We start from the raw sequence: 56661 nt of genomic DNA on the forward strand, positions 1-56661 counted from the left end.
CAGCGGTATTGGCGAGTTCTGCGTTGTCTAGCAGCTCGACCAGCGTGGCGATGTTGTAGCCGCCCTGCATGGTGCCGAGCAGTTCGACGGCGCGCTGCTTGGAGATCAGCGGGGAGCTGGCTTCGCCCTTGGCGACAGCGGTCAGGAAGCCGGCCTTGACGTAGGCGGCTTCGTCAACGCCAGCGGGGACGCGGTTGGTGATCAGGTCGACCAGGAAATCTTCTTCGCCGGCGGGCGGGTTCTTCAGCAGCTCGACCAGGCCAGCGGTTTGCTCGGCATTCAGCGGCTGGGGCACGACGCCCTGGGCGGCACGCTCTTCTACGTGTTTGCGATAGGCTTCAAGCACAGTTTTTACCCTCATCATTGGTCCCTTGGGTGTCTCGGGACGCGCATCCGGAAGCTGTTTTCAAAGTTTTACGTGCTTGGCGAGCCGGACGGCAGGAGGGGGGGTCTGCGCATCCGGCCCAGCGGCCGCATGAACTGTGCTCGTGACGCTTTGAAAACAGCTTCTTGTGGACTATGGCGCCTAAAACGGCGGAGGGATTCTAAAGGAACGGGCCGGCAAAGTTAAGTCGAAAGCCCGTGGCGCGGCGTTCTGCGAGAATGCCAGTGGTTTTTTTGTCGCGCTGCTCCAGCCCAGCGATGATGCGGATTGCGCTGTATTTCGGGCCTCCTGCCAAGACCTTGGCAGGTGACCTCGTTAGGACAAAAGTCTAAGATGCCGGCCGGTTTCAGCGTGCCTGTCTTCTATGTCGGATCAGCGAATCAAAACTCCTTGCGTCGGGCTTTGCTCGACCGTCTACGGCGATCTGGTCTGTCGCGGTTGCAAGCGGTTCCACCACGAAGTGGTCAACTGGAACGCGTACGGCTCCGAGGAGAAGCGTGCCGTCTGGCGTCGGCTGGAGGCACTGCTGGCCCAGGTCATGGCAGCCAAGCTCGAGGTGTTCGACGCACAGCGGCTAAGAGCGCAGCTCGAGGCGAGAGGCATCCGTTTTGTCGCCGACCAGTCGGAGTATTGCTGGGCCTATCAGCTGATAGCTCGCGGCGCCCGGCTGATCCAGCAGCTCGAGGCATACGGTGTGGCACTGCTGCCCGAATTTCGCGACTGGCCATTGCCGCACCTGCGCGATGCGATCGATCGTGAGTTTTTCCTGCTGTCGCAGGCGCATTACGATCGCTACATCGCACCGCGATTTCTCAGCGAAGGTGCCGATATCCGCGTTTGACGGTATGGCCCCGCGTCAGTGTCTGACAACTTGCTCCAGATGGTCGATGATCTCGTCCGGCTTGAGCACCAGCACGTCGCTTTCCAGGGCATCCAGCACAACCTCGGCCGTGTTACCCATCAGTGCGCCGGAAAAACCCGTCCGCGCGACCGTGCCGATGATGGTCACCACCGCGTTGAGTTGATGACACACGCGAGGGATCAGCGCATCGGCGGGCCCTTCCTCGATGTGCAGACGCTCGTCGGTGATCTCATATTCGGTCTGGAAGCGCTTGCACGCTTCGCGGTAGCGCGCTTCGATCGTTTCCTTCAACTGGAAGGTCGGATCGGCTGCCGAAAGCATGGGAGAGGGGTGTGCGCTCAGTACGTGCAGCGAGCCATCGGCCAGTTCGGCGATTTCGTAACCATGGTTGACGATGGTCGCGTGCAGCGTGCGGTGCTCTTCGTCGGAGTTGCCGACGTCCACTGCTGCGAGGATTTTGCCGCCGCGCCAGGGTTTGTCCGTCTTCACCATGAGGACGGGGCAGGGGCAGTAGCGCAGCAGTTTCCAGTCGTCCGGCGTGAGCAGGGCCCGCTTGAGAGGGTTGTCCGGGACGTGTTGCTTGATCACCAGGCCGCAGCCCTCGGCCTGCTGCACATTGATGATCGTCTGGTGTGGACTGTCATTCCATGCCTGTTGCACGGAAACGTTGTGCCCCTCGGCTTCCAGTTGCGTGCGGAGCGACTCCAGATGGGCGCTATGGTCATGCTTGCCGTCGCAGACCAGCAGGTGGAGCCGCGACTGGCTGACGCTGGCGATCAGGTGGGCGCGCTTCAGGGCAAGCGATTCCGGCAGTTTGGGGTCGACTACCACGAGGATGCAGCGAATGGCTAGCATGATCGGCTCCGTTTCCGTGTGCTGGGCGTTCACTATAGTTGATCGCCGCGCCTGGCTCCTGACGCATGTCAAGCAGCACTGGTCGCCGCGCGACGCATTCGTATAATGCCCGCCGCTGCCGGCCGTCGCGATGGTCAGCGCCTGCCTATCACGCCTATGAATACGACGAGTTCGCCATGTTTTCTGATTTGAACGAATTTCTCGGCTGCTCGACGCCGGACGCCTGGGTCGTTGCTGCGCTCGCCAACCAGGACGTGATGCTGATCGATCACGGCAACTGCGAGAAGAAGGCTGCGGGCACGGCGTTTCAGCTGATGTTTCGCTATGTCGACAAGCCGGACCTGCAAAACAAGATGTCGCGGCTGGCTCGCGAAGAGCTGCGACATTTCGAGCAGGTGCTGGCGATTCTTCGGCGGCGCGGCATCCCGCTGCGCAACGTCAGCTCTTCCCGCTATGCCGCCGGCTTGCGCGAATTGGTACGCAACCATGAGCCGTTTCGGCTGACCGATACGCTGGTAATCGGCGCTTTCATCGAGGCGCGCTCATGCGAGCGCTTTGCCCGGCTGGTTCCGCATCTGGACGAGGAGCTCGGCAAGTTCTATCACGGGCTGCTGAAGTCGGAGGCGCGACATTTCCAGGATTACCTCAAACTCGCATATCAGTACGGTGAGGCCGCGGACATCGATGCGACGATCCTCAGAGTACGAGAGCGCGAGCGTGAGTTGGTCGAAAGTGCCGACTGCGAGTTTCGCTTCCACAGCGGAGTGCCGCAGGCGGCCTGATTCAGGTCAGCGCGAAGTCGGCCAGTCGCAGGCCGTTGCGGTCGGCCTCCAGCGCCCAGCCGCGAGCATCCCAGTCACCGAGCACGATTCGCCGCGCCGGCCTGCCGTCGAGCTCCAGAAGATGCTCCGCCGGCCGATGCGTATGGCCATGGATCAAGGTGTCGACCCGATGCCTGCGCATGGCGCGCAGCACTTCCGCGGGCGTGACATCGACGATTTCCGCTGCCTTCAGGCGGGTCTGAGCGCGGCTTTCGTTGCGTAACTTGCGCGCGAGCTTCTGGCGGGTTGCCAGCGGCAGATTGCGCAGCAGCATGAGGCTCAGCGGATTGCGTAGCCAGCGCCGCATGCGCATGTAGGCGTGATCCTGGGTGCAAAACGCATCGCCGTGGCTGAGCAGTACGCGATGGCCGTTCAGCTCGATGACTGTCGGGTCCTCGAGCAACTGGCAGCGGGCCAGTCGGCAGAACGCCCGTCCGAGCAGAAAGTCACGGTTGCCGTGCATCAGATAGACCTGGGTGCCGCTCTGGGCGAGCTTTGCCAAGGCCATGGCAATCGAGCGCTGGAAGTCGCTCATGCCATCATCGCCGATCCATACCTCGAAGAAGTCGCCGAGTATGTAAAGCGCCTGCGCACCGGGCGCGCGTTCCTCGAGGAAATGAAGAAACGCCCGGGTGATATCCGGGCGCTCCTCTTGCAGATGCAGATCGGAGATGAACAGGATCACTCGATGATCTCGGCCTTCTCGATCACTACGTCGTCGACCGGTACGTCCTGGTGGCCGGACTTCATGGTGGTGGGTACGTTCTTGATCTTTTCCACCACGTCCATGCCCTCGACGACCTCGCCGAATACGGCGTAGCCCCAGCCCTGTACGGTCGGTGCGCTGTGGTCGAGGAAGTCGTTGTCCTTCACGTTGATGAAGAACTGCGCAGAAGCCGAATGCGGCTCCATGGTGCGGGCCATGGCGATGGTGCCGGTCTTGTTGGAAAGGCCGTTGTTGGCTTCGTTCTTGATCGGCTTGCGCGTCGCCTTCTGCTTCATGCCGGGCTCGAAGCCGCCGCCCTGGATCATGAAGTTGCTGATCACACGGTGGAAGACGGTGCCGTCATAGTGGCCGCTCTTGACGTATTCCTTGAAGTTGGCCGTGGTTTCCGGAGCCTTGTCCTCGAAGAGCTTGAGGACGATGTCACCGAAATTGGTCTGCAGTTTGATCATGGGAAGTTTCCGTAGTCGATGGTTGCAAGGCGGGCGAACGGCAGAGGCGTCAACCAGGCGCGGCGCATTGCTCTGTCAGGGGGTTGACGGGTCCGTTATGATAAGCCCTTTGTTTTGGCCGGCCTACCCTGAGCCGCATTGCAGACATTCAAGGACACCATGAGCAAGCCTACCGTCGAAAAAGCCGCCAACTTTCTGCGTCCCATCGTCCAGGCCGATCTGGACAGCGGCAAGCACACCAAGATCATCACGCGCTTTCCGCCAGAGCCCAACGGCTACCTGCACATCGGCCATGCAAAGAGCATCTGCCTGAACTTCGGCCTGGCCCAGGAATTCGGCGGCGAGTGCAACTTGCGCTTCGACGACACCAACCCGGCCAAGGAAGACCAGGAATATATCGACGCGATCAAGGCCGACGTCGAATGGCTGGGCTTCAAGTGGGCCGGCCAGGAGCGCTACGCCTCCGATTATTTCGACCAGTTGCATGAATGGGCGATTCATCTGATCCAGGCCGGCAAGGCCTTTGTCTGCGATCTCAATGCCGAGCAAATGCGCGCCTACCGCGGCAGTCTCACCGAGCCTGGCAAGAACAGCCCCTACCGCGACCGTTCCGTCGAAGAGAACCTCGACCTGTTCGCCCGCATGAAGGCTGGTGAGTTCCCGGACGGCGCCAAGTCGCTACGCGCGAAGATCGACATGGCATCGCCGAACATCAACCTGCGCGATCCTATCCTCTACCGCATCCGCCACGCCCATCACCACCAGACCGGCGACAAGTGGTGCATCTACCCCAGCTACGACTTCACCCACGGGCAGTCGGACGCCATCGAGGGCATCACCCACTCGATCTGCACCCTGGAGTTCGAGGATCACCGTCCGCTGTACGAGTGGTTCCTCGCCAACCTGCCGGTGCCGGCTCAGCCGCGCCAGTACGAATTCGCCCGGCTGAACCTGAACTACACCATCACCAGCAAGCGCAAGCTCAAGCAACTGGTCGATGAGAAGCACGTATCCGGCTGGGACGACCCGCGCATGTCGACGCTGTCCGGCTACCGTCGCCGCGGTTATACCCCCGCGTCGATCCGCACCTTCTGCGACATGATCGGTGTCAACCGTGCCGGCGGCGTGGTCGACATCGGCATGCTCGAGTTCGCCATCCGCGAGGATCTCGATGCCAATGCCGCACGCGCCATGTGCGTGCTCAAGCCGCTCAAGGTGGTGATCACCAACTATCCGGAGGGCCAGGTCGAGAAGCTCGAGCTGCCGCGCCATCCCAAGCAGGACATGGGCGTGCGAGTGCTGCCGTTTTCCCGCGAGCTCTACATCGACGCCAGCGATTTCGAAGAAACCCCACCGGCCGGCTACAAGCGCCTGATCCCCGGTGGCGAGGTGCGCCTGCGCGGCAGCTACGTGATCCGCGCCGACGAGGCGGTGAAGGACGAGCAGGGCAATATCGTCGAGCTGCGCTGCTCCTACGACGAGAACACCCTGGGCAAGAACCCCGAAGGGCGCAAGGTCAAGGGCGTGATCCACTGGGTACCGGCTGCCGAGAGCGTCGAGTGCGAGGTGCGCCTGTACGACCGCCTGTTCAAGGCCGCCAACCCGGAGAAGACCGACGAGGAGGGCGGCAGCTTCCTCGACAACATCAACCCGGACTCCCTGGTGGTGCTCAAGGGCTGCCGCGCCGAGCCGTCGCTGGCCGATGCCGCCCCGGAAGAGCGCTTCCAGTTCGAGCGCGAGGGCTACTTCTGCGCCGACCTGAAGGATTCGAAACCGGGCGCGCCGGTGTTCAACCGCACCGTTACGCTGCGCGACTCCTGGGGAGCCTGATCCATGGCGCTGTCGATCTACAACACCCTTAGCAAGAGCAAGGATGTCTTTACGCCTCTGGTCGATAACAAGGTACGCATGTACGTGTGCGGCATGACCGTATACGACTACTGCCACATCGGCCATGCGCGGGTGATGGTGGCCTTCGACGTGGTCGCCCGCTGGCTGCGCCATCGCGGCTATGAGCTGACCTACGTGCGCAATATTACCGACATCGACGACAAGATCATCAAGCGCGCCAGCGAGAACGGCGAGTCGTTCCAGGCTCTGGTCGGCCGGATGATCGCCGCCATGCACGAGGACGAGGCGCGTCTGAACGTGCTGCGCCCGGACATCGAGCCGCGCGCCACCGACCACATCGCCGGCATGCACGCGATGATCCAGACCCTGATCGACAAGGGGTATGCCTACGCCCCGGGCAACGGTGACGTCTACTACCGGGTCGGCAAGTTCGCGGGCTACGGCAAGCTGTCGCGCCGCAAGATCGAGGACCTGAAGATCGGTGCACGCATCGAGGTCGACGAAGCCAAGGAAGACCCGCTCGACTTCGTGCTGTGGAAGGGCGCCAAGCCGGGCGAGCCGAGCTGGGAATCGCCCTGGGGGCCGGGCCGACCGGGCTGGCACATCGAGTGCTCGGTGATGTCCACCTGCTGCCTGGGCGAGACCTTCGACATCCACGGCGGCGGCCCGGACTTGGTGTTTCCGCATCACGAGAACGAGATCGCGCAGAGCGAGGCGGCCACCGGTAAGCTCTACGCCAATGCCTGGATGCATGCCGGTGCGGTGCGCGTCGACGGCGAGAAGATGTCCAAGAGCCTGGGCAACTTCTTCACCATCCGCGAGGTGCTGGAGAAGTACCATCCCGAGGTGGTGCGCTACCTCTTGGTGTCCAGTCACTACCGCAGCCCGATCAACTACTCCGAGGACAGCCTGCGCGAGGCCAAGGGCGCGCTGGAGCGCTTCTACAACGGCCTCAAGGGGCTGCCGGAAGCGACCCCTGCCGGTGGCGAAACCTTCGTCGAGCGCTTCGGCGCGGCGATGGATGACGACTTCAACTCGCCGGAAGCCTGTGCGGTACTGTTCGATATGGTTCGTGAGGTCAACCGCCTGCGCGAATCGGACCTGCAGGCTGCAGCCGCTCTGGCTGCGCGTCTCAAGGAGTTGGCCGGTGTGCTCGGCGTGCTGCAGCTGGAGCCGGAAGCCTTCCTCCAGGCGGGAGCCGAGGGCAAGGTGGATGCCGCCGAGGTCGAAGCACTGATCGCCGCCCGCCTCGCGGCACGAGCCGAGAAGAACTGGGCCGAATCCGACCGCATCCGTGACCAGCTCGGCGCCATGGGCGTGGTGCTCGAAGACGGCAAGGGCGGCACGACTTGGCGTCTGGCCGACTAGTTCGAGCTCGAATGAAAAACGGCACCACCAGGTGCCGTTTTTCGTTTCCGCTGCAACTCAGGCGTGCAGCTTCTCGGCCGCGTGCAGCGTGTTCTCCAGCAAGCAGGCGCGGGTCATCGGGCCGACTCCGCCTGGGACCGGCGTGATCCAGCTGGCGCGCTCGGCAGCAATGGCGAAGTCGACATCGCCGACCAGGCGACCATCGGCGAGGCGATTGATGCCCACGTCGATCACGATGGCGCCGGGCTTGATCCATTCACCCTTGACCAGCCCCGGCTTGCCGACCGCAACGACGACCAGGTCGGCACGGCGGACATGGCTTTCCAGGTTCTGCGTGAAGCGATGGGTCACGGTCGTGGTGCAGCCGGCGAGCAGCAGTTCCAGTGCCATCGGCCGGCCGACAATGTTCGAGGCGCCAACGACGACGGCGTCGAGGCCGTGCAGATCGACGCCGGTGCTCTCCAGCAGCGCCATGATGCCCTTGGGGGTGCAGGGGCGCAGCAGTGGCATGCGCTGGGCCAGGCGGCCGACGTTGTAGGGATGAAAGCCGTCCACGTCCTTGTCCGGGCGAATCCGCTCGAGCAGCTGCGAGGCATCCAGGTGGGCCGGTAGCGGCAGCTGAACCAGGATACCGTCGATCTCGGCGTCATCGTTGAGCTGATCGATCAAGGCGAGGAGCTCGTCCTGGCGGGTGTCGGCCGGCAGGTCATGGGCAATCGACTTGAAGCCGACTTCCTCGCAGTCCTTGCGCTTGTGCGCGACATATACCTGGGATGCCGGATCGGTGCCTACCAGAATCACCGCCAGCCCGGGGACGCGCAGCCCCTGGTTGCGGCGTTCGGCCACGCGGCTGGCGATACCTTGGCGGATAGTGGCTGCGATCGTTTTACCGTCGATCAGTTGTGCGGTCATGACGCTTGGTTAACCATCGGGAAGGGATTAAAAAGGAGCGGCATTCTCGCACGGCTTGCCGGGCCGGCAAAGGCGCCGACGCCGGATGAGCCTGTAACTCCTTTATCTTGCTGAATATTTTTCGCTGGCGCTGTTGACGGGCGTACAGGGGCTCTATAACATGCGCCCCGCTTGTCGAGCACAGCCTGCTGCTGGGTAAGATGGCTCATCGAGGAACTCCTCGGTAGCCGGAGCTTCAAGTCTGCGCTCCGCAAAGATTGCAGATAAAGCGCCCGTAGCTCAGCTGGATAGAGCATCCGCCTTCTAAGCGGATGGTCGCAGGTTCGAGTCCTGCCGGGTGCGCCATTTGGTGTCTGGCACAAGCAATGAAATATGGTGGGCGTAGCTCAGTTGGTAGAGCACAGGATTGTGGCTCCTGGTGTCGTGGGTTCGATTCCCATCGTCCACCCCATATTCCAGAAGCGCCAGGCAATAGCCTGGCGTTTTCGTTTTAGTCCCCGTTTATGCGGACGTGGTGAAATTGGTAGACACACCAGATTTAGGTTCTGGCGCCGCAAGGTGTGAGAGTTCGAGTCTCTCCGTCCGCACCATCATATGATTTCGAAGCCTTTCAGAAGGAATCGAAAATCTCCGAAAGCCCCGTCATAGGGGCTTTTTGTGCCTCTTCACCCTCAGCTTCCCTTAGAACCTACCATCCCAGCGTGGGTCAGGCTGTTCTAGGTGTGTCCGGGTCTTCCCATTCCCACGGACGGTTTGAAAACGGCTGAAAACCTCAAATCTTGCGGGCGAATCGACGACGCATTCGTGGGTTATGAAACCGCTCGATGTAGTCGAATAAATCCGCCCGTACTTCATCTCGGGCTCGATACGACTGATGGGCAACGCGCTCCCGTTTCAGCTGACCGAAGAAGCCTTCACAGGCTGCGTTGCCGCCGCAATGCCCGACTGCACTCATGCTGCAGACCAGCCTGTTGCGATTCAGAAAGCGCTAGTAGTCGGTGCTGGTGAATCGGCTGCCGCGATCCGAATGCAGGATTACTGACCAGTCACCCTGGCGTTGCCAGATCGCCATTTCCACCGCTCGGATCACCCTCTGCCGATCCTGACGGTGATGCACCGACCAACCGACCACCAGCGTGTTGTACAGATCGAGCACCACGCAAAGAAACAGCTTGCCCTCCCATGTGGCGATCTCCGTTATATCCGTGACCCCGCTTACGTTCCGGCTCTAGGGGCTGAGATCACAATCCAGCAGGCTTTTCACGCCAGCTGGACGGCCGTTGGCAACTCTTCCGGAGTCACGCCGCTTCCGACGTGGCCAGCCTTGAATTCGCTCGGTGGCCATCAGGCGAGCAACGCGGTTCAGGCCGACGGTTTCGTGCCCTCGTCGGGCAGATCCTCGTGCATCCGTGGCGCTCAGATCACCCCCACGGCTGTCCTCGTGGATCTCCCGAATAGGCACGCATTCTCTTGGGCACGTGGGCTTGGCTCGCGATGCTGCCAGGCGTAATAGCTGCTGGCAGAAACCTTCAGACACCGGCACACCAGCCGTACCGTGCCCTCTCGGGCCGTCCGCGACCGGCACGGATCGGTTGGGCGAGTAGGCGTTTTCTATCGGCGGTGCAGGTTGAGGGCACTGCTTGCCTCCGCTCTGTGCGCGCAGTGCTGGTAGCTTGTCAGCGAGCGTCTTACGGCAAGGACAACCCCGCTGCCGAACCGGCTCAGCTCGCTGTCCGAGTCGGCGCCCGGCTAGCCTGAACCGAGGGGATCGCCGACCAGCTCGATTACCAGTTCCACGAATTGGGCGATATTGAAGGGCTTCTGCAGAATGTGGTCGAAAAGCCCAGGGGCCTGGGACGCCAGACCCGCATGGCCACCGCTCATCAGCACGATGGGAAGGTGCGCCCATTCGGGGCGTTTGCGAATTTCGGTAGCCAGCTCCAGGCCGTTCATTAGCGGCATCATGTAATCGCATACCACCAGCGATGGCCCCTCACGATGCAAGGCGTCCAGTGCCTTCATGCCATTGCTTGCCTGGGTCACCATGAAACCGGCGTCTTCGAGCGCTAGGGTCAGGACCTCGACAATCAGGTATTCATCATCGACCACCAGGACCGTTGTCATGGAGTAAAGCCTTCTCGACCGCTAGCGGTCTTGCGGGGTGGGTGTGCCGGTGGGCTTCGTCGAGTAGCCGCCTCGGCCGATCTGTGCGGAATGGATATGCCGCTCGTATGCGCCATTGCGTCTTTTGATGATCCTCAATGTTGGTTCGCTGGGGCCCGCCCCCTCGGTGAAATCGAGCAGGACGATATTGTCGAACAGGCTGCAAAGTTCGGCGGGTGGAGCCGTCGGATCGGCCCCCGGAAAGTGGCTGAGCTCCCACGTCGCCACCATTGTTGCCCCCACCGCGCGGACCTCGTTCACCAGCGCGCTGGTGAACTCCAATTGCCGGCGTTGCCGCGCGCAGGGGCGCGTGAGCGCGGCCAGGGTGTCGATCACGATGCGAGACAGGTGCTTCTCGCGCACCTGGTCGATCACGGCCAGCGCGACCTGGTCGGGTAAGAACTGTGTGGTCGGCTGCCAATGAAAATCCAGCCACCCGTGCTCGGCCGCGGCTCGAAGGCCGAGGTCCAGCTGATCGGACTTTCTCAGCAGTTGCTCGGGCGATTCGACCAGGCCGAAGAAGGCGCTGCGCTCCTGCGGCGACGCCCCGGTCATGAAGTTGAGGCCGAGGGTCGTCTTGCCGGCGCCAGACGGGCCGATGACGAGGGTCGCGCTGCGTTCGAGCACTCCGCCGCCCAGCGCAGCGTCCAGCCCGGCGACTCCGGTAGAGACCAGCCGCTCGCCCAGCGCCATCGGCGCCGTGGGCTGACTCAATAGCGCTTCGATGCGCGGATAGACGGCAATCCCGTCGCCGGTGATCTCGTAATCGTGCTCACCGGCGGCAAAGCCGGACCCCCGATACTTGTGCACTCCGAGCCGCCGATAGGAGCGCATGCCGCCCCGTTCTTCCTGGAGCGAGAATACGCCATCGACCATGGTCAACTCAGGGCTGCCATGGTCGATCTCGGCGCTGGTGAGCATCAGTGTCGTGCAACCGGCAAAACTGGCATGGACCTGCAATTCGGCGATGAACTTCTTGGTGTTCAGCGGCGTGTCCGAACGGCTTCGAACGTTCATCAGGCCGTCGAGTACCAGCAACGTTGCCTTGTGCCGCAAGATCTCGCGGCGCAACAGCTTCAACACCTCGTCCAGCCCGTCGCTCTCGAGGGTATCGAAGGCACTGACGTACAGCATGCCGGCGCCTATCTGCGCGGCGTCGAAGAAGCTGAGCGTCGACAGATACTGGAACAGTCGGTCGTGGGGCTCCGAAAGCAGCGAGGCAAAAATGACCTTGCCGCCCTGGGCGGTATGGTGGAAGGCAACCTGGTTGGCAAGAATGGTTTTGCCCGAACCGGGGCGGCCCTGGATCAGATAGGCGGCCCCGGCAACGAATCCGCCATGGGTGATGGCGTCGAGACCATCGATACCGCTTTCCAAGCGCTCGAGTGCTATCACGTGAATCTGCCTAGTGAATGAGGGCGTGGTGAATCGCTTCGCGCAGTGCTTCGGCACTGCGGTGGCATCGCAGGTTCGACAGCGCCGGAATGCTATCGAAAGCTTCCGGTGGTCGTGTCGTCACGAACGAACGCCGACGTAAACGATGCAGGGTGCAACAAAATGCTGCTATCGGCAAACGGCGGTCCGAACGAAACGCTGAGCTGTCATTCAGGTTGCCTTGCTTGTGCGTTGTCTACGAGCCGAAAAGGCCTAGCGCCTAACGGCGAATCGTCAGCCCGATCACTCGTGATACCACCAGGGCGATGTACATCAGCCCGGCAATTTCCTCGAGCATCACCAACGCGCGGGCGAAGGGACGCAGGGGCAGGATGTCGCCGAGCCCGACGCCGGAGAGCACGGTAACGCTGAGAAACAGCAGCTCGAGCCAGGTTCTCGGCTCATCGGGTCGCAGCTGGGCAACGAAGCTGCCCGGGGCAGCCAGTTGGCATGCTGCATAGGCATAGGCGAACGCCCAGGCCAGCAATGTAAAGGTCGCGCCGACGGCAAACAGCTCGTCTGTCGTGGTGCGCTGATCCTCCATCATGTAGCCAATGAGGCCCGCCGCGGCATAGAAGTAGAAGGCGGCTTCCAGCGTAACCAACAACAGGCGCAGCTCCGGCATGGCCATGAGCTCGGTCGCCACCGTGAGCACGAGGATGGCAGCCGCCAGGACGAACGCGACCGAATGAATCGTCGGGCTGCGGTTGACGATCCGCAACGCCGAAACCAGTACCACCACACCGAATGCGCCGAAAGCGGCGCGTCCGAGCGGCGTATTTTCCATGAACGGGTAGAGCAGGATGCCCAGCAGCTGAACGAACAGCAGGCCGGCCGATGGGTATCTGACGAGATAGCTCAGCAAGGGTCTGTTCATGGGCGACATGATCGGTCGAGGAGGTCAGGGCAAGCGCAATGCTCAGCAGATGTGGTCGACTGTGCGAGCCAACGAGCCGACAGTATCGCAGTTCAGGAACACTTGGCAGCAGGAGCCATTGAGCGGAGGTAAAGAAATCGATCGGCGCGGTTATCCGGCCGACTGCCCGTCAGCGCTTCGCCTGTGACGCTACCAGCGAGAGATCGACCCAAGGTCATCCGAGAGATGGCTCATGTCGACGTCTCGATAGCGAAAGGGGGGATAGGGCGCGAGCGCATCGTCCAGATGCCTCAGGCAGGTTTCGATCGCGGCGGCCCGCGCCCGATCATTGCCTTTGGCAAGCACGTTGAGTGCCTCGACCAATTCGTCAGGCGTTGGCTCGCTGAGCAACAATCCGTGCTGCACGGTCAGTGTCTGTCCCTTGTAAACCAGCCTCACCGGGTCTCTGCCGACCAGCGAGGCGCCGTCTGCCAGCAGCGCATTGATGTGGTTACGAAGTGCAGTGCACTGGCGCCGGTCCTTTCCGTGGTACTTCAATTCCGATTCCGTCCGGTAGCGTTGATAGGGTGGCCGAGCACGGCTCGACAGCATCACAGCGCAATCTTTGCACCGAGCGGCTGAGTGGTGGCATTGTGCCACGAATGACTCGCTCCGACATAACCATACTCAAGCCTGGCGACTTCGCCTGCCGGGCGTACGCCTTGCGCCCGTCTGTCAGGTTTTGTCGCGGCGAGGCTTATCCACCACCGGCAGACCGGCGTCCTTCCAGGCCTTGAAGCGCCGCCAATGTGGCAAACCGGGCTCAGCCCCATGTCCTGTAGCGTTGCCGCCGCCAGGCTGGAGCGCCAGGCAGAGCCGCGGTACAGGACGAATGTCTTGCCGGGCCGACGATCTCCTTGTCGTATGGGCTCCCGGGGGCGACTGAGCACTCCAGCATCCCCCGCGCGGTATGAAGGGCGCTCGGGAACATGCCCTCGCGTTCCAGCGCTCGCACGTCCCGGATGTCGACGAAGACGGTCTGCGGGGCGTCCAGTCTGGTCTTTGCCTAGCCCAGGCTCAGCGTGCGAATGCAGGCGTGGGCGTCGTCGACGAGCTGCCTGTAGCCTTTGGTGATGGGCATCGCGATGGTTCTGACGTTGGCCTGCCGTCGGGCGCCAGGCGCCGTACGCCGGGCCTCGATGAGAGAAGGTGGCCGACTGGCAGGCTGGGCAGGCCCGCAATGGCGTTCATCCCCATCGCCACAGGCGGCTCAGTCGATACCAGGCGGAGCGTTGTAGCTCTGGTGGTTCAGGCCAGTGGGCCTTCTTGCTTTCGCATTGCACGATGCCGTTGGTGCCAAGCCTCAGGCGCCAGCGCTGGGCCGATGGAAAGTGCTCGCCCGGATTGGTCTGCAACAGCAGCAGGTTGTAGTCGTGCTGCTTCTCGATGGGGTGGGCCTGGACTGCACCTTTGCTGTCGTCGCTGGCGGAATCCTCGCCTTCGGACTGGGCAAACAGCTTGTTGTGGCTCGCCTGGATCATTGCGCAAAGCTGTTCGCAATCCAGGGTGAGGCGCTCCCGAATTTCGTCGTGCTCCAGTGCTGCCTTGTCCAGGGTCGTCAGCACGCGATAGCAGATGATTTGCCGCTCCTCGTTGGTCGCCCACTTGCCGGAGTGTTCTCGAACCAACGGTGGCAGATCGGGCAGCTTGCGATAGTCGAGCCAGACCCGTTGCTGCGCGAGCACCTTGCGGGTGTAGGGCATCAGCAAGCGAATCTTCCAGCGCGGCTTGCCTTTGCGCAGTCTGCGGGTGATGGCCGTGATCATGTCGTCGCGCAGCAGGTCGCGAACGGCATAGACCAGCGCGATCACCAGCAGAAGGGTGAGCGAGAGTTTCTCGCTGGCGCCGCGCGCGTTGAACAGGAAGTACGTGAAGAACGACATGATCAGCATCGTCGACATCGCCTTGACCAGCTTGTGGGTGCCGGCCCCCAGCGTTGTGACCTTCGAGCGCAACATCACCGGATACTCCAGCAGCCGGTGATACAGCGCCATGCGGTTCCATATCCGTGTCGGGGTTCCGTGGAAGTCGCTCAGGTACTCGCGCTCCTTGCGGTATCGACGTTCCTGGCGCAGGAATTCCGCCACCGATTGCTTGAGTTCTTCATCGACGGTTGCGTAGCCCTCGAGGGTCATGCTTTCCAGCAGGAACTGCTCGGCATGCCATGAGAAATAGACGTCCATCTGACGAAAGTAGCGCTGCTGATTGCTCTGCTTCGGGCTGGACCTGCGCAAACGTTGCGCGAAGTTCTGGCTGAGCCGCAGGCCGCGTGCGACGGGCTCTGCCACAGCCCCGAACGTGAGCATCTGCTGGCGCAGCCGCTCCATCGAAGCCTGGTACTGGAAGAACCAGGAGCCATACATGATTTCGTAGTGCGGAGAGAGCAGGACGAAGGAATGGTCGGCCTTGATGAGGCGGTCCTTCGATGGCATGCCCATCAGCCCGAAATTGTGCGTCAGCGCCTTAAAGAAAAACTGCTCTTCCGACAGGGTCCATGCCGAAAGGTCGCTTTCGTGCGGAGTGAACAGATACAGCTCGATCTTGTGCCGTCCAGGCTGCTTCAGCGTGCGGGTCAGTTGCAGGCGGAAATCACCTTTGCGCTTGAGTGAAAACACAAAACCCCAATGACCGTGGAACGCAGCCAGCTTACCAAGCTTCCGCTGGGCGGTACGCCGAGTAGCAGGCTTATGTTCGGGCGAGGCTATATCCAGGCCGCCCGTTGCTCAAATTTCCGTCGCCGCGCCATCGGCGTCAGCTCCGAACCCCAGCCGATCTTCGGGCATGCAGCTGATATGCGCGCTTTGGCCAGACATCTGGCGAAGCATGGAAGGCGAGTGATGCGCTGGGGCTGCCGTTCAAGCCAGCAGGGGCAAAGACAGCTTGCGTTGGATTCCACCGTTTAGATTGGTGTCCCAAGATTGGTCCCAGTTGGACGGAACGTAGAACATCTACCTGCAAGCTCAGCAGCCTGGTCGGTCAGTTCGAGTCCTCCGTCGCACCATGCAGTAAGCCGAAAGCTCCGTATTCCGGGGCTTTAGCATGGCGGCGCTGGCGCGCCTGGCCCCGGCGCTGCCGCCCTGCCTAGTGCAGGGCAGATGTGACCGTTCCCAGCGTGTTCCCACTGAGCCCAGGTGTCCGCAACGAGCACCTCGTTACCGCGCCATGTAACAAAGGTCGCGCAGTGATGGGCCTTTTCGTACCTGGCTGGTCTGTACCGCAGGCTCACGGCAGAGGGCGCACCAAGGGCGCCAACAGGGCGCAAGCCGTCCTGGTGAAGTCGCCGCGCAGATCTGCCGACGGCCACGGTGGCCGAAGATCCGTTCTGCGCGGCGACTGAGCGCACCAGGCGCCGGCTAGCGCAGCTGCAAGCTGTAGCTCAGGATGAGCCGGTTCTCGTCGATATCGCTGCCGAAGTCCGAGCGTACCGTGGCGTTGCGCAGCTTGATGCCCAGCCCCTTGAAGGGGCCGTCCTGGGCAACGTAGGCGATGTCGGTGTTGCGCTCCCATTCATTGCCGTTGTCGTTCTGCAGTTGGATGTTGCTTCCTTTCGTGTAGCGCGTCATGAAAGACAGCCCAGGCAGGCCGAGGCCGGCAAAGTCGTAGTCATAGCGCAGCTGCCAGGAGCGCTCGTCCTCGTTGCCGAAGTCCTGGACCTGTGAGAGGTGCGGCAGGAAGTTGTCGGAGCCGGCGATGTAGGCGTAGCCGGTGTTGCCGTCCAGTTGCTGGTAGCTGGCGCTGAACGTGTGGTGACGCAGGCGATAGCTGAGGATCGCCGCGAAGGTATGGGCATCGACGTTGCTGTTGCCGGCGTCGGTCGAGCGCAGGTAGCGCAGGTCGGTCTTCAGGCTCTGTTGCTCGCCCAGCGGCAGCACGTGCAGCAGGCGCAGGTTGTGCTCGCGGTAGAGGTCCTGCAGTTCGGCGGCGTAGTAGCTGGTGGTCAGCGCCGGCGTCCACTGGTAGCTGCCGCCGCCGAACAGGAAGCGGTCGCTGGCGGCCTGGCCAAGCTCGATATTGCGGGCGCCGCCGTTGAAGACGGTCATGTCCTCGTAGTCCGAGGAATTGCGCTGGTTTACCGCGCCCAGCCAGCCGGCGTCGAGGGTCAGCCCGTCCCACTCGCGGCTGTTCAGCCAGGCGCCGCGGAAGGTCTGCGGCAGCAGGCGGCTGTAGTTGCGCATCAGCACCGGTAGCAGCGGTTGCAGGGTGCCGCCGTGGACGGTGGTCCGGGACACCCGCAGCTTGCCGGTCAGGCCCAGTTCGCCGTATTCGTCCTGGGCGCGGAAGGGCGCCTCGCGATCGCTCTTGAGGATGCCGGTGCCGGTGCGGTCGGGGCTGGAGTCGAGCTTGACGCCGAGCAGGCCGAGGGCGTCCAGGCCGAAGCCGACCGGCCCCTCGGTGTAGCCGGACGCGATCCTCAGCGCGAAGCCCTGGGCCCATTCGTCGGCCTTGGACTGGGCGGCGCCGGGGTCGCGGAAGTCGCGGTTGAAGTAGAAGTTGGTCAGGTCCAGCTGGGCCTTGCTGTCCTCGACGAAGGCGGCGCAGGCGGGGCCGGCGAGGCCGCTGGCGGCGAGGGCGAGCAACAGGTGACGGGGGGTGAGCGTCATGGCGGTGTCCTTTTTCTTGTTGTTGGGTGCAGCCGCCCGCATCGGCCGTGCATGCCGATGGCGGGAGGTTCGGAGAGGGGCCGCCGTTGCCGGCGGCCGGAAATCACTCGGCTTCGCTGGGGCGCTGGGCGCGCAGCCCCGGGGAGGCGAAGCGCAGCAGGTGGGTGCGCTCGATCAGCAGGTACAGCACGGCGCCAGCGGCCAGGCCCCAGCCCGCGCCGTACACCGCCAGCACCACACCCATGGTGCCGGCGATACCGCGTTCGGCGTTGTTGTTGAGCTGCTCGAAGCCGACCATCAGGCAGATGTAGCCGGTGAGGATCAGCGTCAGCGACAGGGCGATCGGCAGTACCGGCTGGAAGAAGCTCACCAGCGGCAGCACGAACAGCGCGAGAAAGCCGGTGATCCAGAAGGTGCCGGCGCCGCTGTAGATCGACTCCATCGCCTTGCGGCCGTACTTGTAGCGCTCGGCCATGGTCGCCGCCACGGCCGTCCACAGCGGGCCGGCCAGGCCCGGGTAGGGCGCGAAGAAGGCATGCAGGGCGTTGCGGATGGCGCACACCAGGTGGATGCGATCGACGTTGATCTCGATCTTCTCGTCGGTGCGCAGCTCGTCGGCGCGCTGCATCAGCGACTGGCCGACGATGATGTCGCCGAAGGCGATGATGTAGGCGATCACCGCGGTGGGCACCGCCAGCATGAACACCTGGGCGTCGGGGAAGCCGGTGGTGAAGGGCAGGTACTGCCAGAGCTGGTCGAAAGCCGGCGCGGTGATGCCGAAGCGCACGTCCGGCATCCTGTACTCGCCCACCGCGATGCCGGCGACGATGGCCACGATCATCCCCGGGACCATGCCGTAGTTGACGATCTTGCGCGCCAGCGGCACCCGCTCGGTGAGCCCGCGGAACGACACCGAGAACATCAGGTACAGGCAGATCAGGCTGCCCAGCACCAGCGAGATGGGCGTGTTGGCCAGGCGCCCGCCGGTCTCGATCTCGCCGATCAGCGCGGCGATGCCGGCGCCGATGATGATCCCGCCCTTCATCGAGTTGGGCACGATGCGCACCATCACGCTGCCCAGGCGCGTGACCCCGAGCAGGAAGAAGATGACGCAGACCAGGATCTGCAGCGCGAACAGCGCGCGGATCGCCTCCGGCCCCGGCTCGAAGTTGCCGAGAAACAGCAGCACAACCGGGATCCCGGGGGTGATCCAGCCCGGCACCAGCGGCACGCCGAGCAGCGCCGGCAGCATGAAGCCGATGCCGCACACCACCACGTAGGCCAGCGCCACGTCGTAGGGCAGGCCGAGGTATTTCTCCAGCAGCGGGATCATGCCCAGGCTGACCACGAACATGATCAGCGCCTGGAGCATCTCCGCGGTTTCCCAGCGGTAGTGCACGAAAGGCAGGCGAAGCTTGAACGGTCCGGCCTTCCAGCAGGGTTGTTCGTCGCCGTCGTTACGTTTGTACAGTTGCATGGAGCCTCCGTTGACGCCGCGTGGCGCCTTCTTGTTGTTGTGAACGGATGCCGCCGGCAGCCGCCATCCCTGCAACGGGATGGCAGTACCAGGCAGAAAAAGAGGGGTCAGGCCAGATTGCGCAGAGGTGCAGCCTGGGGTGGCGACAGGTCGCGTGCCCGTTCGCGCAGGACGTACTTCTGGATCTTGCCGGTCGAGGTCTTGGGCAGCGCCCCGAATATGACGGTGCGTGGCACCTTGAACGAGGCCAGGTGCTCGCGGCAGAAACTGATGATGGCGTCTTCGTCGACGGCCTGGTGATCGGCCTTGAGGTTGATGAAGGCGCAGGGGGTTTCGCCCCATTTCTCATCCGGTCGAGCCACCACGGCAGCTTCCAGCACGGCAGGATGGCGGTACAGCACACCTTCGAGTTCGATGGTGGAAATGTTCTCCCCGCCGGAAATGATGATGTCCTTGAGCCGATCCTTGATCTCCACGTAGCCGTCCGGGTGGCAGACGGCCAGGTCGCCGGTATGGAACCAGCCACCTTCGAACGCTTCGGCCGTTGCACTGGGGTTCTTCAGATAACCCTTCATCACCGTGTTGCCGCGCATGAAGATCTCGCCGATGGTCTGGCCGTCGCGCGGGGTCGGCTCCAGGGTTTTGGGATCGGCCACCATCAGCCCTTCCAGGGTCGGGTAGCGCACGCCCTGGCGTGCCTTGATTTCCGCGCGCTCCTCCAGAGGGCGTTCGTCCCATTCGGCATGCCAGGCGCAGATGGTGACCGGCCCATAGACTTCGGTCAGGCCGTAGACATGCGTCACCTTGATGCCCATTTCCTCGACTGCGCCGATCACCTTGGCCGGCGGCGCGGCGCCGGCGACCATGGCGTGCACGGGGTGGTCGATGGCGGCTTTGGCCGAAGCGGGCATGTTGACCAGCGCATTGAGCACGATCGGCGCGCCGCACAGGTGAGTGACCTGATGTTCGCGAATCAGCCCGAGAATCTTCTGCGGGTCGACGCGGCGCAGGAACACATGGACGCCGGCCAGCGCGGTAATCGTCCAGGGGTAGCACCAGCCGTTGCAGTGGAACATCGGCAGCGTCCAGAGATACACCGGATGGTTGCCCATCGCCCAGGTCATCTGGTTGCCCAGCGCGTTCAGATAGGCGCCGCGGTGGTGATAGACCACGCCCTTGGGGTTGCCGGTGGTGCCGGAGGTGTAGTTGAGGCTGATCGCCTGCCACTCGTCTTCCGGCCACTGCCAGGCGAACGCCGGGTCACCTTCGGCGAGCAGCGCCTCGTAGTCGAGGCTGGAAACCGGCTCGCCTTCGCCGTACTCGGGGTCGTCCACATCGATCACGAGCGGCGGGTGATCGAGCATCCCGACGGCCGCGCGCACGACCGAGGCGAACTCGCGGTCGGCGATCAATACCCGGGCCTCGCCATGCTGCAGCATGAACGCAATGGCTTCGGCATCCAGGCGTACATTGAGCGTATTGAGCACCGCGCCGATCATGGGCACGGCAAAATGGGCCTCGAGCATCGAGGGGATATTGGGCAGCATCACCGCGACGGTATCGCCCTTGCCGATACCACGCCCGGCCAACGCAGAGGCCAGGCGCCGGCAGCGCATGTAGGTTTCGGCCCAGGTGCGACGGATCGAACCGTGGATCACGGCGGGGTAGTCGGGATAAACGCTGGCGGTGCGCTCGATGAAGCTGAGCGGGCTGAGGGCAACATGGTTGACTGCGGCGGGCGCAAGGCCCTGTTCGTAGATGGTCATGCAAGACACCACTTGGCTGATTATTAGCTCTTGTTCTGCATCGCCTGGGAGCTTCGCCCGGGCGGCTTGCAAATCTTATAGATCAGTCGGAAGGCATATGGAAGTATTGCTGGACGAATATGGTAATACTCCTATATCTATTTCCGTGCGGGCCAGGGGGTTTCTCCCGACCAACCTTTCAGACGGATTGCTTATGAGCACAACTCCCGTTCGCCTTCACACCTGGCTGCGTCTGCAGCGTGAACAGGTAGCGCTCGACGCGCGCGCCGATGCCCTGTGCCGGGTGCTGCGCGGCTGCGCCGGGGTACGCCAGGCGTACTACATGACCTGGCAGGCCGGCGCCGGCATCTACACCCATGAGGGCAGTGGCGCACAGCTGCCTCCCGGGCTGGGTGATCCGCTGCAGGCCAGTGATCGCCTGCTGCATGAGCGGCTCGGCGGCGAGGGCCTGCTCGACCTCGCCGTTGTCCGTGGGCTGGACTGCTGGCTTGCCGGCCGCCTGCGCCGGGCAGGTATCGTTCAGGGCGCCGTGCTGGCGCTGGATCTGGATGAAGCCGTACCCGGGTTGTTGTTGCTTGCCACCGATGGCGATGTCGGTCCCTGCTCGCTGAGCTGGGTACGCGAGCTGTTGCTGAGCCTGCTCGCATGCGCCAGCGGCCTGGCGCGTCAGTCGCCGTTGCTCGGCCTGGATCCGCAACCGAGCCTGCTGCTGGACGAGCACGCGCATCCCGTCGAGCTGAACGCTGCCCTGCTGGCGCTGCTGGCCGATCGCCCTCTGGATGAGCTGCTGCGCTTTCTGCCCGTCAATCACGCCGCGCTGGTCGGCGCTTGTCTGGCGCAGCAACGGGCTATCGAAGGGGTGGAGGCCGAATACGACCAGCGCATCCTGATCTGGACCTTTGTTCCCGATCCCGCGCAGAACCGGGTGCTCGCGCGCTGTCGAGAGGCGACCGCACAGGTCCTGGCCGAGCGGGATGCGGCACGCGCCCGGCGCCTGTATCGGCTGATCACCGAAAACACCACCGACCTGATCTCCCGGCACGCGCCCGATGGACGCTTTCTCGACGCCTCGCCAGCGGCCTGGCGGCTGCTCGGCTATTGGCCGGAGCAACTGCGTGGACAGCTCGTGGAAACCCTGTTCCACCCCGAAGACCGGGCCCAGTTGCCGGCGCGCAGCCGCGACGCGCTGGAGGTGGACGGCTATCACACCATGACCTACCGGGTGCGCCATCGAGACGGTCACTACCTGTGGTTCGAGACCGCCAGCCATGCCATCCGCGAGACCTATACCGGCGCGGTGGTCGAGGTGGTCAGCGTGTCGCGCGACATCACCGCGCGGGTGCAGGCCGAAGAGAACCGCCGGCGGCTGGCCGAGGTGGTGGAAGTAAACACTGACCTGGTGTTGTTCATCGATGCCGAGGGGCGGGTGACCTATCTCAATCCGGCGGCAAGGCGAACGCTGCGTTTGCAGGATGGGCAGATGCCGGCACTCGATGCGCTGTTCGATACCGAGGTACTGGCGCTGCTGCACGGAACCGGCCGCACGACCGCCGAGCGCGAGGGCGTCTGGAGCTGCGATTCGCGTCTGCTCGCGCAGGACGGCGGTGCCTCGGTGCCGATTTCCCTCGTGCTGCTGGCGCATCGGACGACCGGCGGCGAGCGTTATTACTCGCTGGTGGCCCGCGACATGAGCGAGCGTGAGCTGCGCGAGGCGCAGCAGCGGCGCCACCAGGACGAGCTCGCGCATACGGGGCGCCTTATCACCCTCGGCGAGCTGGCATCCGGCATCGCGCATGAGATCAACCAGCCGCTCGCGGCGGTGGTCAACTACGCCAGCGCCAGCCAGCGCTACCTGCAGAGCCTGGGGCAAAATCCGCAAGCAGCCGAGCGGGTGGCCCAGGGCCTGGAGCGGATTACCGAGCACGCCAATCATGCCTCGGAGGTGATCAAGCGCTTGCGGGCGTTCCTGCGCAAGGGGCAGCGGCGCATGCAGCCGCTCGATGTCGCCGAGGTCGCGCGCGACGCGGTGCGCCTCTGCGCGTGGGAGACCGCTGCCGCCCAGGTGACCGTCGAGCAGGCGCTGGCCGCCGACCTGCCGCGGGTCTATGCCGACCGCGTGCTGCTCGAGCAGGTCTTGATCAACCTCCTGCGCAATGCGATAGAAGCGAACCGCGAAGCCCACCCGGGGCAGCCGTCGCGTATCGTATTGCGCGCCGAGCGACAGGCCGATGAGGTGGTCCTGGCCGTTGCGGACCAGGGCCGTGGGTTGGATGAGCAGGAACTCGAGCAGGCCTTTACGCCGTTCTTCACCCGCAAGCCGGACGGTCTCGGGCTCGGGTTGCCGATGAGCCGCAGCATCATCGAGGGGTTTGGCGGCGCGTTGCAGGGCCAGCCGGGCGAGAACGGAGGACTGTGCATGCGCTGTCGCCTGCCGATCAAGACAATAACAACAGAGGAACGCGGATGAGCGATGCTCACGAGCAGGTGGTGTATATCGTCGACGACGACCAGGGCATGCTCGACTCGACGGTCTGGCTATTGGAGTCGGTGGGGTTGTCTGCCAGACCGTTCACCGGCGGGCGGGAGTTTCTCGAAGCCTGCAATGGCGCGGATAACGCCTGCGTGCTGTTGGACGTCAGGATGCCGGGTATGGGCGGTCTGCAGGTTCAGGAGGCCATGCGCGCGCGCGGGCTGCAGTTGCCCGTGATCTTCGTCAGTGGCCATGCCGATGTGCCTATCGTGGTTCGCGCCTTCAAGGCCGGCGCGGTGGATTTCATCGAGAAGCCCTACAACGAGCAATTGCTGCTCGATAGCGTGCAGCAGGCGCTCAGTCGTCAGGAACGTGCCGGCGGCACCGGCGAGCACGTCAGCCTGCAGGCCCGCCTGGATAGCCTGACCCCGCGAGAGCGCGATGTACTGCTGCCGCTGGTGCAGGGCTACACCACCAAGGAAATCGCTCGCCAGCTCGACATCAGCATCAAGACCGTCGACCTCTATCGGTCCCGGGTGATGAAACGCATGCAGGCCGAGCGCCTGGCCGATCTGGTCGGCATGGCCGTCGCGGCACGCCTGGTGGATCCGCTGCGCTTGCGCGGCTAGGCGTTCAGGCCCGCGCCGCTTCCCGATAGGCGCGTGGGCTGTCGCCGGTCCACTGGCGAAAGGCACGGGTGAAAGCCGAAGGTTCGGAGAAGCCGAGACGCTGGGCGATTTCACTGATCGGCAGGCCTGCCTGGCTGAGGTAGTGGATGGCCAGGTCGCGGCGCAGGCCATCCTTGAGCGCCTGGAAGCGGACACCTTCGAGGGCAAGACGCCGCCGCAGCGTGCGCTCGGTGATATGCAGCGCCTCTGCCGCGGCCTCGATACCGAGATCCCTGAACGCGCCATCGTGTTGGAACAGGTCACTGACGCTGCGCGTGAAGGTGGCCTGGTAGGACGGGCGGGTGAACCATTCCAGCGGCGCCCGCCGCAGGTGTTCACGCAGCGTGGCGGGCGTCTGGACCACCGGCATGTCCAGGCATTGAGGGTCGAGTACCAGGCGGCAATCAGGCATCGAGAAGCGTGCCGGGCAGGGAAACATCAACCTGTACTCGGCATGGTTGGCCGGTTGCGGGTAGTCGAAGTGCACCTCCCGCAATCCGATGCGCTGGCCCACCAGCCAGCTGGCGAAACGATGCCAGAGCAGCATGAACACTTCCCGCAAGAGATGCTCCGAATCACGCTCCGGATCGGCCAGGCGCATCACGAAAGCCGTTTGCTCGCCATCGGCGGTCAGCTCCAGACGCAGCGAATCGTTGACCAGATTGTAAAAGCGCGCCATTCGGTAATAGACCGAGGCCAGGCGACGACAGCCGATGACCTGGCGGGCCATCAGGGCGAACACACCGTGGCGGCTACGGTAGGGCGCAAGGCCCATGAATTCGTCGTCGCCAACGCGCCATAGCGCCAGCATCAGCCGGCTGAACTGCAGTGAGGTCATGCGCATCTGCGCGTTGTCGAGCAAGCGCTGGCCGATGCCGGCTTCCTGCAGCAACGCCTGTTCGTCGAGCCCACTGCGCTGCGCCGCCTTGATGGCGCTGCAGGCGAAGTGGACCGAAATGCTGTAGCCCTCGTAAGACATGTGAGGCTCTCGGATTGTCCGTTTATGTCAAGTATTAGTCAGCTTTGGTTATGGCTGGCGCCTGCGTGAGCGGCGAAGCTAGCAGCGATTTACGAACAAGCGAGCGGCGACGTGCTCGGCTGGTGCAATGGCCGGCTCGAGGCCTTTCCTGCGCGCTATCCGGCAACTCTACCTGAGCAGGGAGCCTTCCATGCAACTACGTGAGGTGGTGATCACCGGCGCTTTGCGCACGGCGATCGGGGATTTCGGCGGCAGCCTCAAAGACGCCAGGTCGAGTGAGCTGGCAACCCAACTGGTTGCCGAATCGGTCAAGCGCTACGGCGTGGACCCGGCGAGCGTGGGGCACTGCGTGTTCGGTAACGTACTGCCGACCGAGTCGCGCGATCTGTATCTCTCGCGGGTGGCGGCGCTGGAAGGGGGCCTGACCGAGCGCTGCGTCGCCATGTCGGTGAACCGGCTCTGTGGCAGCGGCCTGCAAGCGGTCATCAGTGCGGCGCAGCAGCTGCAACTCGGCGTTTGCCAAGCGGCGATCGCGGGCGGCGCCGAGTCCATGAGCCGCGCGCCCTACCTGCTGCCCGCGGCCCGCTTTGGCCAGCGGATGGGGGACGGCCAGACACTCGACCTGATGGTTGGCGCGCTGACCTGTCCGATCAACCGTTATCACATGGGAATCACGGCGGAAAACGTTGCCGAGCGCTACGGCATCAGCCGTGCGCAGCAGGACGCTCTCGCCCTGGAAAGTCACCGCCGGGCGGCCCGCGCCATCGCCGAGGGGCGCTTCGCCGGGCAGATCGTCCCCGTGGAGCTGAAAACCCGCAAAGGCACGCGGTCGTTCGACACCGATGAGCACGTGCGCCACGACTGCACGCCGGAAGAGCTGGCGGCTCTGCGCCCGGCGTTCAAGCGCGAGGGCGGCACCGTTACCGCGGGCAACGCGTCTGGCCTGAACGACGCCGCCGCGGCGCTGTTGCTGATGGACCGCGAGTACGCCGAGGCCAACGGCCACCAGGCCATGGCGCGGCTGGTGGACTACCAGGTGTCCGGCGTGGCACCCGAGATCATGGGCATCGGCCCGGTGCCGGCGGTGCGCGAGCTGCTGGCGCGCAACGGGCTGGAGATCGGCGATATCGATTTCTTCGAGCTCAACGAGGCGTTCGCGGCACAGGCGCTGGCGGTGGTGCAGCAGCTCGACCTGCCGCTGGAAAAGGTCAACCCCAACGGCAGCGGCATCTCCCTCGGCCACCCCATCGGCGCCACCGGGGCGATCCTGATGGTCAAGGCCGTGCACGAGCTGCAACGCAGCGGCGGCCGCTTCGCCGTGGTCAGCCTGTGCATCGGCGGCGGCCAGGGCATCGCCGCATTGCTGGAGCGCCTCTGATGACTCTTTACCAAGGGCAGGCGCTGCGCCTGGAATTGCTTGGCGACGGCTTCGCCGAGCTGGTGCTGGATCTCGACGGCTCGTCGGTCAACAAACTGGACCGCGCCACCCTGGCGGATCTGCGCGCGGCGCTGGAGGTGCTCGAGCACACCGCGCTGCGCGGGCTGCTGGTGCGCAGCGCCAAGCCGGCGTTCGTGGTCGGTGCGGACGTCAGCGAATTCCCCGCGCTGTTCGAGGCCGGGGAGGGCGCGCTGCATGCCTGGCTCGAGCAGGCGCTGGACAGCCTCGGGCGCCTGGAGTCGCTGCCCTACCCAAGCGTTGCCGCGATCAACGGATTCGCCCTTGGTGGCGGCCTGGAGCTGGCGCTGGCTACCGATTACCGGGTGCTGGCCGAGGATGCGCGAGTCGGCCTGCCGGAAGTCACCCTGGGCATTTGCCCCGGCTTCGGCGGCACGGTGCGGCTGTCGCGCCTTGTCGGTGTGGCCGATGCGCTGGACTGGCTGCTCGAGGGCAAGCCGCGGAAGGCCGGGGCGGCGTTGACGGCCGGTGTCGCCGACCGTGTGGTGGCCCCGGAAGCCTTGCGCCAAGAGGCGCTGGCGTTGCTCGGTGAGGTTGCCGAGGGCGGCGACTGGCAGGCCCGGCGCGCACGCAAGCGTCGGCCGGTGGCTGTGCCGGACGGCGTCGCCGCCCGTGGCGACACGCTCGACCCGCGCTACCCGGCGCCGCAGGCGATTCTCACCGCGGTGCAGGCCCACGCCGGGCTGCAGTTCGCCGAGGCGCTGCAGGTCGAACGCGAGACCTTCGTGGCCCTGGCGCGTGGGCCCGAGGCGGCCTCGCTGGTCGGGCTGTTCCTCGCCGATCAGGCGGTGCGCAAGCAGGCCCGTCGGCATGCCGAAGGCGCCGCGCCGGTTCGCCGCGCCGCAGTGCTCGGCGCTGGCATCATGGGCGGCGGCATTGCCTACCAGGCGGCAGCCAGCGGCACGCCGATCCTGATGAAGGACATCCGTGCCGAGGCGCTGGAGCTGGGCATGCGCACCGCCACTGCCCAGCTCGACCGGCAGATCGCCAAGGGCAAGCTGAGCGAGGCACAGAAGGCGGCGATCCTCGAGCGGATCACCCCGACGCTGGACTGGCAGGGCTTCGCCGAAGTCGATCTGCTGGTGGAGGCAGTGGTCGAGCGGGCCGACGTCAAGGCCGCGGTGCTCGGCGAAGCCGAGGGGCTGGTGGCCGACGCCGCGGTGCTGGCCTCCAACACCTCGACCATTTCCATCGACAGGCTGGCCGAAGGGCTGCGCCACCCCGAGCGCTTTTGCGGCATGCACTTCTTCAACCCGGTGCCGATGATGCCGCTGGTGGAGGTCATCCGCGGTCGCCACACCGACGAAGCGACGCTGTCGCGCACCGTGGCCTTCGCCCTGGCGCTGGGCAAGACGCCCATCGTGGTCGGCGACTGTCCGGGCTTTCTGGTCAATCGGGTGCTGTTTCCCTACTTCAACGGCTTCAACCGGCTGCTGCAGGACGGTGTCGATTTCGAGCGTATCGACCGGGTGATGGAAGCCTTTGGCTGGCCCATGGGGCCGGCGTATCTCGCCGATGTGATCGGGCTGGACACGATGGTGCATGCCGACCGGGTGCTGCAGGAGGGCTACCCCGCACGCATGGGGCATGACGGCGAGCCGGTGATGGAGCAGTTGCTCGCGGCCGGCTGCCTGGGCCAGAAGAACGGCCGCGGTTTCTACCTCTACGGCACCGACGAGCACGGCCGGCGCCGGCGCGAGCCGTCGGCCGAGGCGCGGGCGCTGCTGGGTACGCCGGGCGCCGAGGTGAGCGACCAGGACATCGTCGACCGGCTAATGATCCCGCTGTGCCTGGAAACCGTGCGCTGCCTCGAAGACGGCATCGTCGCCAGTGCCGCCGAAGCGGACATGGGCCTGGTGCTCGGCCTCGGCTTCCCGCGCTTTCGCGGTGGCGCGCTGCGCTACATCCAGAACCTGGGGCTCGCCGAGTTCGCTGCCCGCGCCGGGCGTCATGCACACCACGGCGGGCTGTACCAACTCACCGACGACTTCCGCGCGCGGCTGCACAGCGGCCAGCGCTACCACTAACGCACCGAGAGAAACGCACATGGCCGATTACGTCCACCCGTACCGCGACACCGAGTTCGTGCTCAATGAAGTACTGGGCTTCGAGCGCCTATGCGCCGAGCTTGGCCTGGGCGATATCAACAGCGAGCTGGCGGCGGCAGTACTGGCCGAGGCGGGAAAACTGGGCGCCGAAGTGCTGGCGCCGCTGAACGCGATCGGCGACCGGGAAGGCGTCCGGCTGACCGAGCACGGCGTCAAGGAGGCGCCCGGTTTCGCCGACGCCTATCGGTTGTTCAGCGAAGGGGGCTGGTGCTCGCTTACCGCGCCCGAGGCGTTTGGCGGGCAGGCGCTACCGAATGTGCTGGGGACCGCGGTCAGTGAGGTCTGGCACGCGGCGAACATGGCGTTCGCGCTTTGCCCACTGCTGACCCAGGGCGCCATCGAGGCCCTGGCGCATCATGCGTCGGCACCGTTGCAGGCGCGCTATCTGCCCAGGCTGGTCAGCGGCGAGTGGACCGGCACGATGAATCTCACCGAGCCGGATGCCGGCTCCGATCTGGCGGCTGTCAAGGCGCGCGCGGTTCCCGAAGGCGAGCACTACCGCATCACCGGGCAGAAGATCTTCATCAGCTGGGGCGACCACCAGATGACATCCAACGTGATTCATCTGGTGCTTGCTCGCCTGCCGGATGCGCCTGCTGGCGTAAAGGGTATCTCGCTGTTTCTGGTGCCCAAGTTCCTGCCGAACGCCGCAGGCGAAGCCGCCGAGCCGAACGATGTGCGCTGCGTGTCGCTGGAGCACAAGCTCGGGATCCACGGCAGCCCGACCTGCACCATGAGCTTTGGCGAGCAGGGCGGGGCGATCGGCTACCTGGTCGGCGAGCCGCACGCCGGGCTGGCCTGCATGTTCACGATGATGAACCACGCGCGTCAGGCCGTGGGGCTGCAGGGCCTGGCGATTTCCGAACGCGCCTGGCAGGACGCCCGCAGCTATGCCCGCGAGCGCTTGCAGGGCACCCAGCGCGACGGCAGCCGCTACCCGATCATCCGCTTCCCCGATGTGCGCCGCATGCTGATGCAGATGAAGGCCTCGACCGAGGCCATGCGCGCCCTGGCGCTGCTCGCGGCGGCCGAACTGGACCGCGCCCGCCATGCGCCCGACCCGGCCAGCCACCGTGCCCGCCAGGGCCGCGTGGATCTCTACACGCCGATCATCAAGGGCTGGCTGACCGAGCTGGCGCAGGAGGTGACCTCGCTGGCCGTGCAGGTTCACGGCGGCATGGGCTATGTCGAAGAGACCGGTGTTGCGCGGCATTTCCGTGATGCGCGCATCCTGCCCATCTACGAAGGCACCAACGGCATCCAGGCGATGGACCTGGTAGGGCGCAAGACCCTCGCCAACGAAGGAGCATTGCTGGCCGAGCTGCTCGATGACATCGACACGACCCTCGGCCACCTGCGCCAGGATGCGCGCTGCAGCAGGCTGGCGGCGCCGCTGGCCGAGGCGCTGGCAGCTGCACGGCGAGCGCGCCAGTACCTGCTGGAAGGTGCTGCAAGCGATCCCGCGCTGCCCGGCAGCGTCGCCTTCAACCTGATGATGCTGTTGGGTTACCTGTGCGGGGGCTGGGCCATGGCGCGCTCGGCGCTGGCCGCGTCCGCCGCGCTGGCCGCAGGGCGCGGCGATCCCGCCTTTCTCGAGGCCAAGCTGGTCACCGCGGGCTTCTACACCGACCACCTGCTGCCTCGCACCGGCGCCCTGCTTGCCAGCGTGCTCGCCGGTAGCCACAGCACCATGGCGCTCGTCGACGAGCTTTTCTGAACCGACCCGGCAGGTGCTCGCCTTACCCGCCGCTGGGCGGCGGGCATCCGCTCCCGTGAGATCGAGAGGTTTTCAACATGAAAGTACTGGTCGCCGTCAAACGAGTGGTTGACTACAACGTCAAGGTCCGCGTCAAGGCGGACAACTCCGGCGTTGACCTGGCCAACGTCAAGATGTCGATGAACCCCTTCTGCGAAATCGCCGTGGAAGAAGCCGTGCGCCTGAAAGAGAAAGGCGTGGCCAGCGAAATCGTGGTCGTCTCCGTCGGCCCGAGCGCTGCCCAGGAGCAGCTGCGTACCGCCCTGGCGCTGGGCGCCGACCGCGCCGTGCTGGTCGAGTCCGCTGATGAACTCAATTCCCTGGCGATCGCCAAGCTGCTCAAGGCCGTGGTCGACAAGGAGCAGCCGCAACTGATCATCCTCGGCAAGCAGGCGATCGACAGCGACAACAACCAGACCGGGCAGATGCTCGGCGCGCTGACCGGCTACGCCCAGGGCACCTTCGCCTCCAAGGTGGAAGTCGCCGGCGACAAGGTCAACGTCACCCGCGAGATCGACGGCGGCCTGCAGACCATCGCGCTGAACCTGCCGGCGATCGTCACCACCGACCTGCGCCTGAACGAGCCGCGCTACGCGTCGCTGCCGAACATCATGAAGGCCAAGAAGAAGCCGCTGGAAACCCTGACGCCCGAGGCGCTGGGCGTGACCACCACCTCGACCGTGAAGACCCTCAAGGTCGAAGCGCCGGCTGCCCGCAGCGCCGGTATCAAGGTCAAGTCCGTGGCTGAACTGGTCGAGAAACTGAAGAACGAGGCGAAGGTGATCTGATGGCTATCCTGGTTATCGCTGAACACAACAACGCGGTCCTGGCGGCTGCAACCCTGAACACCGTGGCGGCGGCCACCAAGATCGGCGGCGACATCCATGTGCTGGTCGCCGGCAGCGGCTGCGGCGCCATCGGTGAAGCGGCGGCCAAGATCGAGGGCGTGTCCAAGGTGCTGGTCGCCGACGACGCGGCCTACGCCAATCAGCTGCCGGAAAACGTCGCGCCGCTGATCGCGCAGCTTGTAGGGGAAAGTGGGGCGAAAAATTACAGCCACGTGCTGGCCCCGGCCACCACCAACGGCAAGAACTTCCTGCCGCGCGTGGCCGCGCTGCTGGATGTCGACCAGATCTCCGAGATCATTGCCGTTGAAAGTGCCGACACCTTCAAACGCCCGATCTACGCCGGCAATGCCATCGCCACCGTGCAGTCCAGCGCCCCGATCAAGGTCATCACCGTGCGTGCCACCGGCTTCGACGCGGTGAACGCCGAGGGCGGCTCGGCGGCCGTCGAGCAGGTCTCCGGCAGCGGTGACGCCGGCAAGTCCGCCTTCGTTGGCGAAGAGCTGGCCAAGTCCGACCGCCCGGAGCTGACCGCAGCCAAGATCGTCGTTTCCGGCGGCCGCGGCATGCAGAACGGCGACAACTTCAAGCACCTGTACTCGCTGGCCGACAAGCTCGGCGCCGCGGTCGGTGCCTCGCGCGCCGCGGTCGACGCCGGCTTCGTGCCGAACGACATGCAGGTCGGCCAGACCGGCAAGATCGTCGCGCCGCAGCTGTACATCGCCGTCGGCATCAGCGGTGCCATCCAGCACCTGGCCGGCATGAAGGACTCCAAGGTGATCGTCGCGATCAACAAGGACGAGGAAGCGCCGATCTTCCAGGTCGCCGACTACGGCCTGGTCGGGGATCTGTTCGAGATCCTGCCGGAGCTGGCCACCCAGCTGGGTTGACGGCGACCTCTTCCGGAGCCCCAGGCGAGGCAGGCTGGCGACGAACGGCTAAAGCCGAGGCGGATCGGTGCTGTCCATGAAACAGCTGCCGCTCCGCCAATCGGGTTTGCGCTCGCCAGGCGGGGGCTCTAAAACCTAAGGTGCTGCCAGCCACCACCCGGCAGTGCCATACGAAGAGGATGTGATGACCACTGCCAATCAACAGTTTGCCAGCGACAACTACTCCGGCATCTGCCCCGAAGCCTGGGAGGCCATGGCGAGGGCGAATCAGGGCCACGACAAGGCCTACGGCAACGACCAATGGACCACCCGCGCCGCCGATCACTTCCGCGCGCTGTTCGACACCGACTGCGAAGTGTTCTTCGCCTTCAACGGCACGGCGGCCAACTCGCTGGCCTTGTCGTCGCTCTGCCAGAGCTACCACAGCGTCATCTGCGGCGACATTGCACACATCGAAACCGATGAGTGCGGCGCGCCGGAATTTTTTTCCAACGGCTCCAAGCTGCTGGTCGCGCGGACCGAGCAGGGCAGGCTGACGCCAGCGGCCATCCGTGAAATCGCCCTCAAGCGCAAGGATATCCATTACCCCAAGCCGCGCGTGGTAAGCCTGACCCAGGCCACCGAGGTCGGTACCGTCTACCAGCCCGAGCAACTGCGTGCCATCAGCGATACCTGCAGGGAGCTCGGGCTGCACCTGCATATGGACGGCGCGCGCTTCGCCAATGCCTGTGCGCACCTGGGCATGTCGCCCGCCGAGCTGAGCTGGAAAGCAGGTGTCGATGTGCTTTGTTTCGGTGGTACGAAGAACGGCATGGCAGTAGGCGAGGCCATCCTGTTCTTCAATCGCGAACTGGCCGTCGATTTCGAGTATCGCTGCAAGCAGGCCGGCCAGCTGGCTTCCAAGATGCGCTTTCTGTCGGCTCCCTGGGTCGGGCTGCTCGAGAACGGTGCCTGGCTGAAATACGCCGAGCATGCCAACCGCTGCGCCCAGCTGCTGGCCGAGCTGATCCGGGAACTGCCAGGCGTCGAGCTGATGTTTCCGGTGCAGGCCAACGGCGTCTTCGTCAGCCTTCCCCCCGCGGCGCTGGAAGCGCTGAGAAACCGCGGCTGGATGTTCTATACCTTCATCGGCGTCGGTGGTGCGCGCTTCATGTGCTCGTGGGACACCCGCGAAGAGTGCGTGCGCCAGCTGGCCGCTGACATACGCGCGGCCGTGACCGGCGCAGCCTAGGCGGCAATCCGGCGGCGCGGGAGTTGCGGGCCGGCTCAGGCAGTCGCCGCTGGAGGGCCGGCAACGGTGACCGTTACGCTCGTTCTCCGGCCTCTCGGTCGAGGCGCGCCCCTTCGGCATGGCCCTGGCTTCGCGCATCGTAGCGATGTCGTGCGGCCCGAAACTCATCGGCGTGCCCGATTACCCACGTCCATAGCGGCACCATCTGGGCAAGCAGTCCGCGGCCAAGGGCCGTGAGTTCGTATTCGACCCGGGGCGGGACTTCGGCATGGTCCTGCCGATGGACCAGGCCGTCGCGCTCCAGTTGGCGCAGGCTGCGCGTCAGCATCCGCTGCGTTACGCCGTCCAGGCGCCTGGCCAGTTCGGCGTGGCGCAGCCGGCCGGCGACGCCAAGCGTATGAACGATTCCGAGTGACCAGCGATTGCCGGCATGACTCAGCACTTCACGCTTGAGGCCGTCGTCATCCGCGCTCAGCGCGTCGCAGGCGGCTTGCGACTGCCTGATGATTTCGTCGATATCCATAAGCTCCCAGGATCACTCGTGTGCCTACTTACGAGGCTGCCGTCGAGGGTGACAGGATTGCCGCACCCGAAAACCAACGGCAAGCCTGGAGGCATTCCATGACATCTCACGACACTAGACCGGCAGAGAAAATCCTCGTCCTGGGGGCTGGCGAACTGGGCATGAACGTCATGCGCGAGCTGTCTGCAGCGGCAAAGCAGGCACCCCTTCAGCTCGCGGTACTGCTCCGCCCGCCAGTGCACGGCTCCAGCGACCATTCGAGAGAGGCCTTGCTGGGCGAGCTGAAACGGATGGGTGTGAAGGTGCTGTACGCCGACGTCGTGGCGGACCCGGTCGACTCGCTCAGCGTGCTGTTCGGTCAGTTCGATACCGTGATCAGCTGCGTGGGCTTCGTGGCGGGGCCGGGCGTGCAGCTCAGAATCACCGAGGCCGTGCTCGAAGCAGGGGTGAGCCGCTACCTGCCCTGGCAGTTCGGTGTCGACTACGACGCGATCGGCCGGGGCAGCCCGCAGGACCTGTTCGACGAGCAACTGGACGTACGAGATCGGCTCAGAGCGCAGCGCAGGACCGAGTGGCTCATCATTTCAACGGGAATGTTCACCAGCTTTCTGTTCGAGCCGGCGTTCGGTGTCGTTGACCTCGAACGAGGTGTCGTTCATGCGTTGGGTAGCTGGGATACCCGGGTTACCGTCACGACCCCCGAAGATATCGGCCTGCTGACAACGAAGCTGCTGCTCGTCCAACCGAGGCTGGCCAACGAGGTGGTCTTTGTGGCGGGCGACACGCTGAGCTACGCACAGCTGGCAGACGCGCTGGATGCGCGGCTCGACCGCCAGTTCCGGCGCGAGGAATGGAGCGTGGCGAAGCTAAAGGGCGATCTGGCCGCCGACCCTGGCGACCCGATGAAAAAGTATCGCGCGGTGTTTGCCGAGGGGCGCGGCGTGGCATGGGACAAGCGCCTGACGTTCAACGCCGCGCAAGGCATCGAGCTGACAACGGCAGCGCAGTGGATCGCGCGGAACCTCGTGCCTGGCCCCGGCGCGTAACCGTAGCGACTCCGTGCGGGGAAGGCTTACCCGGTGGTTGCGACAGCCAGCATGAGCGCGTCGTGATCGCAGCAACCGGCGGAACGGCATTAATCCACAAAGGCTGTGGATAATGCCGTTGATATCTCCCGGATAACCGGCGCCGCGCCCTGTGTACCCTGGGCTGCCGTTAGATTGCGCATTTTTTGATCGCAAAAAAATGCTTGCAAATCAGTAGGATGTAAGCGCCCCTGGGCGGTCGTTCCGGGCCTTGCCGTTCAGCTCGAGGTGCCTGGCCCAGGGTGCCGGAGGCGCGTCGGAATACCTGCCACCGGATCGCTGCGCCATCTCTGCGCGGCGCCGCGTGCCTTGTACGCGACCCAACCAGCTGCGCGCGCATCTTTGCCACCGACCGATGCGCGCAACCGGGGCCCGGCATCGTCGCCAGACCGGGCAGTGCGTCAGTGAGTGGATTGGGCCAGGTTCGCATAGTCGGCCGTCAGCGCCTCGAGCTTCTGCAGCAGGGATTCGCTGGTCGTGACGATGACGGTCGGCACATAGCGTGATTCATCCGCCAGTTGGAAGCCGGCCCGGGCAAAGCGCCACTGCTTGTCAATCTGGTCGAGCCGTTGGGTGATCGCGGCTGTGTTCTGCCTGGCCCCATGCAGCTCGGCCAGTCCTTCGTCGAATTCCTGAACGGCGGTGACGAATTCTCGCTTGAGCTCCGGGGCCGGCAGGTTCCAGCTCAACGCCAGGTAAAGCATGGCGATGCGCTGGCTCAGCATGCGCAGTCGCCCGCTGCGGTTGACCAGATGCGCGGCCTGGCTGCCATTGTGCTGCTCGATGCGCTTTACCAGGCCTTCACTCTGGCTGAGAAAGCGCTCGGCCAGACGCAGAACGTCCAGCGAGTTGGCCTTGTCCGGCTTGCCCAGGGCGAGCTCGCGAAACTGCTGCCAGGTAGCGAAGGCTTCGTCCACCGCCACGCGGATCGAGGCGTTCGGCGCATAGTCGGCCAACAGCAGGCTGTTCTCTTCGGCACTGGCGACGCTCTGGTCGAGCTGCGTCAGCGCCTGTTCGGTGCGGGTATCGGTGCCGATCATTAGGTAGCTCTTGGCGACGCGCTGGCTGAGCATGCGCTGTTGCCCGGCGCGGTTGACGGCTTCGGCGTCGTTGATGGCGGCCTGGCAGGGCAGAGTGCCCAGCAGCAGGCTGAGGAAAAGCAGGTGGGTCAATTTTTGGCGGATCATGCGGCCTCCTAGCTGTACGCAATCGACACGACGCCCAAGCGAGCGCCATGGCTGAACCGCGGCAGACGATAGGAGCGCCGGCCGTACGGCAAATGATGCGAATCAAGCGCTGAAGAGCCGGAAGAGGTATGCCTTGCCGGCGACCGGAGTACCTCGCCGGGCGCCAGGCCGCAGCCCTGTTGATGCGACCAGCACGGAGGCCACAGAACGGGCAATGTGCGGTTTTGTGCAGAGCGTCTCGTATGGTTGCGCCACAGGTCGCGGTGATTGCGCATACGGCTCGCGCTGGCCGCACCCGTGGCTGCGCAGGCCAGTGGCCGAAGCGCTCAGCGCACTCGCTTCGGCCACTGGCGGCTGTCGAAACGGGCTGGAAGACCCTGCTCCACTGGGCCGGAAAAGTGCCCCAAGCGCAGGTTGCCCCGAACTCCACCTCGATAGGCCGTTCACATTTAATAAGTCACAACGGAGAACGAGGATGAAAAGACCCTTGTTGGCACTGGCCAGCCTCGCATTTGCCGTCCCGGCGTTGGGCGATGAACCGCTGGTGGCCACCCGCCTGAACGGCCTCGACCTGGAGATCGAAGAGCTTGGCGTCCCTGCGGCGTCGTCCGAAAAGGTGGATCTTCGCGGCGTTCCGGCAATCAAGGTGACCAATCGCAGCGAAGAGATCGCGTCCTGCCAGTTTCATGCGCTGCCTGAGGAAACGGCGATGACCGCGGCGCCGGCCGTGTCGATCAGCCCGAACGAGGAAGTCGTCATGCGCGTGCCCGGCAAGTATTCCGCCGGCGGTCCGCTTGCGCTGCTGGTCTGCAAGCCGGAAGGCGTGGTCAGCGGCTGATCGCCGTGGGCAGGACAGGGCCCATTCGTCGATACACAGCTCTCAGAGCCGAGGAGGCACCATGAACAGATCTTTGCTGACGCTCTCGCTCGCCGTGCTGCTGGCGGCCACCCAGCAGGCCGCGGCGCAGTGGCCGGCAGGCACCCCTCGCGAGGACACCGGCTCGCGCCCGAGCCCGATGGGTAATCCTGCACCGCAGCAGAAGCTCGAAACTCACCGGAACGAGCAAGGGCAGATCGTTACCGAAGATGGCCGGCCGGTGAAGGGCATGCCCGAGAACGACTCGGTACCCAACCGGAACATGCATCGAACCGAACAGGAAACCGTGACCGAAGACCCGCCACATCGCTCGGCAACGCCCGGCGAGCTGGAATGACGGCCGGCTGAACCCGCGCGCTGCCTGGGCCCGGTCGGCCCGCGGCGACGGCTCGGGGCTGTGGCCTGCTGGCTGCCGTCGAGTCTGTGGGTAACCGGGCTCTCGCCGTGTAGCATGGGCCAGGCGGCAGTTGAGCGAGACCCTCTGTGACACAACCCAACGAGCAAACGGCGACCCCGCTGGCGAACGACCTGTTCTGCGTCAGGCGGGCCGTTGTGGCTGATGCCCCGAGGCTGCCGGCTGTCGAGCGTTCGGCGGCCCGGGCGTTCCTCAGCGTGCCGGGCCTGGAATGGCTCGCCGACAGCCCCGTCCAGCCGGTCCAACGTATCGGCGAGCTGATCGAAGGTGGCAATGCCTGGGTCGCGGCATCCGGGAGAGGCGACATCCTCGGCTTTCTCGTTGCCGAGCGCCGCGGCGACGGCCTGCACATCTGGGAGGTTTCGGTGATGCAGGCGCAGCAGGGGCAGGGCATTGGCCGTCAACTGATCGCTGCCGCCGTCTGCGCGGCGCGCGAGCAGCGCCTGGCCCGTGTAACGCTGACCACCTTTAGCGACGTGCCCTGGAACCGGCCGTTTTACGAGCGCCTGGGTTTCGCCTGCCAACCGGAGCGCGAGAGCGCTGCCTGGCTGAGAGGAATCGCCGAGCAGGAACGCGCCCAGGGTCTGACCCAGCGCTGCATCATGGCATTGGCCATCGGCCGGTAGGCCTGCACATCGCGCGGGGCAACACTGTGCGCTTCGCGCCGCTCAGCACACGCACACCTGAACGCTCGCGGAGCGGGCGAGTGCGGCAAGCCGGCACTCGCCACTGTTGCGGATCAGAAAGCCAGGCCGACCTTGAAGCCATATTCGTCGCGTTCCAGCTCGGCGCTGTCGGACAGGTCGTCGCCACCTTCGAGCTGGTAGTTGGTGCGGGTGTAGTAGACCCCTGCGGTGAGCGGCAGCTGACCCTCGCGGTTCATCAGCAGCGTGAGCTCGGCGTATGGGTGTGCCTTGTCCTTCAGGTCGGCGGTGTCGCTGCCGACGTCATCGATCTTCAGTTTCGCTTCGCCCTCCATCGAATAGCGGGCGCCGGCCTCGAAGCGGATCAGCGAGGGGCCGAAGTCGTGGTTATAGCCCAGCGCCGCCTTGGCGAACGGCATCTTGTTGGTCAGGCGTGCATCGTAGTCATTGTCCTCGGGCTCGAAGCGCGACCAGCTGTAACCGGCGCCGACCAGCACATCCATGTAATTGCGGGCATCCAGCGCGAAGCGCCAGCCCAGGTCGACATCGGCCTGCGCCTCCTTCACCTCGATATCGTTCTTCTCGCCGTACTTGCCGCTGATGCCAGCCTGGTAGATCAGGCCTTGCGTACCGCTCAGCTTGTTACCGAAGTCGAGAAACAGGCCGCCCTGACCGAGGTAGGCCTTGTCATCCGTATCGACGTCATCGGAATCGAACTGGGTTTCGTTGTAGGCGCCGAGCACCCCGAGCCTTAGCAGCGGATCGCCTTGCGCGGCGAAGCCCGACAAGGGGACGCACAGCGCGCCAGCGGAGAGGACGGAAAGCGAGACTGCCCGAAGTTTGTTCATTCTTTTATCGCTCCAAAACATGCAAGAGGTCTTGGCGTGAGGCCGCGGCGAGCGACGGAGAAGTGTTACCGAACTATCGACTGCTGAAGACTCGCCTGTTTCGCAGAACCGTCACGCCACTATCACCGACCGCCAGGCTAGAGCGGCTGTTCGGTTCTGAAGCTGACCGAATAGCCAAGATGGAGGTGTTTCCGATGGATGGTGCGTTGAACGCGTTGTTTGAAATATCGGGTGCTGTAGCACCACGCCAGCGATTGCCGTTCGTCTGGCAGGGCCGCCAATTTATTTGTGGGCGGTCAATGGCCGGAATTAACTCCGTCTCGCTTGTTTGATCGGCCAGACATGACTGTCGTCAAAGTTTTCTATTCATCCGGCTTAATCCTCGATCAGCAACTTTGATTTTAACTTGCAAAGTTATTGAATCGCGCGGCCGGGCAGTCGGGAGCCGCCTGGCAGGGCCCGGCAGCCTGCCTAGACTGCGCAGTAACAACAGGCGGCGAGGGGCGGCTCCGTTTCAGGTTCTCGCGTCGCAATGTTCATTCTTCGCCTGTTGCATAACTGCCGCGAGCTCCAGCGGTAATTGCAGCCAAGAGGAGACGGTCATGCAGGCTCGGAAGTTGTACGGCCCGTTGAAGATAATTAGCGTTGTCGTGCTGGTGTTGATGGCCAGTGCCATGCTCTATGCGTTCTCCATGACTCTCATCCACTGGACCGGCATCAGCGTTTGAGGGGCAGAACATGAACAATCGCCAGGCAAGATTATTCGCCGTTGCCGCCACGGGACTGTCCGCGCTTCTGTTTCTCGGCCTTACGCTGGACAGCCACCGCCAGTTTCCCGAGCTGACCAACGCCCAGGACATCACGCCGCAAGTGCGGCACGGCATGGACGTGTGGCACAAGTACAACTGCATCAACTGCCACACCCTGTTCGGGGAAGGCGCCTATTACGCCCCGGATCTGACGAAAATCACCCAGCACCGCGGCGAGCCGTATCTGAAGGCCTACATGCGCGACCCGTCGCGCTTCTACAACGAACAGACCCACCGCCGGCTGATGCCGCGGCAGGACCTGGCCGAAGACGAGATCAGCGACCTGATCGCCTTTCTCGACTGGGTCAGCAAGGTCGACAACCAGGGCTGGCCACCGCGGCCGATCCTCGTCACCGGCAGCTTCGCGCCAGGCGCCGCGACGCTTGCGGCTGCCGGCAGCAGCGGCCAGACGCCGACCGGGGCGCGGCCGGTGGATGCCGGTGACGACCCGCGGGCGCTCGGCGAGCAGCTGTTCAAGACCGCGACGCCGGCCTGCAATGCCTGCCATTCCACCGTGCCGGGTGCGGACATGGCCGGGCCTTCGCTTGCCGGGATCGGTACGCGGGCGGCGCAGACCGTGGCCTCGCCGGACTACCACGGCAAGGCCAAGGACGCCGGCGGCTACATCCGCGAATCGATCCTGTCGCCCAGCGCCCACATCGTGCCCGGCGAGATGTATTCGGCCGACGGCACGTCGTTCATGCCCACCGGCTACGGGCAGAGCCTGTCGGACGAACAGGTCGGGCAGCTGGTGGCCTTTCTCGAAACCCTCAAGTAACCGCGAAGGGCCGCGGCCGCGGGCCGACCCAGCCAGATCAAGGGGAGACTACGATGCGCTATCAGTCCCAATCGGTGGCCTATTGGTACTTCGCCGTCGCGATGGTGCTGTTCGGCCTGCAGCTGGTGTTCGGCCTGCTCTCGGCCACCAAGTACATCGGCCCGGACCCGCTGCTATACATCCTGCCGTTCGACGTGACCAAGGTGATCCATACGAATCTGCTGATCGTCTGGGTGCTGACCGGCTTCATGGGCGCGACCTACTGGATGATTCCCGAGGAATCGCGTACCGAACTGCACAGCACGCGGCTGGCGTACATCCAGTTGGGGCTGTGGACGCTGATGGGCGTCACCGCGATCATCGGCTACCTGTTTCGCTACGGCACCGGCAACAAGCTGCTCGAGCAGCCGCTGCCGCACAAGATCGTCATCGTCATCTGCATGCTGATCTTCCTCTACAACGTCGGCATGACCATCCGCAAGGCGCGGCGCTTCACCACCACCGAGGCGGTGCTGATGATCGGCTTCGTCAGCGCGGCGCTGCTTTACCTGCCGGCGCTGCTGCATTACGAGAACTACACCGTGTCGATCTTCTACCGCTGGTGGACCATCCACCTGTGGGTCGAGGGCGTGTGGATGATGATCATGGGCGGGTTTCTGGCCTACCTGCTGATCCGCCTGTCCGGCGCCGACCGCGAGGTGATGGAGAAGTGGCTGTACGTGATCGTCGGGCTGGTGTTCATCGCCGGGATCCTGGGCACCGCGCACCACTATTACTGGGTCGGCGTGCCCAGCTACTGGCTGCCGATCGGCGGGCTGTTCAGCGCGCTCGAGCCGCTGGCGCTGGTCGGCATGGCCGCCTATGCCTACGGTGCGATCCGCCGTTCCGGGCTCGCCCACCCGAATACGCTGGCGCTGCACTGGACGATCGGCAGCGCGGTGTTCTCGCTGTTCGGCGCCGGCCTGCTGGGCCTGGCGCATACCTGGCCGAGCGTGAACAAGTGGACCCACGGCACCCTGATCACCGCCATGCACGGGCATGCCGCCTTCTATGGCGCCTACGCGATGATCGTGCTGGCGATGATCAGCTATGCGCTGCCGTCGCTGACCGGCGGGCGCCGCGAGCAGGGCAGCACGCTGGGCTACTGGGCGTTCTGGCTGCAGATCAGCGGGATGTTCGGCATGACGCTGTCGTTCGCCACCGCCGGCATCGCGCAGGTCTACCTGGAGCGGATCATGGGCATGGGCTATCTCGATGCGCAGCTCAAGATCCAGATTCACTTCGTCATGCTGATCGCCACGGCCTCGCTGTTCACCGTGGGCGTGGCGCTGTTCATCTATGACTTCTTCCGCCACGCGCCACGCCTGGTGGTCGATGAGCCTGCCCCCGCGCCGGCGCCGGTGCGTTCGGCATGAACCTGCCGGAGCAACCGACCGCGCTGCGCCCCCATGAGGAGCCGTTCTACCTGCCCGTGGGCGACGAAGTGGCGCTGTTCGAGCGCTGCCACGCGCGTGGACTGGCGGTGATGCTCAAGGGCCCGACCGGCTGCGGCAAGACGCGTTTCATCGAGCACATGGCCTGGCGCCTCGGCCGGCCGCTGGTGACCATCGCCTGCCATGACGACCTGTCGGCCAGCGACCTGATCGGTCGGTTCCTGATCCGGCATGACGGCACCGCCTGGCAGGACGGGCCCTTGACCCGGGCCGTGCGCGAAGGCGCCATCTGCTACCTGGACGAGGTCGTCGAGGCGCGGCAGGACACCGTCGTGGTGCTGCATGCGCTGACCGATCACCGTCGCCTGCTGCCGATCGACAAGACTGGCGAGCTGCTGCAGGCCCCGCCCGGGTTCCAGCTCGTGGTGTCGTACAACCCCGGCTACCAGCGCATGCTCAAGGACCTCAAGCCCAGCACCCGTCAGCGCTTCGTGGCGCTGGACCTGGGCTTTCCGGATGCCGACCGCGAGGCCTGCATCGTCCAGCGCGAAAGCGGGGTCGATGCGCCCACGGCGCGTTCGCTGGTCGCCCTGGCGCAGCGGCTGCGGGCGCTGCGTGACCGCGGCCTGAGCGAAGTGCCGAGCACCCGGCTGCTGGTCGCTGCCGGTGCGCTTTGCGCGCAGGGCATCGAGATTCGCGCGGCCTGCCTGGCGGCGATCGTTTCGCCGCTGTCGGACGACGAAACCCTGGTCGACGCGATGCGCGATCTGGTCGACGGCACCTTCATCTAGCCATGGCCGAAGCCGAGGAAGTCCTCACCGATGCTGCGCGTCATGCGACGGTCTTCGCCCAGCGCCTGTGGCAGCGCTATCGGCCTGCGCCGCCCGCGGCGCCCATGCTGTCGCTCGAGGCGGTTGCCGAGCGTCTCGACCTGCTGCTGCTCGCGGTGCTCGGCCAGCCCGTACCGTTGCGCGTGGCCCAACCGCCGGCACGCGCGACCTGGTTGGCGCGCTGTTTCGGCCGCAGCCCCCGGCCGTGCCGGCGCGAGCCGGTACCGGCTACGGACGGGCGCCAGTTGTGGCTGCCGCGCGGGCTTGGCGTAGCCGACCAAGGGCGGGCAGCGGTGCTCTACAAGGCCATGGCATTGCATCAGGCGATGCGGATTCGCCGCGGTAGCGCGCAGGCGGCCTGGCGTACGCTGCCGCCGCTGGCCGGCGCGCTTTATCAGCTGTTCGAGGCGTATGCCGCCGAGTGCGACCTGCTGCGCGAACTGCCGGGCTGCGCAGCCGACCTGCAGGCGTTGCGCGCCGAGTGCCTGGCGCGCCGGCCGCCGCTCTCTGCTTTCGGCCCGGCGCGGCGAGGGGTGGAACACCGCGTGCGGGCGCTGCTCGCCGGGCAGGCCGCTGGCTTTCCCGCGGCCACTTCGCCGGCTGACTCGATGGCGCTCGCCATGCAGCTGCTCGAAGGCTGGCCGCCCCTGGCGCCGGGCGACGCCCTGGGTGACGAGCCCCTGTTCGCGGATTTCTGGACCGGCTGCCTGCTCGAACCCACGCCCGAGCTCGGTCCGGTGACCGAAGCGCTGCGCGGCGAGCAGAGCGACACGCCGCCGCGCAGCGCCCGCCTGGCGCGGCGCCCCGAGGTCCGCCAAGCGCATGACGAGGAACGGCAGGCGGATGGGCCGGGCCCGCTGATGATCCAGCTTGACGAGCCGCATCCGCACGCCGAGGACCCGCTGGGGCTGCAGCGTCCCATCGACCGGGACGACGGCGCCGACGCCGAGCTCTATGGCGAGCTGCTCGGCGAGTTGCCCCGTGCGCGCCTGGTCAGCTCACCGGGGCAGCCGCGCGAGGTGCTGCTCAGCGAAGACCCGCCGGAGCCTGGGCAGCGGCTGGCTGCGCCGCCGGGATTGGCGAGTGCGCAGGGCTGCGTCTACCCCGAATGGGACCATCGAACCGGCCGTTACGCCGAGCAGGGCGCGACGGTCCGGCCCGGCGTGGCGCAAGCCGGCAGCGAGGCCTGGGTGGTGCAGACGCTCGAGGCACACCGGGGCCTGCTGGCCGGGATCCGCAGGCGCTTCGAACTGCTGCGCGCGCGCCGGGTGTGGCTGCGCGCACAGGTCGAGGGCGACGAGCTGGATGTCGATGCCTATGTCGACGCGGCGGCGGCGATGCAGGCCGGGCAGGGGCTGAGCGACCGGCTCTACCAGTCCAATCACGCGCAGCAGCGGGACCTGGCGATCCTCGTCTTGATCGATGTCAGCGGCTCCACCGACAGCTGGGTCTCGCAGGGGCGGCGGGTCATCGACGTCGAGCGCGAAGCCCTGCTGCTGCTCTGCATCGCCCTGCAGGGGCTGGGCTCACCCTATGCGGTACAGGCCTTTTCCGGACAGGGCCGCGATGCGGTCAGCGTGCGCGAGCTCAAGGGTTTCGACGAGGCATACAGCCAGAGCGTTGCCTTGCGGATCGCCGCACTGGAGCCGGAGCACTACACCCGTTGCGGCGCGGCCATCCGCCATGCCAGCACGGCGCTCATGGCGCAGCCGGCCGCGCATCGCCTGCTGCTGGTGCTCTCCGACGGCAAACCCAGTGACGAGGATCAGTACGCGGGGCCGTACGGCGTGGAGGACAGCCGGCAGGCCGTGCTGGAGGCCACGCTGCAGGGGATTTCGCCGTTCTGCCTGACGATCGATCGCCAGGCCGGTGCCTACCTGCCGCGAATGTTCGGCGCGTCCCGCTATGCGCTGCTGCCCCGGCCCGATCTGCTGCCGACGGTCCTGCTCGACTGGATGCGCCGGCTGCTGCAACGCTGAAGGATGCACCAGAACGAGGCATTCCCGGACGGCTGCCCTTCAGAGTCGCGGCTGCACGCCGATAGCCCGGCTGTGTCTTTGCCATCAGGGTGTGTCCGATGCTGTCCCGACTTTCCATCCAGCTCAAGCTGACCGCGCTGGCCGGCCTGTGCCTGCTGGTCATCGTCTCGCTGCTCATTTCCGCCTCGCTGTACCAGTCGGCGAAGAGTGCCGCCGTGGTCCGCGACATGAGCGCGAGCATGCTCGAAGCGTCGGCCGACGCACGCATGCAGGCGCTCGCCCAGGCCCAGGCGCAGGGGATACGTGCCGAGTTCATGGACAACTACGCCTATGCCCGCAGCCTTGCCGAGCAGGTCGCGATGCTGCGCGAGCAGCTCCGGCAGGGCGACATCAGTGCCCAGACCCTGCGCGTGACGCTGGCGTCGCGGCTGGGCGATGCGCTGAAGGCGCGTCCGCAGCTGCTCGGCGTTTACATGTCCTTTGAGCCGAACGGCCTAGACGGGCAGGATGCCGAGTTCCTCGACGATTACGTGGCCGGGAGCAACCTGCAGGGGCGTTTCTCGATGTACTGGTCGCAGATCGCCGACGGCCAGTTCCAGTCCGAAATGACCACCGAGGACGAACTCGCCGACACCACGCCAGGGCCGAGCGGCATGCCCTATAACAGCTGGTATACCTGCCCGCTGACAACCGCGGCGCCCTGCCTGCTGGACCCGTATCTCGATGAGGTCGATCGGCGGCCGGTCCTGATGACCAGCATCGCCTTGCCGCTGCGCGACGGCGATCAGGTGATCGGGGTGGTCGGCCTCGACATCCGCCTGGCCACCTTGCAAAGCGTGGTCGAGGCCGTCAACCGGGACCTCTATGACGGCCACGGTGACATCGGCATCGTCAGCCCGACCGGGCTGATCGCCGGGCACAGCGGCTCGGCCTCCTGGCTGGGCAAGCCGCTGGAGGAGGCCTATGCGGAACAGGCCGGTGAAATCCGTCGGGTCCTGGGCAGCGGTGCGCCGGCGTCGCTGGCTGCAAGCGAGCAGCTGAGTGTGGTGGCGCCGATTCAGCCGATACCGGCGGCCAAGCCCTGGGGTGTGGTCATCCGGGCACCGCGTGACGTGGTGCTGGCGCGGGCGCAGGCCCTGGAGCAGACGCTGGATCAGCAGCGCGCGACCGACAACCTGTACTCGATCCTGGTCGGCGTGCTGGCCATCGGTGTCGGGCTGCTGCTGGTCGGCCTGATGGCGCGCAGCATCACCCGGCCGATCCTCACGGTGGCCGAGCGGCTCGAAGACATCGCCGGCGGCGAGGGCGACCTGACCCGGCGCCTGGACTACGCCAGCCGTGACGAGCTGGGTCGTCTGGCGGTGGGCTTCAACCGCTTTCTCGACAAGCTCCAGCCGATCGTCGCCGAGGTCAAACGCTCGGTGCAGGATGCCCGGGCGACGGCCGATCGCTCGGCCGGAATTGCCAACCACACCAGCCAGGGCATGCAGGCGCAGCTCAGCGAGGTCGAGCAGGTGGCAACCGCCTCCAACGAGATGAGCGCGACCGCGCAGGGCGTGGCGCAGAACGCGGCCGAAGCGGCGGAGGCCGCGCGCTCGGCCGACCAGGCGTCACGCGAAGGGCTGGCGGTGATCGACGAAACCACGCGGCGCATCGAGCGCCTGGCGCATGACATGAGCAGCGCGATGCAGCAGGTCGAAAGCCTGGCCAGCAGCAGCCAGCAGATCGGCTCTGTGCTCGAGACCATTCGCGCTATCGCCGAACAGACCAACCTGCTGGCGCTCAACGCGGCGATCGAAGCGGCCCGTGCCGGCGAGAACGGGCGTGGCTTCGCCGTGGTCGCCGACGAGGTGCGCCATCTGGCGCGACGCACGCAGGAGTCGATCGAGGACATTCGCGTGGTCATCGAGGGGCTGCAGCAGGGCACGCGCGAGGTGGTGCAGAGCATGAGCGCCGAATACCAGCAGGCCCAGGACAACGTCGAGCACGTCGCGCAGGCGGTCAGCGCGCTGCAGCGCATCGGCGGCTCGGTATCGGTGATCACCTCGATGACCCTGCAGATCGCCAGCGCGGCCGAAGAGCAGAGCGCCGTCGCCGAGGAAATCAATCGCAATGTGCAGGGCATTCGTGAGGTGACCGAATCGCTTACCGGGCAGGCCGACGAGTCGGCACGCGTGAGCCAGTCGCTCAATACCCTGGCCAATCACCAGCAGACCCTGATGGACCAGTTCAAGGTGTAGCGTTCGGGTGCGCCGGCCGCGCGGGGCATGGCGCATATCCCTGGCACGGGTAGGGGTATGTGGCACTTTGCCGCCTCTGGTCGCCTCGAGCGTCGCTTAAAATGCGCAGCGTACGGTTCGCCGGATGTCGGGGTACGGGTTTGAAGGGACGAGCAGGGCTGCTGGCGTTATCGTTGCTGTTGTTGACACTGGTGCCGATGTGGGCCGCTGTCATCGGCGAAATCCGCCATGAACGCGTATTGACCGAGGCCGTCGCGCGCAAGGATGCGATGAACCTCGCGACCGCCTTCGAGGCGCATGTACGCAGCGTGATTCGGCTGATGGACATGATCCTGCTCGACATGCGGGCTGACCTGCTGGATCAGCGACCGCTCGAGCAGACGCTTGGCAAAGAGCAGCAGGCGTATGGCAGCGTCGTCACCCAGATGGCGGTGATCGATGCCCAGGGCCGGCTGGTGTTCTCCAATCTCGCCAAGGTCGAGGCACCGGTCGACCTGAGCGACCGGGAACACTTTCGCGTACACCGCGACCATCCCCAGCAGGACCGTCTGTACATCAGCAAGCCGGTGCTCGGGCGCGTATCCAAGCAATGGACCATCCAGTTCACCCGGCCCATTCACAAGGACGGGCAGTTCGCCGGGGTGCTGGTGCTCTCGGTGCCGACGGGCTTCTTTAGCGACTACTACCAGCAGATCGACGTCGGTGCCCACGGCATGATCGCCCTGCTCGGCACCGATCGCAGCCTGCGCGCCATAGCCTCGGGCGAGCCTATTCCGGGGCGCTATGGGCGTTTCCAGGTGCCCGAGTCGAGGCCTTATTTCGCGGCGCAGTCGCCGCCGCAAGGCTATTACGAAGGCATCAGCGCCATCGATGGCGAGCATCGGCTGGGCGCCTATCGGCGCCTGAAAGAAGACGGCGTGGTGGTCGTGGTGCTGTTGTCACCGGATGACTTCATGGTGGCTTTCGAGGCACGCAAGCAGCTCTTGCTGGCTTCGGCAGCGCTGATCTCGGTGCTGTTGCTGGCGCTCGCCGTCCTCCTGTATGTGCTTGCTCGTCGCCACTTCCTGAGCACGGCGCGACTGCAGGACGCGCATCAGGTCATGTCGCAGCTGGCCAGCACCGACATGCTGACCGGCGTCAGCAACCGCCGGGCATTGCTGCTCGACCTGGCGGCCGAGGTCGATCGTGCGCAGCGTCACGGCGAGCCGCTGAGCCTGGTGATGCTCGATATCGATCATTTCAAGCACGTCAACGACGCCTATGGCCACCCGATCGGCGATGAGGTGCTGAAGGCCTTTACCGCCACCTGCATGCGCATGCTGCGCTCTCACGACCTCATCGGTCGTTTGGGCGGCGAGGAGTTTGCGCTCGTCCTGCCGCATACCGATGCCGAGGGCGCGCGCTGCGTCGCCGAAAAGATTCGCCTGGCCATTGCCGGCGAACCCATCGTGACCTCGGTTGGCGACATCGCCATCACGGTGAGCCTGGGGCTGACACAACTGCAGGCCGACGACCAGCACATCGATGCCTTGATCGCCCGCGCCGACCGCGCGCTGTACCGGGCCAAGCGCAGTGGTCGCAACCAGGTGTGCAGCTGGGTGATCGAGGCGGATGGTTCTGGCAATGACTCGATTGGCCTGATGCAGGGCGTGCCCTGCTGAGCCGGGCGGGGCTGCACCACCGGGCGGCAGGTGGTGCCGCACGCTGACCGTCCGCCGCGCGTTCAGCGATAGCGGATGCCTGCGGCGCTGCTACTCACCCGCGTGCCGGCCTGGCCGAGGACGATCGCCTGGATGTCGGCCAGAGCGCCGATCACCGCATCCTTGCCGGTCTGCCGAGCGAAGCCGCAAGCCGCCTGGATCTTCGGCCCCATCGAGCCCGCGGCGAAGGGCAGTGGCTCGAGCGCGTCCGGATGCGCCAGGGCGATGGCCCGCTGCGCCGCGGTGCCCCAGCCGGTATAGGCGGCATCGACATCGGTGGCGATCAGCAGCAGGTCCGCGGCCAGCACCTCGGCCAACAGCGCCGAGCACAGGTCCTTGTCGATCACCGCCTCGATGCCACGCGAACGCTGCTGGGCATCGCACACGGTAGGAATGCCGCCGCCACCGGCGCATATCACCACGCAACCGCGCTCCAGCAGCCACTGGATCGGCCGCAGCTGGTGAATGCGTCGTGGCCGGGGGCTGGGCACCACGCGGCGGAAGTGCGCGCCGTCGGCGGCCATCTGCCAGCCTTTCTCGGCCTGCAGGTGGTCGGCGTCCTCACGACTGTAGATCGGGCCGATGGGTTTGCTCGGTGAGGCGAACGCGGGATCGGCCGGGTCCACTTCGACCTGGGTCAGCAAGGTTGCCAGCGGCGTGCCCGCGGGCAGCCGATTGCCGAGCTCCTGTTCGATCATGTAGCCGATCATGCCTTCGGTCTCCGCGCCGAGCACGTCGAGCGGGTAGGCGCCGTCCGGGCCGTAGGCCGCGCCCTGCAGCGCCAGCAGACCGACCTGGGGACCATTGCCATGGGCGATCACCAACTGGTTGCCGGGCGCGATCTGCGCGATCTGGCTGCAGGCCAGCTGAACGTTCTCGCGCTGGCGCTCGGCGCTCATCGGCTCGCCGCGACGTAGCAGGGCGTTGCCGCCCAGGGCGATGACAATGCGCATGCTCATTCCTCGTGTCAGATGCCGCCGAGCGTGGCGACCAGCACCGCCTTGATGGTGTGCATGCGGTTCTCGGCCTGGTCGAAGACGATGCTCGCCGGCGACTCGAACACCTCGTCGGTCACTTCGATCCCGCCCGCCAGCTCTGGATGATGCCCGGCGATCTCCTTGCCGACCTTGGTCTCGGCGTTGTGAAAGGCCGGCAGGCAGTGCATGAACTTCACCCGCGCATTGCCGGCGGCCTGCATCAGCGCCGCGTTGACTTGATAGGGCAGCAGCAGGGCGATGCGTTCGCCCCAGGTCTCGACCGGCTCGCCCATCGATACCCAGACATCGGTATGAATGAAGTCGACGTCGCGGACGGCTTCGCGCGGGTCCTCGGTCAGCGTCAGCCGCGCACCGGACTGCGCGGCGAACGCGCGACAGGCGGCCAGGTGTTCTTCGTGCGGCCAGAGCGCCTTGGGCGCACCGATGCGCACGTCCATGCCCAGCTTGGCGCCGACCAGCAGCAGTGAGTTGCCCATGTTGTTGCGCGCATCGCCAACGTAGGCGTAGCGGATCTGCTGCAGCGGCTTGTCGCTGTGCTCGCGCATGGTCAGCACGTCGGCAAGCATCTGCGTGGGGTGGTACTCGTCGGTCAGGCCGTTGAACACCGGCACGCCGGAGAACTGCGCGAGTTCCTCGACCACCTGCTGGCTGTAGCCGCGGTATTCGATGGCGTCGTACATGCGCCCGAGCACGCGGGCGGTGTCCTTCATGGTCTCCTTGTGGCCGATCTGCGAGGACGTCGGGTCGATGTAGGTGACGTTGGCGCCCTGGTCGTAGGCGGCGACCTCGAAGGCGCAGCGCGTGCGGGTCGAGGTCTTCTCGAAGATCAGGGCGATGTTCTTGCCCTTGAGGTGCTGGTGCTCGGTTCCGCTGTACTTGGCGCGCTTGAGGTCGCGCGCGAGATCGAGCAGGTAGCGCAGCTCGCGCTCGCTGTGGTGCGTGAGGCTGAGCAGGTGCCGGTTGTGCAGGTTGAACGCCATCGGGTCGGCTCCTCAGTAGTCCACGGGGTCGCGGGTGATCGGACAGGTCATGCAGTGGCCGCCGCCACGGCCGCGACCCAGTTCACTGGCATCGATGGTGATGACCTCGACGCCGGCCTTGCGCAGCAGGGTATTGGTGTAGGTGTTGCGGTCGTAACCGATCACCACGCCGGGCTCGAGCGCGACCACGTTGTTGCCATCGTCCCATTGCTCGCGTTCGGCTTCGTAGCTGTCGCCGCCGGTTGCCACGGTGCGCAGCTTGTGGATGCCAAGGGCTTCGGCGACCACGTCGAGAAAGCACTTTTCTTCGCGGCGCACGTCGATACCGCCGGGTTTGCTCTCGTCGGGACGCAAGCTGAAGGAAGTGATCGCCTGGACGGCTTCGGGGTAGATGGTCACCAGGTCGCGGTCGCAGAAGCTGAACACCGTATCCAGGTGCATGGACGCTCGACCGACCGGCAGGCCGGCGACGATCACGCGCTCGGCCGCGCCCTGCTGGAACAGCGATTGCGCCAGCTGGCCGATGGCCTGGCGCGAGGAGCGCTCGCCCATGCCGATCAGCACCACGCCGTTGCCCAGTGGCATCACGTCGCCGCCCTCGAGCGTGGCGAGGCCGTGGTCCAGCTCCGGGTCGCCGTACCAGACCTTGAAGTCGGCATTGGCGAAGGTCGGATGAAAGCGGTAGATGGTGGCGGCGAGCAGCGTTTCCTGCCGGCGCGCGGTCCAGTGCATCGGGTTCAGCGTCACGCCGCCATAGATCCAGCAGGTGGTGTCGCGGGTGAACAGGGTGTTCGGCAGTGGCGGCAGGATGAAGCTCGAGTGGCCCAGGTAGTCGCGGAACATCCGCACGATCTCGCCACTGTGCGTCCCCGGCAGGTCATCGCCGGAGACGCCGCCGATCAGGTATTCGGCCAGCCGGCGTGGCTCCAGCTCTTGCATCCAGGCGCGCACCTCGTGATGCAGGCCAAGGCCCACGAGGTTGGGCGTCAGCTTGCGATCGAGCAGCCAGCGTTTGGCTTCGGTGTCTTGCAGCGTCTCGGTGAGCAGGTTGTGCATCTCCAGCACCTCGACGCCGCGCTCGCGCATCTTGGTGACGAAGTCGAAATGGTCACGCTTGGCCTGGCTGACCCACAACACGTCGTCGAACAGCAACTCGTCGCAGTTCGATGGTGTGAGACGTTGATGGGCAAGCCCGGGTGAGCAGACCAGCACCTGGCGCAGCTTGCCGACTTCCGAATGCACGCCGAGCGGGGGAGTGGGTGTAGCCATTCGCGTATCTCCTGTGTCGCGGTCCGGCCCGCCAATGGGCGGGGCCGGGCGGGTCAAAGGGTCAGGAAGCCGTCATAGAGGCCGTAGGCGGCGATCAGGGCACCGATCAGCACGGCGGCGAAGATGAGCTTTTCCGGCAGTGTGAATATCGGCTCGCCGAGCTCGCGTTTGGCCTTGGCGAAGAACAGCGCGCCGGGGGCGTAGAGCAGCGCCGACAACAGCAGGTACTGGATGCCGCCGGCGTACAGCAGCCAGGCGGCGTAGAGCAGGGCGATCAGCGCGATCAGCAGATCCCTGCGGCGCTCGCCCGGTTGCTGCTCGTAGGTCTCGCCGCGCCAGCTCACCAGCACCGCATAGGCCGCGGACCAGAAGTAGGGCACCAGGATCATCGACGTCGCCAGGTACAGCAGGTTGAGGTAGGTGGCGTCGTTGAACAGCGTGATGATCAGCATCAGCTGGATCAGCCCGTTCGACAGCCAGAGCGCATTGCTCGGGACCTGCCTGGCGTTCTCCTTGCGCAGAAAGGCCGGCATGGTGTGGTCGCGCGCGCCGGCGAAGAGAATCTCGGCGCACAGCAATGTCCAGGCCAGCAGGCCGCCGAGCAGCGAGATCACCAGGCCAACGCTGATCAGCAGCGCGCCCCAGCGCCCAACCACATGCTCCAGCACTCCGGCCATGGAGGGGTTCTTCAGCGCCGCCAGTTCCGGTTGGCTGAGAATCCCCATCGAGAGCACGTTGACCAGTACCAGAAGCAGCAGCACCGAATAGAAGCCGATGACGGTCGCCTTGCCGATATCGCGGCGCCGCTCGGCACGTGCCGAGTAGATGTTGGCCCCCTCGATCCCGATGAACACCCAGACGGTGACCAGCATCATCCCGCGCACCTGATTCAGCACGCTGCCAAGTTCGAGATTGCCGGTACCCCAGAAATCGGCCGTGAACACCTCGACCTTGAAGGCCAGCGCCGCAATGACGATGAACAGCACCAGCGGTACGACCTTGGCGATGGTCGTGACCAGGTTGAGGAAGGCCGCTTCGCGAATGCCGCTCAGCACCACGAAATGGATGCCCCACAGGAGCAGCGAAGCGCAGACGATGGCCAGTCCGGTATTGCCTTCGCCGAAGGCCGGGAAGAACAGCCCCAGGGTACTGAACAGCAGCACCAGATAGCTGACGTTGCCGATCCAGGCGCTGATCCAGTAACCCCACGCCGAGGAGAAGCCCATGTAGTCGCCAAAGCCCGCCTTGGCATAGGCGTAGACGCCGGTGTCGAGTTCGGGCTTGCGGTTGGCCAGTGTCTGGAACACCAGGGCGAGGGTCAGCATGCCGATGCCGGTGATTGCCCAGCCGATCAGGACGGCGCCGGCACCGGCGCTCGCCGCCATGTTCTGTGGCAAGGAAAAGATGCCACCGCCGATCATCGAGCCGACCACCAGTGCCACCAGGGCACCAAGACGAAGCTTTTGCGCTGATTGAGGCATTGCCGCTGCTCCCTGCCGTCCATTACCGCTCTATTTAGCGCCGTTGCAGGGGGCGTCTGGCTGATCCAGGTCAGCCTTTGCGCATCGGTCCCTCGGGCGGCTTGCCGACCGCGGCCGCGCTCACTGCTGCCCGGTGAGCAGGTACTCGACCAGCGTGCGCGCGCAAGCCTCCATGCCCTGCTGCATGATGACTTCGTAGCCGTGGGTGTTCTCGGTGGGAATGGCCAGGCAGCCGGCGCGAGGCGAGGAGCCCGAGCCGAGCACGGCGCTCGCATCCGAAGCAAAGCCGGGCATCAGCGCCGGCTGCGGGCAATAACCGCAGCGCGCGGCGGCCTTGAGCAGCTCATCGGACACCTGTTTGGAGTAGAAGCCTTTCTCGTCACCCGTCAGCACGATGGGATCGAGCGCCAGGCGGGTGTCGTACTCGGCGGCGATCGGACCGACTTCGAGGGCGATGCACAGCGAGCCGGGCAGGGTGCGCGCCGCGTACTGCGCGCCGGAATTGGTTTCTTCCTCGTTGGTCGTGAGCACGATCAGCACGTCGCCTTGCAGTTCGTGGGCGCGCTCGGCCAGGCGGCGGGCGGCGACCAGCGCGGCGACCAGCGGTGCGCGGTCGTCGAGAAAATGCCCGGCGATACAGTCGCGTATCGTAAAGGGCCGGCGCCAGTGGCGGCTGAGCACCACCCGTGTGCCGGCGCGCACCCCCAGCTCGCCGAGTTCGGCTTTCGAATATCGGGTGATGACATGCACGTCGTGCCATTGCATGTCACCCTGCAACACGTGCATCGACTGGCTGGACTCGCCGGTGCCGTGCATGGTGCCGAACGACAGGGCACCATGGACCACCTCGCGCTCGCCGAGAATGTCCACCGGGCACATGCCGAAGTTCACCGGGTAGGCGCCGCCAAGCGCCACGACGCGCAGGCGGCCGTCATCATCGATACGTTTGACCACCATGGCGATCTCGTCCTGGTGCGCCATTATCCGGGTGGTGCGGCGCTCTGCCTGCTCGCGCGGCATGCCAGTGGCCTCGATGCGGCCGATGAGGTTGGCTGCCTCGTCCTGCCAGACCGCCTGGCAGGATTGCTGCAATTGGCGCCGACAGATCTGGCGCACCTCGTCCTCCTGGCCTGCGGGGCCGCGCGCCAGCAGGAGTTCTTCGAGCAGTGCCAGTTGTTCGTCCAGGGTCATGCATTGGCCTCCGATTCGCGGTTGTTCCCCTGCTGTGACAGAACGCGGACGCAACCGTGCGCAACCGTGGGCCAAGGGCGCGGCAGTGATCGGCGGGCGGGCGCAGCGCGCCTGGCGCTAGGCGAGCGTGGCGAAGCGGCGCCGGTAGGCGCCCGGGCTGAGGCCGACGATGCGGGTGAAGACCTTTCTGAACGCGCCGGGGTCGGCGTAGCCCACCTCCCAGGCGACCCGCTCGATGGACAGGCGGTCAGCCTGCAGCAATTCGCGCGCCCGCCCGACCCGCAGCCGCTGGCAGTACTCGGTAGTGGTCATGCCGGTGGCTTTGCGAAAGCGCCGCAGAAAGGTCCGCTGTTCCAGGCCGGCGCGTTGAGCGAGTTCGGCCAGTGCGGCATCGCCGCCACCCGTCTCGTGCAGCCAGTGCTGTACCGCGAGCACCGCCGTATCACCGTGTGCCAGCCGCGGAGTGAAGCCGCGGTAGTAGCGCTGCTGCCGGCCGGGCGGGTCGATCAACAGCACGCGCGCGGTCTCGAGCATGATCGTCGGGCCCAGATAGCGATCGACCAGGCGCAAACCGAGATCGGTCCAGGCCATGATGCCGCCGGCACTGATGATGTCGTCGGCATCGATGATCAGCTGGTCGACATCCAGGCGAACGTCCGGGAAGCGGGCCGAGAAACCGTCCACGTGGAGCCAGTGCGTGGTGATGGTGCGGCCGTCCAGCAGGCCGGTCTCGCCCAGCAGAAAGGCGCCGGCGCAGACCGATGCCAGGGTGACGCCGGCCTGATGCTGCTGCCGCAGCCAGGCCCTATAGGGCGCCGCCGCCTCCGCCGAGATCGGCGTCTCGAGGCTGGCAGGCAGGATCAGCACCTGCAGCTGGCCGCGCGCCTGTGGATGCGAGTCGGCGACGCGCATCGGCAGGTCGCCGGGGTTCTCGAGTCGCCAGTGCGAGACGCGCAGAACGGGCGCATTGCGATTAGCCTGCTCGCCGGCGAGGCGACGCGCGATGCCGAACAGATCGGTCAGGCCGAGGACGGTGGCCAGTTGAGCACCGGGGTAGAGCAGGATGCCCAGCTCGATGACCCGCTCGCCGTCGCCTGTCGGTAGCGCCCCTGAAGATGTCGATCGCACCACTTAGCAACCTTCTGCTGACAGCCGATGATGGCCTTCCCTTGCACAGCATCGTCAAAGGAGCCAGCCATGAGCAAGCGTGCGGTGGTCGTAATCGACCTGCAGAACGAATACCTACCAACGGGCAAGCTGCCGCTGAGCGGCATCGAACGGGCCGTCGGCAATGCGGCCAAGGTGATCGCCGATGCCCGCGCCAGAGGGATTCCGGTGATTCATGTCCGGCACGAATTCGTCAATGGCGAGAAGCCGATATTCGTGCCGGGCAGCGAAGGTGTGAAGATCCAGGACGCCGTCGTTCCGCAGGGCGACGAGCCGGTAGTGGTCAAGCATTACCCGAATGCCTTCCGCGAGACCTCGCTCAAACAGCTGCTGGACGAGCGCGGCGTGCAGGAGCTGGTGGTGGTAGGTGCGATGAGCCACATGTGCATCGATGCAGGGGTGCGTGCGGCGGCCGACCTCGGTTATGGCGTGATCCTGTTGCACGATGCCTGCGCCACGCTGGATCTGGAGTTCGGTGGGGTCACGGTTCCGGCCAGGCAGGTGCATGCGGCGATGATGGCCGCGCTGGGCTTCGCCTATGCCACGCTCATGGACACCGAGGCCTATCTGGCGGCCAGCTGAACGGATGACCAAGAGGCGCACCGACGATTGCCCTGGACGCATGGCTATGCCCGGCGCAATCGCCGTGAACCCGGCCGGTCCTTCAGCGCACCGGGGTCAGCAAGGGCACCTGTGTCGGTTTGAGAAGGAACTCCACGAAGCGCGCCGGCTCGGTCGAACTGGCGTTGCGACCGACGCTGTGGATATCGTCTGGCCCTTCATAGAAGGTCTACCGATCCAGCGCCCGGAGAATCTGGAAACCCTGGCCGACGGGTTGCGCAAGGCGGGCCTGCGGGCGTGATGTCCAGCTGCCGCGGTACGCCAGCACAGGCGTGACCAGCCGGCATGCACAGGTCGCGCGACATAGACCACCGCGCTCGAACAGGCTGCGTCTCGTGAGCAGCGCGGTGAATGGGTGTTGCGCCCGGCAGAGAAAAACCCCGCACGGGGCGGGGTTCTCCTGGGTGCTGTCCTGGCTTGACGTCAGTCTTCCAGCGAGCCCATGGCGGTGGTGTTGAAGCCGCCGTCGACATAGAGAATTTCGCCGCTGATGCCCGAGGCCAGGTCCGAGCAGAGGAAGGCGCCGGCGTTGCCGACTTCTTCGATGGTCACGTTGCGACGCAGCGGGGTCTGCTTCTCGTTGGCGGCCAGCATCTTGCGGAAGCTGGCGATGCCG

49 protein-coding genes, 3 tRNA genes and 1 pseudogene (2 of these 53 running past the window's edge) are annotated in these 56661 nt (G+C 65.3%); 27 read left to right on the forward strand and 26 right to left on the reverse strand.

All coding sequences use genetic code 11. The annotated features are described in order from the left end of the window. Positions 1 to 346: the beginning of a bifunctional aconitate hydratase 2/2-methylisocitrate dehydratase gene (acnB, locus tag AC0KXH_RS08445; protein ID WP_061339298.1), read on the reverse strand. 2264 nt of this gene lie to the left of the window's left edge; 346 of the gene's 2610 nt are visible here — the first part of the coding sequence; its start codon is at positions 344 to 346; the stop codon falls past the left edge of the window. Positions 347 to 749: 403 nt separating this feature from the next. Between acnB and AC0KXH_RS08450 the strand changes: the two genes are divergently transcribed. Then, positions 750 to 1226 carry a DUF1289 domain-containing protein gene (locus AC0KXH_RS08450; protein WP_061339297.1) on the forward strand — a complete coding sequence of 159 codons (477 nt, stop codon included), beginning with the start codon at positions 750 to 752 and terminating at the stop codon, positions 1224 to 1226. Positions 1227 to 1241: 15 nt separating this feature from the next. On the opposite strand, the gene AC0KXH_RS08455 is transcribed toward AC0KXH_RS08450, so the two are convergent. Then, a complete protein-coding gene (locus AC0KXH_RS08455; protein WP_043223025.1) occupies positions 1242 to 2102 on the reverse strand; it encodes a universal stress protein in 861 nt (286 codons plus the stop codon). Between the two features lie 176 nt (positions 2103 to 2278). Here AC0KXH_RS08455 and AC0KXH_RS08460 point away from each other — a divergent pair, with 176 nt between their 5' ends. After that, positions 2279 to 2884 carry a MiaE family protein gene (locus tag AC0KXH_RS08460; RefSeq protein ID WP_224109784.1) on the forward strand — a complete coding sequence of 202 codons (606 nt, stop codon included), beginning with the start codon at positions 2279 to 2281 and terminating at the stop codon, positions 2882 to 2884. Position 2885: 1 nt separating this feature from the next. Here AC0KXH_RS08460 and lpxH read toward each other — a convergent pair whose 3' ends face one another. Continuing rightward, positions 2886 to 3608 (reverse strand): UDP-2,3-diacylglucosamine diphosphatase, encoded by a 723-nt coding sequence (gene lpxH / locus AC0KXH_RS08465; protein ID WP_488224483.1) that lies wholly within the window; start codon positions 3606 to 3608, stop codon positions 2886 to 2888. Then, on the reverse strand, positions 3605 to 4099 hold the full coding sequence (locus tag AC0KXH_RS08470; RefSeq protein ID WP_041105431.1) for a peptidylprolyl isomerase: 495 nt from the start codon (positions 4097 to 4099) through the stop codon (positions 3605 to 3607). The genes lpxH and AC0KXH_RS08470 overlap by 4 nt, the downstream gene beginning before the upstream one ends. 159 nt (positions 4100 to 4258) lie before the next feature. Between AC0KXH_RS08470 and AC0KXH_RS08475 the strand changes: the two genes are divergently transcribed. Together AC0KXH_RS08475 and cysS are read left to right on the forward strand one after the other, a co-directional pair. After that, a complete protein-coding gene (locus tag AC0KXH_RS08475; RefSeq protein WP_043223027.1) occupies positions 4259 to 5929 on the forward strand; it encodes a glutamine--tRNA ligase/YqeY domain fusion protein in 1671 nt (556 codons plus the stop codon). Between the two features lie 3 nt (positions 5930 to 5932). After that, positions 5933 to 7318: a cysteine--tRNA ligase gene (gene cysS / locus AC0KXH_RS08480; RefSeq protein WP_488224484.1), complete on the forward strand. Its 1386-nt coding sequence runs from the start codon at positions 5933 to 5935 to the stop codon at positions 7316 to 7318. A 57-nt stretch (positions 7319 to 7375) separates the two neighbouring features. On the opposite strand, the gene folD is transcribed toward cysS, so the two are convergent. Continuing rightward, entirely contained in the window at positions 7376 to 8230 is an 855-nt protein-coding gene (folD, locus tag AC0KXH_RS08485; RefSeq protein ID WP_043219839.1) for a bifunctional methylenetetrahydrofolate dehydrogenase/methenyltetrahydrofolate cyclohydrolase FolD, read from the reverse strand. Positions 8231 to 8498: 268 nt separating this feature from the next. Here folD and AC0KXH_RS08490 point away from each other — a divergent pair. The 3 genes from AC0KXH_RS08490 to AC0KXH_RS08500 all read left to right on the forward strand — a co-directional run bounded on the left by AC0KXH_RS08490 (position 8499) and on the right by AC0KXH_RS08500 (position 8820). After that, positions 8499 to 8575, forward strand: a tRNA-Arg gene (locus tag AC0KXH_RS08490). A gap of 30 nt (positions 8576 to 8605) precedes the next feature. Then, positions 8606 to 8681: transfer RNA gene (locus AC0KXH_RS08495), tRNA-His, on the forward strand. A 54-nt stretch (positions 8682 to 8735) separates the two neighbouring features. Beyond that, positions 8736 to 8820: transfer RNA gene (locus tag AC0KXH_RS08500), tRNA-Leu, on the forward strand. A gap of 126 nt (positions 8821 to 8946) precedes the next feature. Here the strand turns inward: AC0KXH_RS08500 and AC0KXH_RS08505 are convergent. The 9 genes and pseudogenes from AC0KXH_RS08505 to AC0KXH_RS08545 all read right to left on the reverse strand — a co-directional run. Next, a pseudogene (locus AC0KXH_RS08505) lies at positions 8947 to 9805 on the reverse strand (IS3 family transposase); the annotation flags it as partial. A gap of 174 nt (positions 9806 to 9979) precedes the next feature. Beyond that, positions 9980 to 10354: a response regulator gene (locus AC0KXH_RS08510; protein WP_041105434.1), complete on the reverse strand. Its 375-nt coding sequence runs from the start codon at positions 10352 to 10354 to the stop codon at positions 9980 to 9982. 21 nt (positions 10355 to 10375) lie between these two features. Next, positions 10376 to 11788 (reverse strand): ATPase domain-containing protein, encoded by a 1413-nt coding sequence (locus AC0KXH_RS08515; protein WP_488224485.1) that lies wholly within the window; start codon positions 11786 to 11788, stop codon positions 10376 to 10378. Between the two features lie 259 nt (positions 11789 to 12047). Beyond that, the gene (locus AC0KXH_RS08520) at positions 12048 to 12704 is read right to left on the reverse strand and encodes an ion channel (protein ID WP_488224486.1); all 657 of its coding nucleotides are present in this window, start codon (positions 12702 to 12704) and stop codon (positions 12048 to 12050) included. Positions 12705 to 12893: 189 nt separating this feature from the next. Further along, positions 12894 to 13241, reverse strand: coding sequence for a hypothetical protein (locus AC0KXH_RS08525; protein WP_071222511.1), 348 nt, complete (start codon positions 13239 to 13241; stop codon positions 12894 to 12896). A 689-nt stretch (positions 13242 to 13930) separates the two neighbouring features. Continuing rightward, complete coding sequence (locus AC0KXH_RS08530) at positions 13931 to 15358, reverse strand: hypothetical protein (protein WP_488224487.1); 1428 nt, start codon at positions 15356 to 15358, stop codon at positions 13931 to 13933. Between the two features lie 738 nt (positions 15359 to 16096). After that, complete coding sequence (locus tag AC0KXH_RS08535) at positions 16097 to 17344, reverse strand: OprD family porin (protein WP_488224488.1); 1248 nt, start codon at positions 17342 to 17344, stop codon at positions 16097 to 16099. Positions 17345 to 17447: 103 nt separating this feature from the next. Further along, positions 17448 to 18821 (reverse strand): solute carrier family 23 protein, encoded by a 1374-nt coding sequence (locus tag AC0KXH_RS08540; protein ID WP_312357989.1) that lies wholly within the window; start codon positions 18819 to 18821, stop codon positions 17448 to 17450. Positions 18822 to 18928: 107 nt separating this feature from the next. Beyond that, positions 18929 to 20587, reverse strand: a complete 1659-nt coding sequence (locus AC0KXH_RS08545; RefSeq protein ID WP_043219848.1) for an acyl-CoA synthetase — start codon at positions 20585 to 20587, stop codon at positions 18929 to 18931. A gap of 193 nt (positions 20588 to 20780) precedes the next feature. On the opposite strand from AC0KXH_RS08545, the gene AC0KXH_RS08550 reads away from it, so the two are divergent. Both AC0KXH_RS08550 and AC0KXH_RS08555 read left to right on the forward strand, forming a co-directional pair. Next, entirely contained in the window at positions 20781 to 23054 is a 2274-nt protein-coding gene (locus AC0KXH_RS08550) for a PAS domain-containing sensor histidine kinase (RefSeq protein ID WP_143008623.1), read from the forward strand. Then, entirely contained in the window at positions 23051 to 23686 is a 636-nt protein-coding gene (locus AC0KXH_RS08555) for a response regulator transcription factor (RefSeq protein ID WP_041110514.1), read from the forward strand. Before AC0KXH_RS08550 ends, AC0KXH_RS08555 begins: the two co-directional genes overlap by 4 nt. Before the next feature lie 4 nt (positions 23687 to 23690). On the opposite strand, the gene AC0KXH_RS08560 is transcribed toward AC0KXH_RS08555, so the two are convergent. Next, positions 23691 to 24704 carry an AraC family transcriptional regulator gene (locus AC0KXH_RS08560; RefSeq protein WP_488224489.1) on the reverse strand — a complete coding sequence of 338 codons (1014 nt, stop codon included), beginning with the start codon at positions 24702 to 24704 and terminating at the stop codon, positions 23691 to 23693. A 190-nt stretch (positions 24705 to 24894) separates the two neighbouring features. On the opposite strand from AC0KXH_RS08560, the gene bktB reads away from it, so the two are divergent. From bktB to AC0KXH_RS08590, 6 genes are all read left to right on the forward strand, one after another. Further along, positions 24895 to 26082, forward strand: a complete 1188-nt coding sequence (bktB, locus tag AC0KXH_RS08565) for a beta-ketothiolase BktB (RefSeq protein WP_488224490.1) — start codon at positions 24895 to 24897, stop codon at positions 26080 to 26082. Continuing rightward, entirely contained in the window at positions 26082 to 28187 is a 2106-nt protein-coding gene (gene fadB / locus AC0KXH_RS08570) for a fatty acid oxidation complex subunit alpha FadB (RefSeq protein WP_488224491.1), read from the forward strand. Before bktB ends, fadB begins: the two co-directional genes overlap by 1 nt. A 19-nt stretch (positions 28188 to 28206) precedes the next feature. Beyond that, on the forward strand, positions 28207 to 29985 hold the full coding sequence (locus AC0KXH_RS08575; RefSeq protein ID WP_488224492.1) for an acyl-CoA dehydrogenase: 1779 nt from the start codon (positions 28207 to 28209) through the stop codon (positions 29983 to 29985). Between the two features lie 77 nt (positions 29986 to 30062). Then, positions 30063 to 30812 (forward strand): electron transfer flavoprotein subunit beta/FixA family protein, encoded by a 750-nt coding sequence (locus tag AC0KXH_RS08580; protein WP_488224493.1) that lies wholly within the window; start codon positions 30063 to 30065, stop codon positions 30810 to 30812. Continuing rightward, a complete protein-coding gene (locus tag AC0KXH_RS08585) occupies positions 30812 to 31759 on the forward strand; it encodes an electron transfer flavoprotein subunit alpha/FixB family protein (protein ID WP_488224494.1) in 948 nt (315 codons plus the stop codon). Before AC0KXH_RS08580 ends, AC0KXH_RS08585 begins: the two co-directional genes overlap by 1 nt. 184 nt (positions 31760 to 31943) lie before the next feature. Next, complete coding sequence (locus AC0KXH_RS08590; protein ID WP_041110619.1) at positions 31944 to 32990, forward strand: threonine aldolase family protein; 1047 nt, start codon at positions 31944 to 31946, stop codon at positions 32988 to 32990. A 73-nt stretch (positions 32991 to 33063) separates the two neighbouring features. On the opposite strand, the gene AC0KXH_RS08595 is transcribed toward AC0KXH_RS08590, so the two are convergent. Beyond that, complete coding sequence (locus tag AC0KXH_RS08595) at positions 33064 to 33513, reverse strand: winged helix-turn-helix transcriptional regulator (protein WP_488224495.1); 450 nt, start codon at positions 33511 to 33513, stop codon at positions 33064 to 33066. Positions 33514 to 33611: 98 nt separating this feature from the next. Here AC0KXH_RS08595 and AC0KXH_RS08600 point away from each other — a divergent pair, with 98 nt between their 5' ends. Further along, positions 33612 to 34559, forward strand: a complete 948-nt coding sequence (locus tag AC0KXH_RS08600; RefSeq protein WP_061337377.1) for an aromatic alcohol reductase — start codon at positions 33612 to 33614, stop codon at positions 34557 to 34559. 440 nt (positions 34560 to 34999) lie between these two features. Here the strand turns inward: AC0KXH_RS08600 and AC0KXH_RS08605 are convergent, their stop codons facing one another. Then, on the reverse strand, positions 35000 to 35785 hold the full coding sequence (locus AC0KXH_RS08605; RefSeq protein WP_488224496.1) for a type IV pili methyl-accepting chemotaxis transducer N-terminal domain-containing protein: 786 nt from the start codon (positions 35783 to 35785) through the stop codon (positions 35000 to 35002). 475 nt (positions 35786 to 36260) lie between these two features. Here AC0KXH_RS08605 and AC0KXH_RS08610 point away from each other — a divergent pair, with 475 nt between their 5' ends. The 3 genes from AC0KXH_RS08610 (at position 36261) to AC0KXH_RS08620 (ending at position 37703) form a co-directional block, all read left to right on the forward strand. After that, positions 36261 to 36623, forward strand: coding sequence for a hypothetical protein (locus tag AC0KXH_RS08610; protein WP_041110624.1), 363 nt, complete (start codon positions 36261 to 36263; stop codon positions 36621 to 36623). A 61-nt stretch (positions 36624 to 36684) separates the two neighbouring features. Continuing rightward, entirely contained in the window at positions 36685 to 36999 is a 315-nt protein-coding gene (locus AC0KXH_RS08615) for a hypothetical protein (RefSeq protein WP_199861611.1), read from the forward strand. 146 nt (positions 37000 to 37145) lie between these two features. Further along, positions 37146 to 37703: a GNAT family N-acetyltransferase gene (locus AC0KXH_RS08620; RefSeq protein ID WP_269262449.1), complete on the forward strand. Its 558-nt coding sequence runs from the start codon at positions 37146 to 37148 to the stop codon at positions 37701 to 37703. A 113-nt stretch (positions 37704 to 37816) separates the two neighbouring features. Here AC0KXH_RS08620 and AC0KXH_RS08625 read toward each other — a convergent pair whose 3' ends face one another. Then, positions 37817 to 38569 carry an outer membrane beta-barrel protein gene (locus AC0KXH_RS08625; protein ID WP_312380380.1) on the reverse strand — a complete coding sequence of 251 codons (753 nt, stop codon included), beginning with the start codon at positions 38567 to 38569 and terminating at the stop codon, positions 37817 to 37819. Positions 38570 to 39083: 514 nt separating this feature from the next. Further along, a complete protein-coding gene (locus tag AC0KXH_RS08630; protein ID WP_158052526.1) occupies positions 39084 to 39245 on the reverse strand; it encodes a hypothetical protein in 162 nt (53 codons plus the stop codon). 62 nt (positions 39246 to 39307) lie between these two features. Between AC0KXH_RS08630 and AC0KXH_RS08635 the strand changes: the two genes are divergently transcribed. The 6 genes from AC0KXH_RS08635 to AC0KXH_RS08660 all read left to right on the forward strand — a co-directional run bounded on the left by AC0KXH_RS08635 (position 39308) and on the right by AC0KXH_RS08660 (position 48299). Next, entirely contained in the window at positions 39308 to 40156 is an 849-nt protein-coding gene (locus tag AC0KXH_RS08635; protein ID WP_061339614.1) for a c-type cytochrome, read from the forward strand. Between the two features lie 53 nt (positions 40157 to 40209). Then, a complete protein-coding gene (locus tag AC0KXH_RS08640) occupies positions 40210 to 41571 on the forward strand; it encodes a cbb3-type cytochrome c oxidase subunit I (RefSeq protein WP_041110629.1) in 1362 nt (453 codons plus the stop codon). Continuing rightward, entirely contained in the window at positions 41568 to 42380 is an 813-nt protein-coding gene (locus AC0KXH_RS08645) for a CbbQ/NirQ/NorQ/GpvN family protein (RefSeq protein ID WP_052264531.1), read from the forward strand. The genes AC0KXH_RS08640 and AC0KXH_RS08645 overlap by 4 nt, the downstream gene beginning before the upstream one ends. Before the next feature lie 2 nt (positions 42381 to 42382). Further along, positions 42383 to 44398 carry a nitric oxide reductase activation protein NorD gene (locus AC0KXH_RS08650; protein WP_488224497.1) on the forward strand — a complete coding sequence of 672 codons (2016 nt, stop codon included), beginning with the start codon at positions 42383 to 42385 and terminating at the stop codon, positions 44396 to 44398. A gap of 98 nt (positions 44399 to 44496) precedes the next feature. Beyond that, entirely contained in the window at positions 44497 to 46638 is a 2142-nt protein-coding gene (locus AC0KXH_RS08655; RefSeq protein ID WP_488224498.1) for a methyl-accepting chemotaxis protein, read from the forward strand. A 197-nt stretch (positions 46639 to 46835) separates the two neighbouring features. Then, on the forward strand, positions 46836 to 48299 hold the full coding sequence (locus AC0KXH_RS08660; protein WP_488224599.1) for a sensor domain-containing diguanylate cyclase: 1464 nt from the start codon (positions 46836 to 46838) through the stop codon (positions 48297 to 48299). A 62-nt stretch (positions 48300 to 48361) separates the two neighbouring features. Here AC0KXH_RS08660 and arcC read toward each other — a convergent pair whose 3' ends face one another. The 6 genes from arcC to AC0KXH_RS08690 form a co-directional block, all read right to left on the reverse strand. Then, positions 48362 to 49291 (reverse strand): carbamate kinase, encoded by a 930-nt coding sequence (gene arcC, locus AC0KXH_RS08665; RefSeq protein WP_488224499.1) that lies wholly within the window; start codon positions 49289 to 49291, stop codon positions 48362 to 48364. Positions 49292 to 49305: 14 nt separating this feature from the next. Beyond that, positions 49306 to 50316, reverse strand: coding sequence for an ornithine carbamoyltransferase (locus AC0KXH_RS08670; protein WP_488224500.1), 1011 nt, complete (start codon positions 50314 to 50316; stop codon positions 49306 to 49308). A 12-nt stretch (positions 50317 to 50328) separates the two neighbouring features. After that, positions 50329 to 51585 carry an arginine deiminase gene (gene arcA / locus AC0KXH_RS08675; RefSeq protein ID WP_488224501.1) on the reverse strand — a complete coding sequence of 419 codons (1257 nt, stop codon included), beginning with the start codon at positions 51583 to 51585 and terminating at the stop codon, positions 50329 to 50331. 53 nt (positions 51586 to 51638) lie between these two features. Continuing rightward, the gene (gene arcD / locus AC0KXH_RS08680; RefSeq protein ID WP_488224502.1) at positions 51639 to 53066 is read right to left on the reverse strand and encodes an arginine-ornithine antiporter; all 1428 of its coding nucleotides are present in this window, start codon (positions 53064 to 53066) and stop codon (positions 51639 to 51641) included. 120 nt (positions 53067 to 53186) lie between these two features. Then, positions 53187 to 54257 (reverse strand): zinc-binding metallopeptidase family protein, encoded by a 1071-nt coding sequence (locus AC0KXH_RS08685; RefSeq protein WP_488224503.1) that lies wholly within the window; start codon positions 54255 to 54257, stop codon positions 53187 to 53189. A 117-nt stretch (positions 54258 to 54374) separates the two neighbouring features. After that, positions 54375 to 55385: a GlxA family transcriptional regulator gene (locus tag AC0KXH_RS08690; RefSeq protein ID WP_198930768.1), complete on the reverse strand. Its 1011-nt coding sequence runs from the start codon at positions 55383 to 55385 to the stop codon at positions 54375 to 54377. 69 nt (positions 55386 to 55454) lie between these two features. Here AC0KXH_RS08690 and AC0KXH_RS08695 point away from each other — a divergent pair, with 69 nt between their 5' ends. Both AC0KXH_RS08695 and AC0KXH_RS08700 read left to right on the forward strand, forming a co-directional pair. Next, positions 55455 to 56006 carry a cysteine hydrolase family protein gene (locus AC0KXH_RS08695; RefSeq protein WP_488224504.1) on the forward strand — a complete coding sequence of 184 codons (552 nt, stop codon included), beginning with the start codon at positions 55455 to 55457 and terminating at the stop codon, positions 56004 to 56006. A gap of 46 nt (positions 56007 to 56052) precedes the next feature. Beyond that, a complete protein-coding gene (locus AC0KXH_RS08700; RefSeq protein ID WP_488224505.1) occupies positions 56053 to 56286 on the forward strand; it encodes a hypothetical protein in 234 nt (77 codons plus the stop codon). Positions 56287 to 56468: 182 nt separating this feature from the next. On the opposite strand, the gene fabI is transcribed toward AC0KXH_RS08700, so the two are convergent. Next, on the reverse strand, positions 56469 to 56661 hold the 3' portion of the coding sequence (gene fabI / locus AC0KXH_RS08705) for an enoyl-ACP reductase FabI (RefSeq protein WP_043219905.1). It continues 602 nt past the right edge of the window; the window shows 193 of its 795 coding nt (coding positions 603–795); the start codon falls outside the window, past its right edge — the gene reads right to left on this strand; the stop codon is at positions 56469 to 56471.

It is taken from the genome of Stutzerimonas sp. CXK-1, assembly GCF_057738225.1.

Bases quoted from the DNA above. Each gene is read 5' to 3' on its own strand.
- AC0KXH_RS08450 (WP_061339297.1), top strand. From the start codon at position 750: ATGTCGGATCAGCGAATCAAAACTCCTTGCGTCGGGCTTTGCTCGACC.
- AC0KXH_RS08455 (WP_043223025.1), bottom strand. From the start codon at position 2,102: ATGCTAGCCATTCGCTGCATCCTCGTGGTAGTCGACCCCAAACTGCCG.
- AC0KXH_RS08460 (WP_224109784.1), top strand. From the start codon at position 2,279: ATGTTTTCTGATTTGAACGAATTTCTCGGCTGCTCGACGCCGGACGCC.
- AC0KXH_RS08470 (WP_041105431.1), bottom strand. From the start codon at position 4,099: ATGATCAAACTGCAGACCAATTTCGGTGACATCGTCCTCAAGCTCTTC.
- AC0KXH_RS08475 (WP_043223027.1), top strand. From the start codon at position 4,259: ATGAGCAAGCCTACCGTCGAAAAAGCCGCCAACTTTCTGCGTCCCATC.
- cysS (WP_488224484.1), top strand. From the start codon at position 5,933: ATGGCGCTGTCGATCTACAACACCCTTAGCAAGAGCAAGGATGTCTTT.
- folD (WP_043219839.1), bottom strand. From the start codon at position 8,230: ATGACCGCACAACTGATCGACGGTAAAACGATCGCAGCCACTATCCGC.
- AC0KXH_RS08510 (WP_041105434.1), bottom strand. From the start codon at position 10,354: ATGACAACGGTCCTGGTGGTCGATGATGAATACCTGATTGTCGAGGTC.
- AC0KXH_RS08520 (WP_488224486.1), bottom strand. From the start codon at position 12,704: ATGAACAGACCCTTGCTGAGCTATCTCGTCAGATACCCATCGGCCGGC.
- AC0KXH_RS08535 (WP_488224488.1), bottom strand. From the start codon at position 17,344: ATGACGCTCACCCCCCGTCACCTGTTGCTCGCCCTCGCCGCCAGCGGC.
- AC0KXH_RS08540 (WP_312357989.1), bottom strand. From the start codon at position 18,821: ATGCAACTGTACAAACGTAACGACGGCGACGAACAACCCTGCTGGAAG.
- AC0KXH_RS08545 (WP_043219848.1), bottom strand. From the start codon at position 20,587: ATGACCATCTACGAACAGGGCCTTGCGCCCGCCGCAGTCAACCATGTT.
- AC0KXH_RS08550 (WP_143008623.1), top strand. From the start codon at position 20,781: ATGAGCACAACTCCCGTTCGCCTTCACACCTGGCTGCGTCTGCAGCGT.
- AC0KXH_RS08555 (WP_041110514.1), top strand. From the start codon at position 23,051: ATGAGCGATGCTCACGAGCAGGTGGTGTATATCGTCGACGACGACCAG.
- AC0KXH_RS08560 (WP_488224489.1), bottom strand. From the start codon at position 24,704: ATGTCTTACGAGGGCTACAGCATTTCGGTCCACTTCGCCTGCAGCGCC.
- bktB (WP_488224490.1), top strand. From the start codon at position 24,895: ATGCAACTACGTGAGGTGGTGATCACCGGCGCTTTGCGCACGGCGATC.
- fadB (WP_488224491.1), top strand. From the start codon at position 26,082: ATGACTCTTTACCAAGGGCAGGCGCTGCGCCTGGAATTGCTTGGCGAC.
- AC0KXH_RS08575 (WP_488224492.1), top strand. From the start codon at position 28,207: ATGGCCGATTACGTCCACCCGTACCGCGACACCGAGTTCGTGCTCAAT.
- AC0KXH_RS08580 (WP_488224493.1), top strand. From the start codon at position 30,063: ATGAAAGTACTGGTCGCCGTCAAACGAGTGGTTGACTACAACGTCAAG.
- AC0KXH_RS08585 (WP_488224494.1), top strand. From the start codon at position 30,812: ATGGCTATCCTGGTTATCGCTGAACACAACAACGCGGTCCTGGCGGCT.
- AC0KXH_RS08590 (WP_041110619.1), top strand. From the start codon at position 31,944: ATGACCACTGCCAATCAACAGTTTGCCAGCGACAACTACTCCGGCATC.
- AC0KXH_RS08595 (WP_488224495.1), bottom strand. From the start codon at position 33,513: ATGGATATCGACGAAATCATCAGGCAGTCGCAAGCCGCCTGCGACGCG.
- AC0KXH_RS08600 (WP_061337377.1), top strand. From the start codon at position 33,612: ATGACATCTCACGACACTAGACCGGCAGAGAAAATCCTCGTCCTGGGG.
- AC0KXH_RS08605 (WP_488224496.1), bottom strand. From the start codon at position 35,785: ATGATCCGCCAAAAATTGACCCACCTGCTTTTCCTCAGCCTGCTGCTG.
- AC0KXH_RS08610 (WP_041110624.1), top strand. From the start codon at position 36,261: ATGAAAAGACCCTTGTTGGCACTGGCCAGCCTCGCATTTGCCGTCCCG.
- AC0KXH_RS08615 (WP_199861611.1), top strand. From the start codon at position 36,685: ATGAACAGATCTTTGCTGACGCTCTCGCTCGCCGTGCTGCTGGCGGCC.
- AC0KXH_RS08625 (WP_312380380.1), bottom strand. From the start codon at position 38,569: ATGAACAAACTTCGGGCAGTCTCGCTTTCCGTCCTCTCCGCTGGCGCG.
- AC0KXH_RS08630 (WP_158052526.1), bottom strand. From the start codon at position 39,245: ATGGCACTGGCCATCAACACCAGCACGACAACGCTAATTATCTTCAAC.
- AC0KXH_RS08635 (WP_061339614.1), top strand. From the start codon at position 39,308: ATGAACAATCGCCAGGCAAGATTATTCGCCGTTGCCGCCACGGGACTG.
- AC0KXH_RS08640 (WP_041110629.1), top strand. From the start codon at position 40,210: ATGCGCTATCAGTCCCAATCGGTGGCCTATTGGTACTTCGCCGTCGCG.
- AC0KXH_RS08645 (WP_052264531.1), top strand. From the start codon at position 41,568: ATGAACCTGCCGGAGCAACCGACCGCGCTGCGCCCCCATGAGGAGCCG.
- AC0KXH_RS08650 (WP_488224497.1), top strand. From the start codon at position 42,383: ATGGCCGAAGCCGAGGAAGTCCTCACCGATGCTGCGCGTCATGCGACG.
- AC0KXH_RS08655 (WP_488224498.1), top strand. From the start codon at position 44,497: ATGCTGTCCCGACTTTCCATCCAGCTCAAGCTGACCGCGCTGGCCGGC.
- AC0KXH_RS08660 (WP_488224599.1), top strand. From the start codon at position 46,836: ATGTGGGCCGCTGTCATCGGCGAAATCCGCCATGAACGCGTATTGACC.
- arcC (WP_488224499.1), bottom strand. From the start codon at position 49,291: ATGCGCATTGTCATCGCCCTGGGCGGCAACGCCCTGCTACGTCGCGGC.
- AC0KXH_RS08670 (WP_488224500.1), bottom strand. From the start codon at position 50,316: ATGGCGTTCAACCTGCACAACCGGCACCTGCTCAGCCTCACGCACCAC.
- arcA (WP_488224501.1), bottom strand. From the start codon at position 51,585: ATGGCTACACCCACTCCCCCGCTCGGCGTGCATTCGGAAGTCGGCAAG.
- arcD (WP_488224502.1), bottom strand. From the start codon at position 53,066: ATGCCTCAATCAGCGCAAAAGCTTCGTCTTGGTGCCCTGGTGGCACTG.
- AC0KXH_RS08685 (WP_488224503.1), bottom strand. From the start codon at position 54,257: ATGACCCTGGACGAACAACTGGCACTGCTCGAAGAACTCCTGCTGGCG.
- AC0KXH_RS08695 (WP_488224504.1), top strand. From the start codon at position 55,455: ATGAGCAAGCGTGCGGTGGTCGTAATCGACCTGCAGAACGAATACCTA.
- AC0KXH_RS08700 (WP_488224505.1), top strand. From the start codon at position 56,053: ATGCCCGGCGCAATCGCCGTGAACCCGGCCGGTCCTTCAGCGCACCGG.